The following is a 50,687-nucleotide window of genomic DNA, read 5'->3' as shown; positions in this document are numbered from 1 at the left end:
CTCATTGACAATAGAGCACCGTTTAATTCCAGCAAAACACCCACAAACTAATGGCATGGTGGAACGCTTTAATGGTCGAATATCACAGGTGATTAAGTCCACCTACTTTGCTTCTGCCGAAGAAATGGAAACAACGCTAAAACGTTACTTAATCACGTATAATCACCACGTTATTCAAAGAAACCTTGGACATTTGACCCCTATTCAAAGTATGAAGCAGTGGCAATTAGACAAACCTGATTTATTCAAAAAGAAAGTTTACAACCACGCGGTTCTCGACACGCGGCGAAACTCTTCAGTATAAGCTTGATACTTTTTACGTGCCATTTCAGCACCTCCGTAGTTGTTAAATCTAACTATACAGATTGTCTACAGTTTGTGGGTAACACGGCTTTGGTAAATCTCGCTATCATCACATCAAGCACTTCGTTGAAGAGCTTTTAGATTTAGATGAGACAAGTAGTAGAGAATTGATCAAGCAGCAAATACTTGAGCTATTCTCATCGCGATGCCAACAGCTCTACCTACAAGCAGACATTACACCTAGTTTCCTTGAGTTTATTCAAAATCCTCAAAGAAAGAAATATATAGCTAGCGGCTCAGCACAAGAAGAGTTAAGAGAGGTATTTAAAATCAGAAAACTAGACCAATACTTTGATGGCATTTATGCCTCCCCTTCAACTAAATCAGAGAATATTAAGCATATTTTAAACCTAGAAAACTCAAAAAACGCAATTATGTTTGGCTATGCAATATCAGATTTAGAAGCATCCTTAGACAATCAAATTAACTTTATCGCTTACCGTCCTTACTCTAATGTACCTGACAAGTTAGCAACTGAAAGCCAGATGAAAGGTTTCTCTGTAATAGATCAATGGACTGAACTAGTATGATTACTGTTTTTTTGCCCTATCGAAAAGGCAGTCAACGTATACCCGATAAAAACACTAAGCCTTTCGCTGGTGTTGAAGAAGGCTTATTAAAAATAACGCTAAACCAACTACTTAAATGCGAAAAAACAAACCAAGTAGTTCTTTCATCAAACGATGAGCGTATTTTAGAGTAAACTAAAGACCTTAATGAAACTAGAATTGTCATCGACCAAATCATATTGGCAGTAACTCGACAACAACTGACTCATTAATTAACTATGTACCTAACCTGATTTATGAAGGTCATATTCTTTGGACTCATGTCACCTCTCCATTCATGAATAGCCTAGATTATGATACCTTGATTGATACATACATTAACGGCTTAAATGAAGGCTACGACTATCTTATGACGGCACTGAAACTACAAGGGTTTATTTGGAACAAGCAAGGCCCTCTCAGTTGTAATCGTGATGGACTTAAATGGCCAATGACCCAGAACATTGAGGCTTTGTATGAAGTAGATAGCGGCGCATTCATACCATCTGTGGAAAATTACAAGTTCTTTCGGGATCGCATTGGTATTAACCCAATATTATTTGAACAAGAAAAATTTAAACCTGTTGATATTGATTGGCCTGAAGACTTCACATTTGCGGAAGAGCTTTAGAGGAGTAAATGAAAATACAATTCAGCACTGAAGCAGGAAATTCAAGAAGCACTTTAAGAATTAAAAACAAAATTAACCTTACGTTTTTGGCAAAGTATTACGTTCTAGGGAGTTTTTGTAATATAATACACAAGTTTATTTATGCTGTAATAGAGCCTCTCTTTCTAAATTCAAAGTATCATACTTATGCAATATACCTTCAGCACAATACCAGATGTCAAACTTCTAGAACCAGCTGTATTCGGTGACCACCGCGGCTTCTTCATGGAAACATGGCAACAACGCGACTTCAATGAGCAAGTTGGTAAGTACAGTTTTGTCCAAGATAACCACAGCAAATCTGCTCACGGTATTCTACGTGGTCTTCACTACCAAATTAAACAACCTCAAGGAAAGCTTGTCCGTGTTGTACAAGGCTCCGTCTTTGACGTTGCAGTAGATATGCGAAAAAGCTCACCCACTTTCGGCAAATGGGTAGGATATGAGTTATCTGAAGAAAACAAACATATGCTTTGGGTTCCACCTGGTTTTGCACACGGTTTTTACGTAATGAGTGAAACAGCCGAGTTCGTCTACAAATGCACCGACTATTACGCGCCAGAATACGAACGCAGCTTATTATGGAACGACCCTAGTATCGGTATAGAGTGGCCTTTGATTAACAGGGAGCAACCTACCCTGTCTGATAAAGACGCAAAGGGTGACTCCTTTGATCTAGCTGACAAATTTGACTAGCCGATGACAATCCATTTTGTTTCTTGCAAACCTAGTCCAGAGCGATATGTGGAAGATGCCTCTTTCCGCTATCGTTGCGAGAACCTTAGTGCAGGCCTAAATCAACTCAACATTGACACCAAACTTCAACATATCAGCGAGTTCAAACTGGAGGCGTCTACAACACATGTTGTGTTTCAACGCCCCAGAAATACTCCTCGGCTAAAGCGCTTAATACGCCAATTAAAGCTCGCCAAAGTTCGCACCATCGCTGACTTTGACGACCTAGTATTTGACCCTGAATACGCAACCGTCAGCCCAGCCATATTAAACAACAGACGCCCACTAAGACAAGTCACCAAAGACTATAAAAGTCATTACGATGCCCTAGTTCAATTTAAGCGTATTATCGTCTCTACCAACACCCTTAAGCGCCACGTACAGCGCCTTATAAAAGGTAGTCTGACGCATATTATTCATAACTATGCCCACTACAAGTGGCCTTATAAACAACCTCAGCATCCTGAACAACGAAAGAAAGTACTCACCTACTTCCCTGGTACACGAAGCCATGACCGTGATTTCTGGCAAATTGAAGACGTTCTTTCAACCTTTATCAAGCAACACGCTGATGTTTCACTGCTTATTATCGGGCCGTTAGAAACTAAACTACTCAATACACCTCACCCACAAATCAAACACATCGCCAAACTACCATTTGAGCAGTTCGCACAGGCTGCAGCAAAAAGCTGGGTTAACCTACTACCTCTAGAGCCCACACCGTTTAATCAAAACAAATCTGCACTTAAAGTGATTGAGGCTGCAACAAACCTTGCCCCTACTATTTGCTCCCCCTTGCCCGATGCACAACGCTTTGTAGGTCATGGAGTACTCATTGCTCATGATGATACAGAGTGGCTAAAACATTTAACACACTGCTTAGACCCCGAAAACTATTTAAAACTTGTGCATGACATACATCACTCGGCCAAGGGATTACAGCATGCCCAGATGGCTCGAGCTTTTTGCCTAGCTTTCAACATCTCACTCGATCATTGAATTACCTTCAATGCAAGTTTCGCAAAAACCTACCTACTACCATTTTCAAAATTTAAACCTCTGGATTGATACACTTTTAATGATCGACTATGCTGGACCGCTATGTCACGCATATGAACCATTACCAACACTGAGCCTTACTTATGTTTCCTTTAACCTATGCTTACTATTGGCTTGCCCTGCAGCGTCGTAAAAAAGGCATTTATGATGAAAAAACACTGTCGCTGCTCGCCAAAGCATGCTCAATATCAGACAACTCACGCATTCATTTCGCTTATGCAAAATTGCAACGAGATATCCATGGAGCAGTAAGTACTAAAATGGTTAGTCGCTTAGAAGGTGCGCTTAAAAAACACTCGGCAGAAAAAAACCAAAATCAGCGTATAAGGCGCCTACTACTAGGTGAGATAGATAACACTGAAAGTATAAACCAACAGGTAAAATCGGATGATTTCGATAAAGTGCTTTATCAACAAGACGCCTGGCGACAGGAGTTACTTGAACTATTAGAAGACAAATCTCTCGCCGTTATTGGTAATGGCACTTCTTTAATTAATTCTGGGTTAGGACCAGAGATTGATGGGCACGATATCATTTGCCGGTTTAATCGATTCCCAGCCAATAGCTATGATCTACAACGAGATGTTGGAACTAAGACTAATATTTGGATAACCTCACCTGAAGTATTTACTGAGAATTACCCAATTCCTGACAGTGTGGAATGGGTGGTCCTCTCTGGAGGAGATGTACGCTACACCTTGCAGGACTGGAGTTGTGCTAGTCAGCACTTAGAACAAAACCGTAAAATTATTACACTCCCAATCACCTCGTGGTCGGACTTAGTAAAAATATTACGAGCACCACCGAGCGCTGGCTTGCTTTGGTTATACTACCTATGCCAGCACAAGCATTTGAGTACTACCCTACATACTTATGGTTTTGACCGCACAATCACTAAAGGTAGCCGATACCATATAACTTCCCACACCTTCAAACCTTCACGAAGACACTCATGGTCTAAAGAGAAGGAGCTATTCCGTTTGCTCGTGTCAAGTAATGAGATCCAGGAGCACCCAGAAAAGACTCTTGGCGCTTTCAGCAAAGGTCTTGCAAAGAACTCACGCCTATTGCGCCATCTAGGTAGCCATACGCTTCTCTTTAAACCTTCTGACAAACACTCTAAATCAGTTGATCAAATCATCGCATGGGGCAAAAAACCAAACACAAAAGTTGCTCGCGCCTACTCCCTAAAGCACGGTTTACCTTATCTATCATTAGAGGATGGTTTCATTCACTCAATGAGTCAAGGGAGACTAGGCGCAGCGTCATGGTCATTAGTCATCGACCAAAGCGGTATATTTTATGATGCTAATACCACATCAGACTTAGAACAACTAATTAACACAGCTACACTAAACACTGAGCAATCGAACAGAGCAATGTCTTGCATTGCAAAAATCACTACTCACCATATTACGAAGTATAACAATGCGTCTTTAGTGCTACCTAAGAAAGTAAAAACTTATAAGACTCCTGTATTAGTCCTAGACCAAGTAGATGGAGACATGTCAATTCCCTATGCAATGGCTACGAAGGAAACTTTTCAGGTCATGCTAGATGCAGCAATCAGTGAGAATCCAGAGTCTGATGTTTTAATCAAAGTTCACCCAGATGTAATTAACGGTAAACGTAGTGGTTGTATTTCTATACCTAATCCACTCCCCAACAACTTACATTTATTAACAGACAATACAAACCCATTAGTATTGATGAAAGAAGTAAACAAAGTATATGTTGTTTCTTCACAAGCAGGTTTCGAGGCTTTGATGCTAAATAAATTGGTAATTTGTTTTGGCGCACCGTTTTATGCTGGCTGGGGGCTTACCTCAGACCGCTTTGATCCTTCACTTTCCATCGTTAACAGACGGAGCAGCAGACCATCTTTGGACGCTATTTTCCATGCAGCTTATATACGATACTCTCGCTATTTAGACCCAGTTAATAAACAGCCTTGTGAGATAGAAGTGGTTTTGAAGCATATAGTAATACAATATAAATATGCGATAAAAAATACAGGCCTTTTTCTTTGCATTGGTTTTACCCCATGGAAAAAAAGATTCATTAAAACTTTGCTTCACAACCCTGATAACACACTTCACTTTATAAAAAGCGAAACGGACGCCAGAAAATACCCATGCGATAACAAAACAAAACTCTTTATATGGTCTAATACTCACCTCAATATTGCGAAAAGCTTGGCAAAAAAACATCAAGCAAGCATTGTGAAGCTTGAAGATGGGTTTCTTCGTTCGGTTAATTTAGGTTCCAATTATTCGTTGCCATCGTCATTGGTATTCGATGATCAAGGGATCTATTTTGACCCTGGACAGCCGTCTACATTAGAGTCAATTTTGAGTAGTCATGTGTTTGATGCGGTGCTTATGAAGCGAGCACGTACGCTGAAAACACAAATCGTATCGTTAGGTGTCAGTAAATATAACCTCGGCTTACAGCATAGCATCGTCATTTCAAAGCATAGTGCAGAGCAAGTTGTTATTTTAGTACCAGGCCAGGTAGCTGATGATGTATCCATCGAATTAGGGTGTATTGATATCACAACGAATCTGGAACTCTTAACTTCGGTTAGAAAGGCAAACCCAGCAGCATATATTATTTACAAACCGCACCCTGATGTTGTCAGTGGTAACCGTGCGGGTTCAATGCCATCGGAAATCGCCTTGCAACACTGTGATCAAATAATTGAAAACTTAAGTCTTCCTATATGCTTGAATATGGCTGACGAAGTACATACCTTAACGTCACTAGTCGGCTTTGAAGCACTTCTTAGGGGGATAGATGTTCACTGTTATGGCCTTCCTTTTTATTCTAATTGGGGATTGACCCATGATCGTCATATTCTAGATCGGAGACAGAGGCAGCTAAATATTGATGAACTAGTAGCAGGCACGTTGCTCTTATACCCTCGCTATTACGATTGGTCAACACAGAGTTATATCAACGCTGAAACAGTAGTAAGTCAACTCCACAAACAATCAAAATCCCTTGCTGATAAAAAACAACAAAGCATCTACTCGCAAAAACTCTCAGGATATCTGAACCTATTTCGTGCTTTGTTTACCACATATACAAAGTAGTCTGAAATTCTATGTACCAAAATAGCAAAACTGAGCGTCTTTTTTGAGTTATATTGTCCAGCCGTCATTTAACCTATAAAATAAACAATCAATAAAAGAGTCATTAAGGCAAAATTATATAAACATGTATCAATAAGATATAATAGCTCAGGCAAGATACATCCCCCTCTTTAAGCCCCAAAGCAACATGAATACGTAGAGAAGGTAAAACCTTGATTAAAAACGATAAGCAGATCGCTATCATTGGTATGGCGTGCCGTCTACCAGGTAGCATAAAAACACCAGAGAACTACTGGTCAGTACTAAGTCAAGGACAGGACGTTGTTACCGAAATAAGTGATGATCGTTGGGGAACAGAGTTTTATTCTCACGGTAACAAAAAAGAACCCGGGAAAAGTTATACGTTTGCAGCGGGTGTATTGGATGCCGTTGACCAATTTGATGCTGCTTTCTTTGGTATATCTCCAAGAGAAGCTGAACAAATGGATCCTCAGCAGCGGCTACTACTCGAACTAGCATGGGAAGCAATTGAAGAGTCACGTATTAGTATTGATACTCTAAAAGGTACTGATTGCGCGGTTTATATGGGAATTGCAAGTAACGATTACGCTCACCGACGCACTGATGACTTAGCATCTCTAGATGCATATACCATGACGGGTAATACCGCTAGCGTTGCATCTAACCGAATCTCCTATAACTTTAACCTTCAGGGTCCTTCTGTATCAGTTGACACTGCTTGCTCATCTTCATTAGTTGCAGTTCATCAAGCCTGTCAGTCCATTTGGACAGGTGAAGCATCTACCGCACTTTGTGGCGGTATCAACATGCTGTTGCATCCATTTCCTTTTATTGGGTTCTCAAAAGCGTCAATGCTCTCTCCGGACGGACGTTGCAAAGCCTTTGATAATGATGGTAATGGCTATGTTCGTGCTGAAGGTGCAGGTATATTCTTACTAAAACCACTAGCGCAAGCTGAAGCTGATGGTGATCACATTCACGCGGTAATTATTAACTCAGGCGTGAACTGTGACGGTAGTACGTCAGGTATTACTGTACCTAGCATGGAAACCCAAAGCGCGCTACTAGATAAAATTTATTCTGATGCTGGCGTTGCTGCATCTGATTTAAGCTACCTTGAAGCGCATGGCACGGGAACTGCGGTAGGTGACCCATTAGAAGCGAATTCTCTAGGCCAAAGTATTGGCGTACATAGAAAGCCAGAAAACCCATTATTAATTGGTTCGGCTAAAACTAACTTAGGCCACCTTGAAACAGCATCGGGCATGGCTGGCTTATTGAAAGCTGTTTTAACACTTAAGAACCGTGCTATTCCAGCATCACTTCATTTTAACAAGCCAAACGAAAACATCGACTTTACAGCGCTAAACTTACGAGTAGTAACTGAGCTGACCCCACTCCCAGAACAGGAAAAACCTCATCTTGTTGGCATCAACTCGTTCGGGTTTGGTGGTGCGAATGCTCACGTACTCATAGAAGAGTACAAACCTCAAACTATCGACCAGGCGAGTCCTGACACTATCAGTAACTTAACGCCACCACTCATACTTTCAGCGCGCGCCCCTGAAGCACTAAGCAACGTAGCAGAGCAATACTTAGCACACCTAAAACTCAACACAAACAACTACTACGCTACTGCCTACTCTGCGTTTAAATACCGAAGCATGCATACTCATACTATGGCAGTGTATGGTGAAAACCCTGATCAGCTTATTGAGCAGTTAGAGCAATACACCACGAATGGAACTGCAAAAAAAGTCATTACAAACAACTACAGTAGTGACACAAAGCTAGCTTTTGTATTCACCGGTAACGGCTGCCAATGGCAAGGGATGGGACAAGCACTTTACCAATCAAACACAAGTTTTAAAGCTATATTTGATAAGGTATCCGTGCTTCTGAACGAACTTTCAGCGGACTACTCTTTAGAAGAAGAACTGCTTCGAGCAAAAGATACTAGTCAACTAGACCTGACTGAAATTGCACAACCGCTACTTTTCGCCATACAAGTCGGCATCGTTGAGTTCTTTAGCGATAACGGAATTTCAGCAGATGCTGTGATTGGTCACAGTGTGGGTGAGGTTGCGGCTGCGTGGACAGCAGGAGCTTTGAGCCTTGAACAAGCGGTACGTGTCATCCACTTCCGAAGCCAAGCACAAGGATTAACCAAAGGCACGGGCAGAATGGCTGCAGTTGGCTTAGGTAATATTGCGCTCGCTGGGTTGCTACAAACACTTGATCTAAATGAGTCGATTGAAATTGCAGGTGATAACAGCCCGAATAACTCAACGATTTCTGGAAAGCTAGAAGACTTGCTGACGCTTCAAACTGCTGTTGAAGCTCAAGGTAGCTTTTACCGAGTATTAGATCTAGATTATGCTTTCCATAGCACCGCGATGGATGAAATTGAAAGTAATATTCTGACATCACTTTCAGAGCTAACGCCTGAACCAACTAAGCTTCCATACATATCTACTGTCACTGGTAAGGAGTTGTCCGGCGAAAAACTTACTGCAAACTACTGGTGGGATAACATCAGACAGCCCGTGCAGTTTAATCAAGGTATTACACAGCTAGCAGAACAAGGTTTTGATACGTTCATTGAAATAGGTGCGCACCCAATTTTGCGGGCTTATGTTAGTGACTGCCTCACAAATGCTGGTAAAAAAGGCACTGTGATAGGCAGCTTGAAACGTAAACATGATAGTGAAGAGCACCTGTATCAAAATACGCTTAAATTGATATTATCGGGTGTCACTCTTGATAGTACGAAGCTATTTCCCGTTACTGTTCCATCAGTTGCATTACCCCCCTACCCTTGGCAGCGTCAACGGTATTGGTACCCACTGACTTCAGAAGGGTACGACTTGGTAAATCGAAAACGGGAACACCCTCTGCTAGGTTACCGTCTAAAAGATAGCGATATTATTTGGGAAAATAACCTAGACACTACTGAGCTTCCTTACTTGGCAGATCATGTAGTTGATGATGCTATCGTTTTACCAGCAGCTGCTTTTATTGAAATGGCAATTGCCGCTTCTGCGCTCTGGTGCAAATCAGAAACACATCACATCGAAATGGTTGAAATACCTGTGCCTATTCTTCTTGAAGAAGGTACAGCTAAGAAAGTACGCTTCCACCTTGACCCAAGCGATGGAAGCTTCAGAGTCACTAGCCGAGATCGACTAAGTAAAGATGAGTGGACTCAAAATGCGACTGGTCGCCTACTAAAGCACTCTTTTAAGAAACCAAAAGTGGTATCTCTTAACAATGATCTTCTCAGCGACAGCAATCGAATACTCGGTGAAGAACATTACACGCTAGCAGAAACAGTAGGGCTAAAATACGGTCCAAACTTTCAGGCAGTGACATCGGTTAACGCTAATACGCTATCGGCACTTGCAGAACTAACGCTTCCAGAAGCATTAGAAAGTGACCTTGAGTCATACCATCTTCATCCATCGCTATTGGACTCTGGGTTCCAGGTTTTAGTCGACATCTGCCGCTCCGCTATCTTATCCGGCATCAATGAAGCATTGATTCCTATTCAAGTTGGCAGTCTGCATTTACTAAAGTCTCATGCTGGCAGTATTAAGCAGGTACTTATCGAGGTGGTCCGCAGAAGCCCGCGCTCATTGGTTGCAAACTTTTATCTACTAGACGGTAATAGCGAAACTGTTGTTATATTAGAAAAGTGCCGATTTAGGCAAATCCAGTTCAAATCTGCACTACCGAAGAAGATCAATCAGTATCAATACAAAACAAAGCTACTACCTCACCAAAAGCACCCGGTAGCAACACCTTCAGTTGATGTTGACTCACTCGTAAAATCAACACAGCTAGCGTTAGATAAAAGCGATCTAGCAACACTAAGAAACAAGCACTTTAATGAGTATTCGCTACTTATCGACATGATGGCTTCGTCTTATGCCTTCGATGCAATTAACAATGTAACAAACAAAGGTTCCATCAGCCTGTCTGAGGCCAAAGAAACCTTAGATGATGCACTACACCCTTTATTTAATCGTCTTCTCGCTATTTTGGAAGAAAATGACCTTGTTGCGATTAATGGTGACTATGCGAACCTGCAAGCTGAAGAGTTAGCAGAAGCTAATGATATCTGGCAATACATCTACCAGGCAGCACCGACCTACCTGCCTGAGTTACTTGTACTTTCACAGTGCGGTGAGCAGCTGACTGAAGTTCTAACTGGCGAATTGACTGGCCAAGCAGTATTGTCCCCTGAAAAAAGCAGTTTATTAGAGCAGTTGTTTGAAGGCGCTCCAAGTTATGCACCATTCAATCAAGCACTACTAACATCTGTTGAATCATTGCTAGAGCAGTTCGACTCACAGCAACTCTGTCGTGTGCTTGTTATCTCAGATTATCCTGACCAACTCACTCACAACCTGCTTTCATTATTAAACAATCAAGCATTTGAACTAACGGTTGCCTATGCAGATGAGTCAAAGCTGGGGAGCCTCACGCGCCTATTTGAAACAAGTGACTCAGCACAAACGATGGTATTAAATATCAACGACATTGATATTGAAACAGCTCCACAAGATATTGATTTGATCATTAGCTCACACGTGCTACATAAGTTGGATAATCGTAGTGCTGGTTTAAAGAAAGTTAGCACGCTACTCAATACCAATGGACAATTGTTTGCTCTTGAACGAGCACCTGATCGTTTTACTGACTTAACCTTTGGTACCTCTCCGGAATGGTGGGGAACGGACCACTCGCGACTGATGACAGCTTCTGACTGGTCACAACAATTAAGTGATAGCAACTTCATTGAAGCAACAAGCCTTGAAGATAGCTTTAGTGACAACCAACAAGGTGTTTTCTTATTATTCGCAACTAAAGGCGAGCAACAAGAACCTGAGTTTGTCGAAGAGGTCAGTGCTACTCAAGAGCACTGGCTAGTCATCAATCCTGTTGAGATGTTTGACGCTAAAAATTCTATAGCACTACCATCATCAGTAAATATTAAAGCAAGCCATGCAAAACATGGTTCTGGATTTGAGGAGATTTCAAGTACTGACTTCATATGCAATATGGAGTCAGTAGCAGATTACTCACAGCTTTTGTCTTGTAATAACTATGATCGAGTCATTTATCTGGCGACTGCGTGTAAGGATGACTTGTTAACACCGATGCACCGTATCCACCCGCTACTTGGTGTATTAGAAAGTTTAGAGGATATCCCTCAACTTGTTATTGTCACTAGCGGCGCAGCAACGGCCATTAGTGTAAAAGCTGAACCAATGTTTGAACCGAAATCATCAACGATGTGGGGCTTCGGACGCGTTATTATGAATGAGTACCCAGATTTACGTTGTCGACTCATTGATACTGGCCGTCATGTCTTAAGCGAGCCTGAGCTTAACTTTGCTCAGGAAGTATTAAATGATGATGGTAATGATGAGGTCATGCTATCCGCTAAAGGCCGTCATGTTCTTCGTATGCAGCAAACTGACTTCAGCGAAGCACATACCAAAGAAAGCACTCTGCCCGCATCACTTGATTTTAAAGTACCTGGTTCCTTCAAAAACCTATACTGGCGAGCACAAAGCGAGTCTCGATTAGGTGAAGATCAAATCGAAATACGTCCAATTGCCTCTGGCCTAAACTTCAGAGATATTATGTATGCAATGGGGCTACTATCAGATGAAGCAGTAGAGAACGGTTTTGCTGGTCCAACACTTGGTATGGAAACAGCGGGGATTGTTACCAAAATTGGTGCTTCTGTTACTGAGTTTGCTATTGGCGATGAAGTACTAGGCTTTGCACCTGCTTGCTTCTCGAACAGAGTCATCACAGGAACAACAGCAACGGCCCATAAACCAAAAGACTGGAGTTTTGAGGAAGCCGCTACCGTTCCAACAACATTCTTCACCGTTTATTATGCGTTTGTTCATCTAGCTCAACTGCAGGAAGGTGAAAAAGTCTTGATTCATGGTGCTAGCGGCGGTGTTGGTATTGCAGCAGTACAACTTGCGCTACACCTTGGCGCTGAAGTTTTTGCGGCAGCAGGAACACCAGAAAAGCGTGCATTTGTTAAGAATATTGGCGCTCATCATGTACTGGACTCTAGAAGCCTATCGTTCGAAAATGATATTTTCGAAATCACCGAAGGCGAAGGCATCGATGTTGTCTTGAACTCGGTTTATGGTGAAGCGGTTAATCGTAACCTTTCTATACTAAAGCCCTTCGGACGTTTCTTAGAGCTTGGTAAGCGAGACTTTTATGAAAACTCTCGTATCGGCCTACGACCGTTCCGTAACAATATCACCTACTTTGGTATTGATGCTGACCAACTACTAACTGAAAAAGCTAGCCTAGCTAAGCGACTGTTCAAAGACCTGATGGTGTTGTTTGAAGAAAAAGAGATCCATCCACTGCCGCACCGTGTCTTTGATGCTAACCGCATACAAGATGCCTTTAGCTATATGCAACAGTCTAGACAGATCGGTAAAGTTATTTTACGACTGCCGGAGTCATTACCTGTTGAAACGCGGCTTACAACACAAACATTGGCGCTTGATGAATCTGCCACTTATATCGTTACTGGTGGGTTGAGCGGATTTGGTCTTACAACCGCACAATGGCTAGCCAGCAAAGGTGCTAAGCACTTAACACTACTGGGTAGAAAAGGCCCCGTAACAGAAGAGTCTTTGGAAGCTATCACTAAATTTGAAGCTGCAGGTATTACTGTTTACTCGCCTGCTTGCGATGTAACCAACGAATCACAGCTCAAGGCTGTATTTACCAACCTCACTACTAATGAAATAAGAGTCGGTGGCGTGGTTCATGCAGCAACTGTGTTTGATGATGCGCTGATTAGAAACATGACGACTGAGCAACTAGATAATGTGATCGGTGCAAAAGCAGCTGGCGCATGGAACTTACACGAACAGACAAAAGATCTTCAACTAGACTTTTTCGTGCTTTATTCCTCAGCAACAACGCTGTTTGGTAATCCTGGACAAGCTAACTATGTAGCTGCTAACTACATGTTAGAAAACCTTGCCTTGTATCGACGTCAACTCGGCCTTACTGCATGCTACGCTGCTTGGGGTGCAATCTCTGACGTTGGCTTCCTTGCCCGTAATAAGGACACACAAGACTCATTGGTGTCACGGTTTGGGGGTGAAGCACTAATATCTAAAGAAGCGTTAGCTGAACTTGAAAAGTTAATCCTTGACCCAGAACAGCCGGGCAATGCTTATATCAATTTCGACTGGAAAGCTATAAAACGCACTATGCCAAGTGCCAAGTCACCAAAGTTCACTCAACAAAACAATTGGCTAGATCGTCATACTAGTAACGATGATGGCGATGACTTTTTCACCCACATTGAAGGCATGAGCGAAGAAGAGGTGCAAGCATTGATAGCAACAATGCTGACTCGTGAGATTTCACAAATTCTACGTCTACCAATGGATAAAATAAATCCCGCTAGCCCAATCTATGACTTAGGTATGGATTCGTTGATGGGTATGGAGTTATTGCTGGCTATTGAAGAACGCTTTAAAACCAAGTTACCATTAATGAGCTTGACGGAAGGTGGTAGCATCAACAAAATTTCGGAGAAAATTTACTCTAAGATCAATGATGCTGCTAAACCAGAAGTAGATGAAACAATGGTAAATCTAGCATCGAAACATGGAACAGCTATTTCACAAGATGATCTAGCCAATATAACTCGGACACCGGACTCTGATGAGTAAATTCAAAAAAAATGGCCTCAGCGATGCGACGAAGGAATTACTCTTAAATAAAGCGCTCAATGCGAAACAAAAAAAGCAAAAGCAGCAACAAGAGAAACCTGCAGATCCAACGAAAGGGATTTTTAGCAAATCGATTAATAAAAAGTGGACTAGCTTTGAACAATTCGATGGCTATAAAGAAATTGAGTTTATGGAGAAAGGAGGGAAAACACTCGGCATCAATAGCCCCTTCTTTAAAACTCATGATGGAATCGCATCCGCAACGTCGCGTATTAATGGCAAAGATTATATTAACTTCTCTAGCTATAACTACCTTGGCTTTGGTGGGCACCCTGAGGTTATCAAGGCCTCACAAGATGCACTTGAGAGATATGGTACAACCGTCTCTGCTAGCAGAATGGTATCTGGTGAGCGCACAGTACAACAGTCACTTGAGAAAGAGATAGCCAACCTTTACCAAGTCGACGATGCATTAACATTTGTCAGTGGCCATGCAACTAACGTCTCCGTTATTGGTTATCTATTTGGCCCTAAAGATCTAATACTGCATGACTCTCTCGCCCATAACAGTATTCTACAAGGCGCACAGCTTTCTGGGGCAAAGCGTATCCCGTTTCGTCACAATGACTGGCAGCACCTTGAGGATTTGTTAAGTGGTAATCGTTCTAATTTTGAGCGTGTATTGGTTGTTATCGAAGGTCTATACAGCATGGATGGCGATATTCCTGATCTCGAAAAGTTCGTAGAAATCAAAAAACGTCACCACGCTTTTCTAATGGTTGATGAAGCACACTCAATGGGCGTTCTTGGCAATACAGGACGCGGAATTGCAGAACATCTCGACATAGACTTTAAAAGCATCGACATCTGGATGGGAACTCTCAGTAAAAGCTTTGCTAGCTGTGGTGGTTACATCGCTGGTGAACACGCATTGATTAAACACTTACGACACTACGCACCTGGTTTTTTATACAGTGTAGGTATCGCTCCACCTCTTGCAGCAGCATCACTCAAGTCTATCAAGTTGATGAATAATCAGCCTGAACGAGTGAAACGCTTACAATCACGCGGTGAGCTTTTTCTTAGATTAGCGAAAGAGGCAGGTATCGATACAGGGAAAAGTGAAGGTTACTCTGTTATTCCAGCAATGGCTGGTAGCTCTAAAAAGGCGGTGGAGTTGTCAAATATCATGTTTGATGCTGGTATTAACGTTCAACCAATACTGCGTCCTGCAGTAGAAGACAAGGCTGCACGATTACGTTTTTTCATCAGTTCAGAACATACCGATGTGCAAATTACTACGACGATTCAAACCTTAAGCACAGCACTTAACGATCTAAAGTGAATAAACAAAAGCGCGTTGTATTTTGTACCTACCCTTCTCTGTATTCGAGCATCGTACTAACAGAAATACTCAGCGCGCCAAATATTGAAGTAGCTGCAATTATCGTATCAACACGAAATCTTAAAGCAAAAGAAAACAAACTGATATCCGATATAAAGCGTATTAGTATCAGTGGTGTTCAATATGCTTTATATCTCCTAATGGTTACTCAAGGCTATCGACTTTTCCCGGCGTTATCCAAACATGGCAGCATCTCTTCAATCAGCAAAAAAAATCATATACCTCTAATTTTAACCGCCGATATTAATTCCAAAACCGTACAGGATAAAATCAAAAAAATTGATCCTGACATCATTTTTTGTGCACACTTTAATCAGTTAGTGCACCCAAGTACTTATACTTTAGCGCAAGAGGCTGCAATTAACTTACACCCATCACTCCTTCCAGACTTAAAAGGGGTCGACCCTGCATTCTATGCTTTAACAGAGAGTTATAATGAAACAGGCGTGACGCTTCACCACCTAGCAGAAGGCTTTGATACAGGCGCGGTCATTACTCAAAAATATCAAGAAATAACATTAACAGACACATTGCTATCACTGAATACCAAGCTTTTTAGTGTTGGTGCTAAGCTATTTGTTAGCGTGTTATCTAATAGAGTAGAGCACCCTAGCACCACGGTTAAAAAAGAATTAAGTCGATACGATTCTTGGCCATCAAGAGCACAGGTAAAGCAATTTAAACAGTATAGAAAGTTTGGCTTTTTGCGATTCCTATTTCGCTAGTACATTAGCTAGACTCAAAACTTTTTTTCCAAGCGATTCAACACTTACCTCTGAAGACTTCTTGCCACCAGTATGAGTATTTGACCAAATGAAATAGTTCGACCTCGGGTCGTCGTAATCGAAAGCTTCAAAAACAGGCGAAATCGCCGGCACATGATCGCCATAAAAACCAAATACGGTATCCCGCTCCCGCTCCTTATGAAATGCGAGTTGGTGCTTAATCATTGCATCCGCATTTTTCAGGTGGCGCAAATAAACCGTCAAATCAGTTAAACCAGACTTAGGTTCTTGCCTAAAATAAGTTTTCCACTCGTCATATGCCACACTTTCTAGATGTAGCGGCCCATGATTTTCCATGGTAATTGCAAAAACGAAACATGGTTGAGCGGTTTCATTTAACAGAAGTTTGATTTTTTCAGACACTTCCAAGTCAGACACATACGGCCCCTCACGCTTAGCATCAACAAATTCATCGGCATCAACAAACTCATCAAATCCCAACTGCTTAAAGAACTCATCACGCATAAAGAAACTGGCAGCATTTGGATGAATACAGACACACCAATACCCTTTTGCCTTCAACTCACTGACCACAGAAGGGATCATCATATTAAGAAGTTGTTGATAAGGATAAAACTGAGCTAATCCCAAAGTCTGAGGTTCAAGTCCGGTTAAAAAAGCGAATTCGGTTCTCATAGTATTCGCTCCCCATGCCGGAACCTTTAAACGCCCGTGGCAGACACTTTCAAGTAAACATTTATCATATTCAGTTAGGACATCAGTCTTGATTGTATCCGTTAGTATCCGCGCATCAAAAAATGACTCACTTTGTACTATTACTATATCGGACAAACCTAATGGACTTATCAGCGCAGTCGACTTTGATGTTATCGAATAAGGAGACTTGGCTTTTATCGTACTTTCTAATTTTGACCGTTGTTCAGCAGCTTGGGCACCATAGCTACATAATGCTGCCAAGATACCTAAACAGCGGCTATCCTCTATCACATCATTGGTGATCACAACTTTCTCAGAAAGCCTCTTCAAACTTATAACACTAGTAATAAAGGCCAGTAGCACACCTACAGTTATCCCAGAAAATACTGAGTAGTCCGCGGCTTCAAAGTAAAAACCCGCACTTGCGATGAGCCCTACCAAGAGAATCAATATTATTAGTGGTATAACACCTAGAAATGGGAGGTATAACCGTGGGTGCTTAATTGCTTGCTGGTATAAGAAAAAATCTGAGAAAACAAGAGGCTCACGCAACGTTTTGAACTTCGCATTATTCACCATTAATACGACAAAAAAACCTAAAACAGCCAGACTAGCTGAGAAGTAGGGCCGCTGAGTTAACACTAGAGCAAAAGAAAATAGGCAGGTAACCAATAACAGCAATATTAATAGCGGTTGTTTTCTACGTTTAAAAAATAGGAAAGGACGAGGCTTGAAGAAGCACTCCAAAACCAACGTAAGAAATAAGCAAGAGCCAAAAGCAAACAAGTAAGCCATGAGAGTTTTACTGCTTAATAGCGAAGAAGTACCATAATTCTATCAGCTATTGAGGCTGGCAAGCAGGATAATACTCGTATTCCTAGTGACAAAACCCACGGGAATGAAATTACTTTGGCATGCCGATCTAAACCTTTCTTAATTTTTATCGCAGCTTGCTCAGGCGAGATCATAAATGGTTTACTGCCGGTAAACTGATCGCTCATTTTTGTCTCTACAAAACCGGGAGTCACGAGTGTTACAGAAACCAAACTAGGCTTTAACAAAACTCGCATGGCTTCAGCATAAGCCTTAAGCCCTGCTTTACTGGCAGAATACGCCGGGGTCAAAGACATACCATAATAAGCTGCAAGAGAGCTCACATAAGCCACCTGCCCGCTTTTTCTAGCTTGCATATCTAAGACTATGGGGTGAACAACTGCCAAAGCTGCGGTTAAATTAATATCGATTAACTGCTCGATATTCCCCCAAGGCTCAACTACATTATCAACAGTACTGCTCGTTAAACCTGCATTCGAAATACACAGATCTATTTCAAACTGCTCAACTATGGAAGTTGACAGCATCAAAACATCATTGGTGTTTTTAAAGTCTAGACTAAAGAAAACAACGTCTGCCCCCTTTGTCCTACAAGCTTCACTTAACTGATGAAGTTGCTGTTCTTGACGAGCTAACAGAATTAAACGAACACCTGCATTGGCATACACTAGGGATAGTGCTTGACCGATACCACCAGTCGCCCCTGTTATCAAAATGGTTTTCATTACTACTAGAGCCTAAGTCGCCTCAATAGGTTGCTCACTAAAGCTGGGAGGCTCTTGCTCAGTTTCAGGCTCAGGCGGAATACCAAATCGCTTCAAACTACCAGCAATCGCCATTTCAATCCCACGTTTAGAATAAAAACTTCCATTGATCTGAGTATGATCAATAACAACATCTCTGAAGTCTTTGAAAAGCTTTTTGTTCGGTATTTTATTACTACGCCAGAAACAGTCTAAACGCCCTTGAAATGTTAGACCTGGGATATCGTAAATTGCTGTACCGAGGGCAATGGTTGGGCTTTTATGAAACAGCGACGACATACCAACAGTACTGTTAATTAAAACTGTACCTGCCGTATTGTGCAGCATAGTTGGTAAATGGCCACCGTCAAAAAACAAGACCCTATTGCTAACGTCGTAATCTTTACTCACTTTTTTCACGTATTGCTTATGTTTATTGATCCCAGTATCTAAAGGGTGGTTTTTAATTATCAACACTGACTTTTTCGGCGCATGATTAGCAAAAGACTTAATAATATCGTCAGTCGCTTTACTTAAACCTTTAGAGTACGGCGAATGCACCCTGATTTGAGAATCACTATCAAGTTGTAACGGATACACATAGAAAGGAATATTTCGTTTCAATAGTCGCTTCGTCACAAACTTTGCATACTGAGATAACAAAGGCTTTATGGGTGCTCGCCTTACCCACCCAAGATACTCCTGAATTGGACTATGAAGCCTATGTCTAGAATAATGAGGATAATTTCGTTCATCAAAAACACGCCCACTATTGTAATAAACGTCTTGTAGTAAACGTACAGACTGACTGTAACCGGTCTTTTTGCTCTGGACTCCTCTTGGAACTTCCTGAGCGGAATTTCTATAATAGATAGGCGATGTTGGAAGAAGCGCAGAGTTTGCATTAGCGCCACCAGAATCTAACGTGATCCAGTCTGGTCTTAGGTAACCTTCTTCATAGACATGCGTTTCTACATTTTCTAAATTAGCTGCCAACTCAATCGCAGGAATATGGACAGGTCGAGTATCTCCAAACAACACCAAATCTGTCACACCAAGACGCTTGAATAAGTCCTCATAAAAGCTTGGTAAGTCTTCAATAGAACCACGGTAACAAATACTTTCGCCACTACTATGATATTGAGCATCACCACCACAAAACACCACACGACAAGTATCTAGACCAGAAGCTCGGATAGATGAAGCTAAGCGATCAAAAAACGGTGTGGCTACACCTTGAAGAAAGAGAAAGCAGCGTTTATTCACTTAATATACCTTGGGCAATGAAGAGACTAATAACTATATCTTTAAGTAGCATATAAGTAATAAGTTACATAAGTGCGACAAATAGTTCATATAATAAGAAACAGACTGAGACACCCTATTAATATAGCTTATAAAAAGAAATCTGCATGGATAACTTCGCAAATGGACCGGAGGTAACGAAATTAAGACCAATTTAGTGATTTTTTTTTTGTCCTCGTATATCATACCAATCCTGAATCAATTTTGCACGATTCAAATACCCCCTAAGGAGTGTTGCGACCGACTTTCAATGTCGGCTAGGCTTAGGTAGGTATCAAAAATACAACGGCACTCAGTCATATACTTTTAGGAGATTTTTTATGGCTGGGAACCACTTGTTCACATCCGAGTCCGTGTCTGCAGGACATCCAGATAAAATGGCAGATCAGATTTCTGATGCCATCCTTGATGCTATTCTTGCACAAGACAAAACAGCACGTGTTGCATGTGAAACACTTGTTAAAACAGGAATGGTTGTTCTAGCAGGTGAAGTAACAACCTCTGCTGTTATCGACTACGAAGGAATCGTTCGTGAAGTCGTTAATGATATCGGCTACACAAGCTCTGAGATCGGTTTTGATGGCGACACTTGTGCTGTTATTAATGCACTAGGTCAACAGTCTCCAGATATCGCAATGGGCGTAGACCGTGGTGATTTAGAGTCACAGGGCGCTGGTGATCAAGGTCTTATGTTCGGTTACGCAAGTAACGAAACTGACGTATTGATGCCTGCTCCACTGACTTATGCTCACCGTTTAGTTAAACGTCAAGCTGACCTAATGAAATCTGGTGCGCTGCCTTGGCTTCGTCCAGATGCTAAAAGTCAGGTTACATTCCGCTACGAAGGCGACAAGCCTGTTGCAATTGATGCAGTCGTACTCTCTACACAGCACAACCCTGAAATCAGCCAAGCTGATCTTAAAGAAGCTGTGATGGAAATGATTGTTAAGGAAGTTCTTCCTGCTGAATGGCTTACCGCTGACACTCAATACCACATCAACCCTACTGGCCAGTTCATTATTGGTGGACCTGTTGGTGACTGTGGATTGACTGGTCGTAAGATCATCGTTGACACATACGGTGGTATGGCACGTCACGGTGGTGGAGCATTCTCTGGAAAAGACCCATCAAAGGTTGACCGTTCAGCTGCTTATGCTGGTCGTTATGTTGCTAAGAATATCGTTGCAGCAGGTCTTGCAGACCGTTGTGAGATTCAAGTTTCTTATGCAATCGGTGTTGCAGAGCCAACATCTATCTCTGTTGAAACATTCGGCACAGGTAAACTATCTGACGAGAAAATCGAAGCATTAGTACGTTCTAACTTCGACCTACGCCCGTTCGGTATCGTAACAATGATGGACTTGATCCAACCTATCTATCGCCAGACAGCGAGCTATGGCCACTTTGGTCGTGCGGATATCGATCTGCCTTGGGAAAAGACTGATAGAGTAGATGTGCTAAAAGCGGCACTTTAATTTTTTACAACCTTGGCTGAGTAGCGTTGCACCCCTCTTGATTAGGGCTAGGCTCAGCTGAAGTTGACTATGAATCCAACCACGCTACTACAATTTGATTGGAAAATATTATGAACGCACAAGTAGATTCAACATTTACTGATTACCAAGTTGCAGACATGTCTCAAGCAGCATTTGGCCGTAAAGAGCTAAACATTGCCGAAACAGAAATGCCGGGGCTTGTTTCTCTACGTACTAAGTACGCAGACCAGCCACTTAAAGGCGCTCGCATCGCGGGTTCTTTGCACATGACTATCCAGACAGCTGTGTTGATTGAGACACTAGCAGCTCTAGGTGCAGAAGTTCGTTGGGCATCTTGCAACATTTACTCTACACAGGATCACGCAGCAGCAGCTATCGCAGCAGCAGGTATCCCTGTTTTCGCTCATAAAGGCGAAACTCTAGAAGAGTACTGGGAATTCTGTCACAAGATCTTCGATTGGCATGACGGTGGCACACCAAACATGATCCTTGATGATGGTGGTGATGCGACAGGTTTGATCGAGCTAGGTACTAAAGCAGAAAGTGATCTTTCTGTACTAGATAACCCTGGTTCTGAAGAAGAAATCGTTATGTTTGCTTCTATCAAGAAGAAGCTAGCTGAAGATTCAACTTGGTACTCACGTATTCGTGTAGAGATCAAAGGTGTTACTGAAGAGACAACTACGGGTGTTCACCGTCTTTACAAGATGGCTGAAGCAGGCGAACTAACGTTCCCAGCAATCAACGTAAATGACTCTGTTACTAAGTCTAAGTTTGATAATCTATACGGTTGCCGTGAGTCACTAGTTGATTCTATCAAGCGTGCTACAGACGTAATGATCGCTGGTAAGATTGCAGTTGTTGCAGGTTACGGTGATGTTGGTAAAGGTTCTGCACAATCTCTACGTGGTCTTGGTGCTACTGTATGGGTTACTGAAATTGATCCTATCAATGCACTTCAAGCGGCAATGGAAGGCTACCGTGTTGTAACGTTGGATGAAGCTGCTTCTCAAGCTGATATCTTCGTTTCTGCAACAGGTAACTATCACGTTATCACTCATGAGCACATGGCTCAGATGAAGAATCAGGCAATCGTTTGTAACATCGGTCACTTCGATAACGAAATCGACGTTGCTAGCCTAGAGCAGTATGAGTGGGAAGAAATCAAGCCACAGGTAGATCACATCATCTTCCCTGACGGTAAGCGTATCATCCTACTAGCTCAAGGCCGTTTGGTTAACTTGGGTTGTGGTACTGGTCACCCTAGCTTCGTTATGTCTAACTCTTTCACTAACCAAACATTGGCTCAGATCGAGTTGTTTGCGCACCCTGAAAGATATGAGAACGCAGTTTACATGCTTCCAAAGCACCTAGACGAAGAAGTTGCTCGTTTGCACCTTGAGCGTGTTGGTGTAAAACTAACGACGCTAACTCAAGAGCAAGCTGACTACATTAGTGTGCCTGTTGCAGGTCCATACAAAGTAGATCACTACCGCTACTAAGAACGAAAAGCATTTGATGCTTTAATGTTCTAAGCCCCTGAACCTTGGTGATTACTCACCTCGGTTCAGGGGCTTTTTTGTGCCTATGATTTTCACCTAAAAGACTACTACTACGCTTGAGTGATGGGCTTCTTACCAAAAGAGCTCTGAATACGCTCCCACAAAGCTTTAAGCACATTATTCATCCATCGCCCAAGCGGTTGTTCAATTAGCTTATGAATTAGCCATGCTGCTAACATCATCACTAACACCAAAGCTACCAGTAATACATAACGGTTAACTTGCTCGCCAAGCTCATGGTAAATCATGAAACCAATATTCTGATGAATCAGGTAAAGCGGATAAGTTAATACACCCAACTTAACTAACTTTTCAGAATTAAAAAACTGTGTTTTACCCAAAGAAATAAGTAGAAACATAACAAAAAAAGCAGTAATTAATGCACTCGCGATATACGATGAAAAGTCACTACTATAAAGCTGTTCAGCATGCTGCAACTGAGGAATATCCTTAATCAAAGCGACACCTAGACTCACACCGAGCATGACACTTCTATAAACATTCAAGCCATTCTGTTTGATCAAATAGAACAACGCACCGGCAATAAAATAAGATGACCACTCAGTTAAGAATAAAAAGGTTACTATTTTAGGTAATGGCAAAACGACTGTCGCAACAGTTAGCGCTAACCAGCCCGCTAAATACCACTCAATACGGTGAATTTGACCTAACACCAGTAATACGAAAATTAACGCATAAAACTTCAATTCAACCAATAGCGTCCAGTACACACCATCAATCATTTCCACACCAACAAAACCGCTCAACATTGTTAAGTTAAGCAGGTATTGTAGCCATCCGACTTGAAACAGCTCACCGCCCTTCCAGACAATGAACAACGCACTTATCGTTACACAGACCCAAAAGGCGGGGTACAGCCGGGTAATTCGGGAAATAACGAAATGCGCTGCCCCACGCTTAGTGGCCGTCATCAAAATGACAAAACCACTAATAATGAAAAACAACTGCACTCCATACAAGCCATATTTAAAAAAGTCACCAATCACTGGGTACTCAACTGGGCTGTAGCCACCCTCAGCAAACCCGCGAAAGGTATAGTGGTATAGCACCACAGCAAGAGCTGCCAAAAATCGCAGCAAGTCTATTTCATAAAAACGGTCTTTAAGAGCCATCGGAACACCATCTGATATCGTTATTTTGATTATTAAAATCGTTAGTTGGCAATTATCACATTTCGCAACTTATCATGCTCAAGCAACCGCTTCTCGGTACTAGCAAGCTGATTAGCTGACCTAAAATAGTGACAATGATGGTTTAAGCTATGTAGTAGAAGTGACTGAACTTGAAGTTATTGCAGTTGCTTTGGTTAAGTCTGCTGATAAAATTAGCTCAGCAGATTCTGGTGCCGTATTACGGATGTGAATATCTCTCTGGGGAAAGGGAACATCAAAATTGTGCTCACGCAGCACATCATCAATCACCCAATTATAGGCACCCTTTACCCGACCTGGTCGTTTTGACCAACCAGGCTTGACCCAAACGACTAAATCAAACTCTAAAGCGTTATCGCCAAAACCAGACAACCGGACTTGAGGATAATGCCTATCTATCAGATTTAGTGTTGATGGCTGCTTTAAAACAGCCTCTAAAATCACCTCTCGAAGGTGTTCTTTGTTGGATCCGTAGGCAACCGTAAAAGGTAATTTAATACGCAGGTTACCATCCGTCATCGTCCAGTTAGTCACACTACTATTCACGAACTCTGAGTTTGGAACGATGATGTCGATATTGTTGTTAGTTGTGATAACGGTACTACGGATATTGATCTCCCTAACCTCACCCACAACACCGTCAGCTAACTCAATATAATCGCCAACTTTCATACTTCGTTCAAACAACAAAATAATACCTGAGACAAAGTTATTGATAATGTTTTGTAGGCCAAAACCGATACCAATACTCAGCGCACTAGCAACTAAGGCAAGCTTCGTTACATCAATACCTAAACTCGAAAACCCAAATAGCAGCGCAATCCCCATAAAGAACAAACTGAATATACGACTCAAGGTAATGACAGAAGAGTCTTTCACCCCTTTATTGGAACGCTCCGATGCTCGCTTAACCGCATGTCGGAACAATCGAGTTAATACCCAACCGGCTAATAAAATCAGGGAAAAACGGAGTAAACCAAACGAACTGACTGAAGAGTTATTAATGGTGAATAATGGCACCGCCATCCAATCTTGAAACTTCTGCCAACTTTGTCGAATAGTGTCATCAGCCTTCTCGACAAGTACTTCTGCCCCTCGTGCGCTCATCGATAACTTTGTATCAATGACCTCAACAAGCAACGACAAGTCATAACCAAAGTGAGATAACTCGTTAAGAGAATCATCTACCTGATCAACCAATACAGCGCGCTGCCCTGCACTTTGTGCCGCTTGAGCATCATCCGACTTTTCGACGACATCCTTTATGGACTCAACCAAGTCTGATTCCTGCTTAATTCTCTTATAAGCGGACTCTAACCATTCTGTATTTTCATCTAAACGTGCCTCAGCTTGTTTTTGTCGCGCTCTAACTTCATCACGATCAGCATCAGCAATTGCACCGTCAAAAGATGCTATATCCACCGTCAATAGCTGGGCAAGCTGTTGAGTCTCAGTAAGCCGTAACTGAGCCTCACGCAATAAAATCTTCTGGCTTAGTATGACTTTCTGCTGTTGTGACACAACAGTATCCGAACTCAGCGCAAGCTCTTTACTTCGAATACCCTCTAGCTCAACACGGTGCGTCTCGGCAACTTGCTGCAACCTCTTGAACTCACGCTTCGCCTCCTCAAGCGACTCAGGCAACACTACCAACCGCTCTATTTGCTCTTGCTCTAATTTGACAAGACGAGACAAATAACTCTGCTGGTTTTTCAATCGCTGACTTAGCACACTACTATTTAAACTGACTAAAGCCTGATTAGACTGCTGCTGAATCCAACTCAGCCCTTCCATTAAGTTACTTTCCGAGGCTTGCTGACGTGCTTTATAAACCGTAACGGCTTCAGCAACTGCTTTCTTTTTATCCTTCAACAGCGTTTCGAACTGCTCTTGATCTGACTTTAGAAGCTCTAACTCAGATTCACCTTTACGTCGCTCGCTAACAAAACGCTGTACCTCAGCCAAACTGTATTGGGCTTTATATTCTTCAGAGGGGAGTGGCTTTACCGGAAGTGGCGTCGTTCGCTTTTTATAATATTGATCGAGTGAATCAATAATTTGCTCCGAAATAAGGAGTGCTTCGGGCGGCTCTTGAACAAAGGCAAGGTCACTTTTTGCCTCTTCAATGCGTTTTTCTAAGACTTTAGTGTCGACTTTACTGAAAGAGTCCCACCAATTTATGTCGAGACGCATTGGCCAAGGGAGCAATGGCGATTCTTCTGCGTCATCAGCAGCAAAGGCTGAAAAACTAAATAATAGACTAACTAAGCATAGGAGAATTAGATGACGGCTACCCGTTGTAACTTTCTTCAAAAATCCCCCTATGCTTAACGTTTATTTTTTCAAAATGCGATTAATAACCAAGGTAACCTCATCACCATGAGAGACCTGCTCAACTTCCACAATTAAGTCACCATTTTGACTAATCGCATCACCACTTTTAGAGACTCTCGCTCCCACAATCAATGTTGAAAAAGATGACAACTTAAATTGTGGCATCATCGCCATCGTATCATCCAGTATCATCGTTATCGGAAGATTCTTCACCTGCAGTCGCTTAGCGGCTAACGGCAATGGAGGTCCTGTCTGAGCTTTTGCATATAAAAATACGCTATCCTCAGGAGAGACTCGCTCTAAAAATTCGTCACTCAAACTGACTTTCAGCGTAATCTGAACAACCTTATCACTGTCAGCCTTTGATACTTCAGTAGCCTGATCTGTTGATACAAGCTCCTTTGCGGCCGAAGGCTCTGCACTTTCAGTAGTAGACGGCTTAACTTCAGAAGCAACTGCACCTGAAGATGCTGCGTTGGCTTGTTGAGTCACTAGCGCCGCTTTAGCACGAGTAATCAACACATCTAATTGCACCTGTTCTTGAGGGTTATCATTTAGCAGTGGGCGTAAGACTGCCCAACGCTCTAAAGCCTTCTGATGATTACCTTCCTGCTCAAAACCCATACCAGACAACCATAAGCCCGTCGTGTGGTTAGGCACTTTGAGTAACGCTTTCTCAATTAATTCTTTTGGCTCACCAGCCATAGTACCCTGCTGTTTCATTGACATAGCATCTGCTAACATCAACATAACTTCCGGCTCATCGGGCTGAAGCTTATAAAGATTTCCGTAAGCCTCTATTGCACCATCAAAACGCTGCATCATCATGTAAGAGCGACCCAACATGTACCAACCTTCGGCATTAGCAGGGTTTTTACGTAACTTGTCGTGCAGGCTAGATACCAATTTCTCAATATCAGGCTTACCGTCTGCCGTCAAAGGTACCTCTTGAGGTTTTGACTGTTCTGCTAATACTTGGGCATTAGGCGTACCCAACTCCAAATATAGTGCGATGGCCGCCATCGGTATGAATAACACCAAAAACGCAGCGCTCATCCATGATGAGGTACTCGTTTTATTCGCAACCGCAGAGTCAGATTGACCACTAACATCTTGCAATAACGACTGCTCTAACTCATCACGTCGCTCACGATATTGGTCGCTATCCACTTCGCCTCGCTCAAAGCTCGACTCCAACTCAGCAACTTGCTCACGTACAATTAATATATTTTGCTGTTTACGGTCATCAACCACTTCATCCGTTGTACGAAACAAAGGAAGTAACACATACGCAACCGCTATGATCAGCAGCCCTGCAATAAAAAACCAAAGCATGATTTATCCTTTATTCTGATCTAACATTTCACGCACTTGCTGTCGCTGCGCATCACTTAACGAAGGCTCTGCTTTCTTGGTTATTGCTTGTGAGCGAACCCAACGAACAACTAACCAAAGCGCGAGAAATAAAAATATGATTGGCCCTAGCCATAACAATATTGTCTTAAGTTGAAAACTCGGTCGATACAAAACAAAGTCACCATAACGAGCGACCATATAGTCGACGACATCATCTCGACTCTTACCTGACTCTACCATTTCGTACACTTTTGCCCGCAGGTCTTTAGCTAGGCCAGCATCTGACCCCCCAATTGTCTGGTTTTGGCACACTAAGCACCGCAATTCATTAACCAAGGTATTGTAGTTTTCTTCACTCTCAACCGATGAGAAAGTCAGCCTTTCAGCACCATCTTCAGCGAAGACTGTCGCCGTACCAGCAAACGCGATACAGCAGAGTAAACTCAACATAAAACGACGCATTAGATCTTCTCCTCACGCAGTTTTAATACCAACGGGAGTAGTGTATCAACGACCGTCTCATCAAAAACAGGACCAATTTGCTTATGCCTAATGATGCCTTTTTTATCAATAACAAATGTCTCTGGTACACCATAAACACCGTAATCGATACCGACATCACCCTTATAATCGAAAGCAATATGTTGGTAAGGATTTCCTAAAGCGGCCAGCCAATTCTTAGCATCTTCCGCCTCATCTTTATAATTCAAACCAACCACAGGAATTTTCTCAGCGTTAATAAAAGCACTAAGTACTTCATGCTCAGCACGACAAGCAAAACACCAAGATGCAAATACATTTAGCATCCAAACCTGTCCTTTAAGGTCAGCGGGCGAAATCGTTTTACCGTCCTTCATAAGCTCAGGTAACACAAACTGAGGGACAGGCTTACCAATAAACGGTGATGGAACTTCGCGTGGTTTTAAACCCAAACCGACCCCTAGAAACACTACCAACACTGCAAAAACAGCTAAAGGAATTAGTGCGCTCTTTTTCATGCCACTGCCTCTTTTACATCTGATTTAGTAGGCTGCTGAACGACTGGCTTTTCTTCCCGTCGTCTTACGCGTCTATAGCGCTTATCAAAGGCAGCAAATAGACCACCCAAGGACATCAACGCTGCACCCAACCAAACCCAGTTAACGACAGGTTTATGATAAATACGTACGCTCCATGCATCATTACCCAGAGGCTCACCCAATGCGACGAATAAATCGCGGAAGAAACCACCGTCAATCCCCGCTTCTGTCATAGGCATAGTGTCTTGGCCATAGTTACGCTTTTCAGGGTGCAATGTCACAATCGACTCACTCCCACGCGTTACCACAATCTCACCACGCTGTGCGATATAGTTAGGCCCTTGAATTTCTTTCACACCATTAAACAAGAAACTATAGCCGCTCATTTCATAGTTTTGACCTTGAACTAATCGAACATCTTTTTCAGTACTGTAAACCGAGGTCAACGTAATACCTGCGACCATCACCGCAAAACCAATGTGTGCGATTGATGCGCCCCATACTGCCAACGGTAGTTTAAATGGTGAACGCCCCTGCTCTTGAACCCAAAGCAATGCAGTCAAGCTCACCCATGACGCAAGGAACACGCCCAACACCGCTTTAATATCAAAGAAATCCATCAGCAAAATTGGCACTAAAAATGCTGTCACTAGCGCGACTAATAACACCCAACGAACCTTACTAAATACTCGCTCTGGTTTATCTTTTTTCCAGCGCAAAAACAGTCCAAACCCCATTGCTGACGCTAGCACTGCGCCTAATGGAATGGATAAAGTATTAAAGTATGGAGGCCCTACTGAAATCTTACCGCCACCCAGTGAATCAACAAACAACGGATATAAAGTACCTAGCAACACGGTTACTGTCATCGCAATCAGTGCGATATTATTAACTAAAAGGCCCATTTCACGTGAAACCAGATCAAACGTACCTGTTGATTTTAGTTTCGGCGCTCTAAAGGCATAAAGTAGTAGTGAAGAACCAACCACTAATATTAAGAATATAAGGATAAACAAACCACGCTCAGGGTCACTTGCAAAGGCATGAACCGATGTCAGCACGCCTGAACGAACTAGGAATGTACCCAACAAACTTAACGAGAATGCAAAGATCGCAAGCAACACAGTCCACGACTTAAATGCCGCACGTTTTTCTGTTACTGCTAAAGAATGAATAAGTGCTGTTCCCACCAACCAAGGCATCAAAGAAGCATTTTCCACAGGGTCCCAGAACCACCAACCGCCCCAACCCAATTCGTAATATGCCCACCAACTACCAAGAGCAATACCAATCGTTAGGAATACCCAAGCGATATTCGTCCAAGGTCTTGCCCAGCGCGCCCAAGCTGCATCTAACTTGCCGCCCAACATTGCTGCAATAGCAAAAGCAAAGGCTACAGAGAAACCTACATATCCCATGTACAACATCGGCGGGTGAATCGCTAAGCCCGGATCTTGTAGCAAAGGATTCAGTGTTTTACCTTCAAGCGGTATTGGAAATAACCGTTCAAATGGGTTTGATGTCATCAAGGTGAATAGTAAAAAGCCCACACCAATCATACCCATGACACTAAGAACACGTGCCAGCATGACTGCCGAGATACCTTTACTAAAGACAGATACCAAGTATGCCCATACTGCGAGAATCAACACCCACAACAACAACGACCCTTCGTGTGCGCCCCATACTGCTGAGACCTTATAAATAGTCGGCATCAACGTGTTGGAGTTGCTAGCCACATACAATACAGAGAAGTCGCTAATTAGAAATGAAGCCGTTAAACACGCAAACGATACGATCAGACACAATAACTGTGCACGTGCCGTTGGCTTTGCTAGCGCAATCCATTGTGCGTTATTTGTCGCAGCGCCTAGTATAGGAAAGACCGACTGAACGATGGCAACCACCAACGCGAGTACTAAGGCGAAATGCCCAATCTCAGGTAGCATTAATAGGTAACCTCTGTCGTTTTATCAGGTGCTGGAGCATGTTCTTTTTTCAAAACATCCTTCAGCTCTTCTGGCATGTATTCAGCATCATGTTTTGCTAGTACTTCTTCAGCAATCATGACTTTGTCCGAGTTTAACTTCCCTCGTACAACGGCGCTCTGCTCTTCTTTAAATAAGTCAGGCAAGATTCGGTCATACGTCACCGTCACTTCATTCCCTCGATTATCTGTTAAGACAAAACTCAAATCCAAACTCGTATCACTACGCTTTAGACTGCCCTTCTTAACCAAACCACCTACTCGAATGAGTTTATTTTCTGGCACTTCACCAGCCAATACCGTTTCAGGGGCATATAAATACGCTAAGTTACTTTGCATCGCCTTAGTAATCATGACGGAGGAACCTGCCACCGCGCACAAGCCTAAGATAATAAATACGATTCGTTTCTGTCTGGCAGTCATTAGCTTTTCTCAGTTTGGCTTGCCGTATTTTCTCGGCTCGCTTGGCGTCGATTTTGACGTTTAATATTTTTAATCAGTTGGCGATGCTTGATCGATAACAGTACCGGCTCAAGTATCATTAATACTGCGACTGCTCCCATTGAGCACCACACGTAGAAGCCATAGCCTCCCATCGCAAAAAACTCACTCATTTCAACGCCTCCAATCGTGCAACCCAACTCGACTTACGTTCACGCTGCAAAATAATGTTTCGGGTACGCATCAAAATCACCGCAAAACAATACATCCAAAAACCAGCAACCGTCGTCATAATGGCAATGAATATATTAGTTTCTATACGTTCCATCGATGATTCCTGATGCAACGAAGCACACGCATTTGGGTCAGGGCAATTAATCGAATAATAGATCACAGGCACAATCGCTAAACCTACCATCGCTAATACCGCAGAGGCTCTATCGGCACGTCGGTTGTCGTCAATCGCTGAGTGTAGTGCTATGTAGCCCATATACAAAAATAACAGAATCAACTGTGTGGTCATTCGCGGGTCCCAGTCCCACCATGTGCCCCAGCTAGTTTGCCCCCAAAATGCTCCCGTCCATAACGACAATGCAGTCATAATTGCGCCGGTCACGGCAGTTGCACAGGCAAACATATATGACAGTCTGGTATTGAATATAAGTCCTAATACGGCCCAAAACACCATAACCACGTATAACCACATCGCCATCCAAGCGCTTGCGATATGGACAAAAATAATGCGGTAATATTGTTTTTGATCAGACAGCACATCTGGTGTTTGAAAAAAGCCCCAGTACAAACCACCCAATGTCAGCACGATAGCCAATACCATAAACACCGGAATTAGCTTCCCAGCGAGAGGATAAAAGCTTGCCGGTGATGAATACTTAAACCAATTAATAGTCATTGCGTTAGGTCCTTATTCAACCGAAATACGTAGTGATGCTGCCGTGGCCCACGGTGCAAACACTAATGCCAACAGTAAAAACGCTGACAATAATAAATAATAAGGCTGCAAGGAAATACCACCCTGCATACTTGCTGCTACTGCGCCTGCCCCATACACCAACACGGGTATATATAAAGGCAACACCAGTAACGAAATCAAAACACCACCACCGCGTAAGCCAAGGGTCAATGCTGCACCAATCGCACCTACCATGCTTAACACGGGAGTCCCAATCAGTAACACCGACATCATCGTCAGCGTCGTGGAAAAATCTAAATGGTATTGTAAGGCTGCCAGTGGCGCAATTAACACCAACGGTAATCCTGTCAATAACCAGTGTGCCAATATTTTGGCAAACACTAATACCCCTAATGGCTGCGGTGTCAGTAACATTTGCTCTAATGTTCCGTCCGCAAAGTCATTGGCAAAGATACGCTCTAACGCCAATGTAGATGCAAGTAAAGCAGCAACCCAAATAATGCCAGGCGCAATTTGCTGGAGCATCGCCTTTTCAAAACCAACACCTAACGGGAAAATACTCACGACGATAATAAAGAAAAACAAGACGGTGAATATGTCACTGCGACGACGCATCGCCAACAGTAAGTCACGCTTGAGTACCGCTAAAAACGACTTAAGCATATTGATCCAAGGAAATGCGCTGCATTTTTTCAGCAGGTAATGGAACCGCCTGATGCGTGGTTAACATCACCATGCCCTCGTTTTCAACATGTGTGACTAAGATTGACTGCAATAATTCAACGGCTGCAACATCTAATGCTACAAAAGGCTCATCTAATACCCAGAGTGCAGCATCCGTCAACAACAAACGACTTAAAGCAACTCGACGTTGTTGGCCTTGAGACATTTGTCGCACAGGCACGTCTTCATAACCTGCTAATCCCATTTTTAACAAAGCATCTTCTATCTGCACTTCTGTCAAAGGTTGCCCAGCAAGGCGACATAACAACTGTAAATTTTCCAACGGTGTTAGGTCTAGTTTCAACGCATTTTGATGACCTATATAGAGTAGTTGACGATAATACTCATCGGGGGTTCGCTTTGTAAGCTCACCCTTCCATTCTATATTCCCTTCATCTGCTAAAAACAGACCGCAAACAGTCCGTAGTAACGTCGTTTTACCACTGCCGTTTCTGCCTTCTACCCACAATAATTGCCCAGCATTTAGCGTGAAGCTAAGCCCCTGAAAAACCGTCAGATCACCTCGGCTACATTGCAGTTTTTGAACAGATAATGTCACGATAGATACTTTGCGCTTAATAAAATGGTGCAGTATATAAGATGCACACGGTGAATGAAATGAAAGCGGTACCCTAGTATATGACCGCTTAGTAACCCGATTATACTCTCAGTACTTGAACTGGATAGGGGTACAGCCATATAGTACGGACAAATTTACTATTATCATGGGACACGACAATGAAACATATTAAAAAAGCAGCGTCTTATTCAATGGTTGGCGGCCTAGGCTTAGTTGTTCTAGCTAATTTGCAGGGTTGTGGTTCAGAAGAAGCGCAACAACCGCCTATCGCACCGGCTGAACAAAAAGAAAATATTGGCCAGCTTGAAAGCGATCTTAAGCAGCAAAACTACTTCCTAGTTATTCAGCAGATCTCTACTAACCCAGATAAATATGAGCTAGCAGAACGTTACCCTACAGAAGGTGATACTCGTGCTGTACTTAAGACTTTAGACGGTAAGGAAAAAGTACTTAGCAATGCTGAGCTAAAGACACTTGCTCAAGCAGAAGCTGACAAGGTTGAAGCAGGCACATCTGAACTTACAAAGCCTGCTAGTGAAGCACAAGCGAGTGGCGGTGGTGGACTTGGTTTGGGTGAAATGATCCTTGCAAGTGCGGCAGGTGCGCTAATCGGTGGAATGCTTGCAAACAGACTATCAAACAATGCCAATGCTCGTGCACGTACCAATGCAAGCACGCGTCCTGGCGCAACTGTTTCAAGTGCTAACAACAGAGCACGTACTGCACCTAAAGCATCTGCTAAGCCAAAAAGTGGTTTTGGTGGAAGCAAAGGCGCTGCCTCTTCTTCACGCGCTAGCTCTTTTGGAGGCTAACCCTTGATTCATACTTTATCGGTAGAACCTGTTAGTCAGGATTTAATGGAAGAAATCGGCTTCACTTGGCATACCGACCCAGATGGATCTTCCTACGTTGCTCCAGAGTTAGTTAAAGTCACTGAAGCAGAAGCTGAAGGTTATTACGAAGCAGCCAACGCGCTTTACGATATGTTTGCCGAAGCAGGTCAGCATGTTATTGATAATGACCTTTTCGCAGAGCTAGGCATCCCAGAAAACCTTATCCAACTTGTTAAATTAAGTTGGGATGATGATGACTGGCACTTGTATGGTCGCTTTGATTTTGCTGGTGGTTTAAATGGTGAGCCGATTAAACTACTTGAGTTTAACGCGGATACACCAACAAGCTTATTTGAAACTTGCATCATCCAGTGGGCACTACTGAAAAGTAATGGCATGGATGAAGAAGCACAGTTCAATAACGCTTATGAAATGATTGCTGATAACTTTAAGCGCCTAATTACGAACGATGATGGCCTTGAAAAGTTTGACGAGTACTACAACGGCGAGCGTATTTTGTTCTCGAGCGCACGTGATCTACCGGAAGATGAGCAAACAACACGTTTGTTACAACGTATTGCGGTAGATGCTGGCTTTAGTACTGACTTCTGCTACATCGATGAAGCGGGTTTCTTGCCAGATGAAGGTGTATTCAACAAGGACCAAGACCTGACTAACTTCTGGTTTAAGTTGTGGCCTTGGGAAGATATGGCGGCAGATGAGCCAGAGCTAATTGAACTACTAACAGAAACTGCGCGTAAGCGTAAAGCAGTATTCATCAACCCTGCTTATACCATTCTGTTCCAGAGCAAGGGTATCTTGAAGGTTCTACATGACTTATTCCCTGATTCACCTTACTTGCTTGCCGCTGGTTACGAGCCACTAGAAGGCGTTAAGCATGTGTCTAAGCCATTATTTGGTCGTGAAGGTGCCAATGTCTCTATCGTTACTGAAAGTGGTGATGTAGAAAGTTCTACGGACGGGCCATATGGCATTCATCCGATGCTTTATCAAGAGTATGTTGAACTAGAGCAGGATGCGAAAGGTCTGACCTATCAAGCCGGTGTTTTCTTCGCTTATGAAGCGTGTGGTTTGGGCTTCCGACGCGGACCAAAGATTTTAAACGATACTGCTACATTCGTACCGCATATCATCAGCGAGTAAACTCGCGACACCTAAGAGTTAGTTGTCACACAACTAAAATCAAAATATCCCCAACAGGTGATAGGGCCTGTTAGGGATAACTCCCTTGCAACTTATTATTTTGGTTTATGGTGGCTAATCAACTGCCGTATCGTTAATGTAATACCGTAAAGGCGTTTAGGTATTACTAACACGCCAACTGCCAAGCCCTATCAGGATTGCAACTCCCAAACTTACAGGGGTATAGCTACTTCATCTACATTGTTAGTGTAACATCTAGCCACAAACCAAAAATAACAGTTCAGGACAATAAAGCAAACAATAAAATATAAAAAGAACATTAAATAATCATTATTACTTCGTTTTATAGTAATAACGATACGCTGATCTATCATGTAACATCGCAAAGCTATTACGCTTACTTGTATTAGGCATCCCAGTCACTTTTAGTAGAGGGATTGACTTGTATCCATGCTTATAACCGCTTCCATCGAAAGCAAACTGATAGAACTGATTAGCATGACCTTTACGACCGATATAAAGTCGGTAGTCCTTTCCATCATGCAACATCGCCCAACGGCCATTGTTAGTAATCGTGGCTGGAGCACCTGTGATATTCATCACCTTAATTGAGTTATACCCATAAACGTAACTATTGCTTCCTGCTTTATAAGCAGCTTGGTATAACTTCTTTCCATCTTTACTGCGCTGGTATAAACGGTAATCTTTCCCATCATGTAGCATTGCAAAGCCTTTATTACTCGCATCAGCCGGCATACCCACAATCTTCAAAACCTTTATGGAGTTATAGCCATATTCATAGCGATTCGTTGAGCGATTAAAGCCAAACTGATAAATCGTGTCACGACTCCCTCTCTTAAAAAGGTATAGTCGATACATTGAGCCATCATGAAGCATTGCAACACGGCCATAACCTGTATCCGCAGGTGCACCGTATACTTTCATATTTAAGATAGAGTTGTGACCATATCTATACTCTGTTGAACCAGTAACATAAGCTGCTTGGTTTAAACTGCTCTGCTTACTAACTGCTGCAGTTACACATAATGAGTGCCCCAACTGTCTCGTGTCTTTTTGGCGAATTTTACACTGGTAACCCGGGCCATCAGCACTACCGCCACCCTCTATTCGTGCGATATCCCATTGCTGTAGCTTGCCGCAATAAGATTGACGATTACCGGCCACTTCTTGATAAGTAGCATGACGATAACCAGAAGGGCATTGCTCACCGGCGACGCGTTTAACATCCGCATAAGCAGATGTGGCCAACAGCAATGTGAGTGCTGGTACCAAAAATCCGAGCCTCGGTATTTTAAATTTCATATCCATGAATAAATTCCTCTCGCAACTGTGTTTATAAATATTTAAGGCCTGTCACATAACTTTTTGTTATTTCCGTGAATAGGCATTTTTTTGTTCGTACAACTAAAGTCTAGCGCAGCACTTCTAATGTCACCGTACCTAACCTTAGGTATAAAGAAGCGTTAGCGTTGGTAAAGCGAAAATAACTGGACTAGGATTGATCATACGACAGGTGAACTTCACCCTATTGCGGAGAGCCAAAATATATGAGTGCTAAGGCAGCTAAGACTATTTCAGTTATGGTGGTGGAGGATGACCCGACCATCCTAAACAGATTAATGACTATTATTGAAAACACCGCAGACTTTCAGCTTATTAATGGCTGCTCTACCGTTGCGGATGCAAAATCAGTCTTAGTAAAAAAAACACCTGATGTACTTTTGGTAGACTTAGACTTACCGGATGGTAACGGCATTGAATTAATCGAACTGGTACAGCATGAAGGCTTTGATACTGCCACCATGGTGATCAGTGTCTTTGGCGATGAAGGGCACATTCTGAATGCAATAGCAGCGGGTGCCAGCGGTTACTTACTCAAAGATGATCAATCTATACAAATTGAGACGGCTATTTCTGACTTAGCGCAAGGCGGTGCACCGATAAGCCCTAGCATCGCTCGACACCTTATGAAGCACTTCAGACCTGAAGAACAGCTGCTTGAAAAACTGACCAAACGCGAACAACAAGTATTACAAAAAGTAGCTAAAGGTTACACCTCCCAAGAAATAGCAGAGATGGAAGGACTGTCTTATCACACGGTCGCCACGCATGTTAAAAACATCTACCGCAAACTATCTGTTAACTCACGTGCAGAAGCCGTATTTGAAGCACTTAAAATGAATCTAATTTAAATGGCAGAAGCACCTAAAGACCGACCAATAATTAACAAAAAGGGCATGATATCGTTTGGCCTATTTGCCCTGTACGTTATTCTCGCTTTTTACGTAAGTTACTTAATGCAGCCCTCCCCACCTTCCCAGTACAAACTGGAAAGTGGTCAACTCATTTCTTCGCAAGTAAGTAACCCTGATGCACTATCAAGCGCTAAAAGAATCAATATCAGCTTACCCGGCTGGGTCTCTGCCCAGGACACTAGTAGTACCAGCCTTTGGTATATTTTACCTCTTAATCTAGATAACAAAACCCAACGAAAACTAGCTGTTTACTTAGAAAATGTGTCCCAAAATGCGGAAGTTTTTTTGAATAAAAAATGGCTTGGTAATGGTGGTTCAATGAGCGGTAACCTGACCAGAAACCGCAACCACACGCTGTTATTCGACTTTGATAAGACCTCACATCAAGGCAAACAAAATATACTATCAATCCATGTTGTAGGTGATCTAAGTAAAAATACTTACCTAGGCAATGTATATGTAGGGCCAAGCCAAATAATCAAACAATATGCCAGCATGCAAGACCATCTTCGAGTAGATTTGGTAACGGCAGTAACTTTTGCCATGTTACTAACCAGTATTTTCTTTAGTATTCTGTGGTTATTTAGACAAAACGACTCTCATTATTTATTTTACGCCATCTTCACTATTCTCTGGACTTACCACGACAGCAACCACTTTTTACGGGATATTCCAATAAACGTAATAACTTGGGAAATATTAGCCCCCTTAAGTTTTGGCTATACAATGCTCTGTGTGGTGTATTTTGTTCATCGCTATACTGGTGTTGTTGCTCGAAAAATTGAAAAGCTGGCTCTACTCTATGTTTTGATTTTATCGCTTCCGTTTCTCTATCATGACCTTGAATGGGTGATTTTTTACGCTTATTCGATTTGGAGTCCCGCAATAGCTTTCTTAGGCATATATACAATACATTTTATCTTCAAACAGTTTTTGAAAACCAAGGATGAGCAGTTAGTCACATTATTCATCGGTGGTATTTCTATCATGATCTTTGGTATGCATGATCTATTTTTAGCGACTCACGTTATCCCAAAACACTCTCCCTACATGATCCACTTCGCTGTCCTTTTGGTCATTATTGTTATCTCTATCAACCTTATCAACCGCTTTGTACGAAGCATGAACGTGGTTGAGCACTACAACCAAGAACTGCAACTAGAGATAAAACAAAAAACTGAAGAAATGGAATATAGCTATGGCATGCTGCAACAACTTACCAAAAAGTACAGTGTTGCAGAAGAAAGACAGCGTATTATGCGGGACATACACGACGGTATTGGCGGCCAACTAGTTGCTACTCTTGCAAGTATTGAAGCAGGCCAAGTAAACCCTAAGTTATTAAGCACAAGCCTCAAGGCTGCCTTACAAGACCTACGCCTTGTTATTGACTCCTTAGACTATGAAGCGGAAGACCTGCCAACATTGCTGGGTATGTTGCGCATGCGATTATCTGAGCAACTGTCTAATGCCTCTCTCAAGCTGCATTGGAAAGTTGAAAATCTGCCTCGCATTGATCACTTTGGTCCAACCAATGTGTTACATACAATGCGGATTGTGCAAGAAGCAATTACTAACGCCATTAAACATAGTAACGCTAAGAATTTAACGGTGAATACGGATGAATTCGTTCAAGATAATTTGCAATATGCATGCATTACAATAATAGATGATGGTATCGGTGCAGACTTAAACTCTTCATCAGGTCGAGGCTTATTAAACATGAAGAAACGGTCCGATTTAATCGGCGCTAATATTAGCTTTGATACACACTTGGGAAAAGGCATGTCTATTCGCTTAGAAATACCTGTTATACAAAAGCTAGGTCATCACTAAGATAAGCCTAGCTTTATATAGTCTTACTTTATTTAGGCTTATACCCTTTCTGGAATTCAGTCACAAACGTTGTCAACGCAGCTAACTCTTTTGAGTCCCAAGCAAGTGCTTTAGCCTGCATTGGAGACATCATGCAGAACTGGACAATTTGTTCAGCGTCTACTGCTAAATCAACACCTACCTGTGCTTTCACCATTGAGATAGAGTGAGGATAAGGCAGTGCAAAACTATTACTAAGCGTGTTGTAACCTGCATGACAAGTTGCACAAGATAAACCACCACTTGAACTTAGTGACGTGTCCTGCCAAAGCTTAGCGCCATAAGCTAATAATTCGTTTTTTTCACCTTGATAAGCCTTCACACCTTCTGGACGAGTAAGATCTTTCACTGTGATTCCAGCTGCAACACATGGGTTAGCTGCACATGGATTCTTAGCAGCGCATGGATTCTTAGCAGCGCATGGATTCCTAGCAGCGCATGGATTCTTAGCAGCGCATGGATTCTTAGCAGCGCATGGATTCTTAGCAGCGCATGGATTCTTAGCAGCGCATGGATTCTTAGCAGCGCATGGATTCTTAGCAGCGCATGGATTCTTAGCAGCGCATGGATTCTTAGCAGCGCATGGATTCTTAGCAGCGCATGGATTCTTAGCAGCGCATGGATTCTTAGCAGCGCATGGATTCTTAGCAGCGCATGGATTCTTAGCAGCGCATGGATTCTTAGCAGCGCATGGATTTGCTGCCTCTATTGATGTTTGACCAGATAATTTTTCAGAAATCGTAGGTGCTGCAATCACCGCTACACCAACGATCGCGGCAGCAACCGCCATTGACACTGGCGTCATTTTAAATTTTTTCATATTCTCTCTCCTGATTCATGCATCTAAAGCACGTTGAATGGCTATTATTTTTTGATCTACATCGATCGTTTTAAAACTGGCTATCTCAAGGTCTCTATCTTCAAATACATCTCTTTCAAGATATTTGGACTGCCACTCCCCAATCACCTCATCTCGACTCACAATCAGCTCCGCAATTTCTGACTTATAAAACCTAAACATTGCAGAGATCCAAAGATTAACAGCAAGATTAGGAAACGCATGGTCAACCTCAAACTGATCAATCATCGGCACAACGTCTTCAGCTCGATACCAAGCCTCACCCGTTACCCAACGATTAGTTGTAAACAAACCAATAGGCACACCCTCTTGATTCATCGAAATACAAACCAAATGCGACAGCGCATCATTACCTGAAGGCCATGGCTCTGTACTGGTATTTTTAATTGGCTTAGCAGAAGCGTGCATACCAGGCGCTCGCATGAAGGTATGAAAATGGCCATATTCGCCATTGATACCTCGGTGCGCGTGGAAATAGTATTGTGATTTTGACTCAGCATCGTAAACATCATCTTGCGGATAGTGAGAGAGCTCATAAAAGTCCCCTTGCCCTTTAAGGCACTCTCCAACAATGTTTAGACCACCTTTTTTTAGTGACAAGGCAGCAATTTTAAGTTGTTGCCCGATAACGAGCAACTCACTAAGTGACTCTTTTGAAAGGTGTTTTAAATCATCCATCTGAATACCGTATTTGAAAATATCTTCATATGAATACGATACGTCACTCAAAGTAGATGCATTATGAATATGTCTGGTTTTTATTCATTTATTTCAGGTGAAAAACGACAGTGGGTTGTTATCGTTTCGCCCTCTCGTAATAACGTTAAACCCTTGAGTGATTGATCAGGCCAGTTATGAGCGTTAACAGGATGTGTCACCGGCTCAAAACAGAAAAAGCTCCCCTGCCTATTTTTTGAGTAAATATGACATTCTGTGAAGTTTTTGCCCGCGTCTACAACAACACTCATATTACGTGACGGCCAAGTCAAAACCGCACGTTGATCCCAGCCAGTAAAACAGTTATCAAGCCCTGTTACAGGTAACTTATTAGATGTTCGAAAGTCCAGTTCTGGCTTATCAGAAACAACCACTTTAGATTCAGGTAAGTTATGCTCGTTACTGGTTATTACATGCTGTATAGACGCCTGAATTTCAGTATCTTCATCCTGCTTAAACCAAGGGTGTAAGCCCAGACCGTAAGGTAACTCGAGAGTGCTCAAGTTTGTTACTGACAAATCAATAGTCAAATCTTTACCCTGCAAGGTGTAAATCACCTCCGCTCGATACTCAAAAGGTCCAAGATTCTTAGATACCAATTCAAGTGTTAAAGATGTGTCTGAGGTCGCAATGCAAGTCCATGCTTTTAGAAAAGCATCACCATGTAACGGACTCTCATCACCTTCAATATTTGGCGCTAAAGGGTAAAATGTATCATTACAAAAAAAGCCGCCATCAGAGATACGATTACACCAAGGAACCAATAAATTACAAGCCATTTCAAAAGGCAGCTTAGAGTCGCCAGGCGCTGGACGAAAGATTGCATGACCATCAACAAAGTCATAACGTGAAATGGCAGCCCCCAAGTCATCTCTTATCTGTAAAACAACATCCTTATTGCTAATCTCAAGCATTTTGACTCTGTCCTCCTAGTAAACACATCCATTAAATAGCCCCGCTCGCAAGTTTCTGAGCGTTGTTATATTCATCCAATCAATAAACTGTAGCGTACAACCATTAAGTGCAGGCAAATACTCCTGAAATTATTAATTTTGCCTCGACTTTTTTCAACCTTTAAACGAGCTATTAATCATGCCTTCAATCAAACAACTTCTTCACTGGCCACTTGCCCTACTTCTTAGTCTCTTCGTTGCAGGAAATGCATTCGCTGTAGAACCGATTCATACCAATCTGTTTGGTAGTGCTATTGACGGGTATGACCCTGTTGCCTACTTTAAAGACAGCAAGCCAGTAAAAGGTGAGAATAAGTATTCCTACGAATGGAATGGCGCTAAGTGGTACTTCAAAAATGAAGCTAACAAAACAGACTTCGTTGCTGCACCAGAAAAGTATGCACCTCAGTACGGTGGATATTGCGCTTGGGCTGTCATTCAAGGCGCAGCCGTTAAAACAGATCCTAATGCGTGGCATATAGAAGATGGAAAACTGTACCTAAACTATAGCCAAGATGTTCAAACTCAGTGGAGTGCGGACATTCCAGGTAACATCAAAAAAGCAGATGTGCAGTGGCCTTCAGTATTAGCAAAATAAGGGAAGCCACTCGCTATAATCTTATTTAGGAAAGAGAACCAACATGTAAAAGGCTGCCACAGTGGGCAGCCTTTTACTCACTGAAATTAGTGAAGCTTAACTCATCAACTCAGCTGGAATATCGCAAACAGGGATAGAATTCATTTTATGCTGGTTAGCACGATTTAAGCGTGTGTAAATTGCTAAGACTTCTTTCTCGCGCTCAGTCAACGTTGTTTCTGGCTGACTGCTTTCGTCATACTTCATAGCCCATTCTAACTCAGGGTAACTTGCACCGATTTGATCTTCATCGGAACGGTCATCACCCCACAAACCATCTGTTGGTTTAGCGACTTGAATAGCATCAATGACACCTAACGTTTTGGCTAAACTAAACACTTCAGTTTTCATAAGGTCTGCAATCGGGCTTATATCAACGCCACCATCACCGTACTTTGTGTAAAAGCCAACACCAAAATCTTCAACCTTATTTCCCGTGCCCGCAACAATATAGTTATGCAAGCCAGCAAAGTAATACAAAGTAGTCATGCGTAAACGTGCACGTGCATTAGCGAGTGATAAGAAGCGCAAGTCTTCACTTTCAACGGCAGGTAAGCCGTCAACAAACTGATCAAAAACAGGCGTTAAGTCTGTCTCAATAGAGCTGACGTTAGGATACTTAGCTTCAAGCTGCTGAATATGTTCACGTGCGCGGGTCACTTGAGAGTCAGCTTGGTGAATTGGCATTTCAAGGCAAAGCACAGGAAGACCAGTTTTAGCGGCCAACGTTGAAGTTAGTGCGGAATCAATCCCACCCGAAACGCCAACAACAAATCCTTTAGTCGATGATTTAATGACGTAGCCCTTCATCCAGTCAACAATATAATCAATAACTGCTGTGTTGTTCATATTTGCATCCACTATTAATGAGTCTAAAGACTTAATGGTATGCAAAAAAACGTCAGAAAGCACTGTTACTGATCAAAGTAGTACAAACAAGATAAAACACTACATTTCACACCTAAAACATATTACTTGACCTAATAAGACCGTTAAAAGGTAGACAATTATTCAACTGAGAATATCAAAATAGTTATTTACGTAGAAAATTAAAGGCGTAGGATATCCATAAGGTCATTATTGAAAAATCTTAAGAGTAGTATCATGAATTACAATAGTACAGATAGTGTTGCTGAGGTACTAGCTGAAAAAGCTAACTCTGCACACCTTAAGTTAGATGAGAACATTGAGTGGCTTAAACAACAAATGAGCCCTTACTTCCTTAGACTTAATCAAGATGAGAGCGATGCGCTGTCATTACTAGCAACTAGTTTGCATAGACTAGAGAACTATAAGCGCTTAACACTTGTTGATCGCCCCGAGTGCTTGATGCTTGCTCAGATTGATGAGAAAGGTTCGCTGTATCGAACACTGCATAATATACCGCTGCAGAAAATTACTTACTTAGAAATAACGACATCATTTGGTCAGCTGCCAAACAGTGAAATGAATCTAGAGGTAGTTCGCTGTAACTTCAACTCCACTGGCCATCGTTCAGATGATGACCAACAGCAAACAGAAGTCCCTGCAGAAACAATAGCTAACACGACTGAAGCGATGAAAGTGTTAGACGATGGTTTTGACGTCAGCACTATTCCAGATTTACTAGGGACAATTTGGAATACAGATAGAGAGTATGTGCGTCTATCACCCGTTAAGCGTATTGCTAGGTTATTACGCCTTTACAGTGATACCGAAAATAATGGTGGTATTTATCTTCGCCGTGAAACAACAAGCCATGGTGAATATCGTATCTCCTTTGGTGTGACCAACCCGCCTCATGCTGGTTTTGTAGTGCAGCTACTGGAAGTATTCCAACGATTAAATATCAGTGTAAAGCGCTCATATGCCCAGACGATTGATCATGATTTATCACCTTGTTTCCTTGCAACGTTCTATGTAAAACCTCGCGATGAGCAGCCTCTTAATGCAGGTAGTCCACTCTACGCAACGCTAAAACGTGAGCTATACAACACTCAAATTTTGTCTACAGGTGCAAGCAGTTATAGAGCACTCGTTGAAACCGGTTTGATGACGGGTAACGATGCAACATTAATTACTGCAATGATTGGTTTCTGTCACACTAACTTAGCGCACAGCGATCCGGATCTTTTCGATCTAGAAAACATCATGCCTGCGTTCCACAATAATCCAAGTATCAGTGGTCAATTATTAAATCTATTTTACACTCGCTTCAACCCTGAGATTGATACAAAAGACCGTAAATCTGATTACGAAGCGGAACTAACAAAGACGCTTGAAATGGTTGAATCATTCAACTCTGGGCGTCGTAAGTTAGATAGTTTCCGTCGCACAATCTTTAGCTGTGCAACATCATTCATTCGGTTCTGTCTTAAGACAAACTTCTTTGTTCCAGAGAAGCATGCACTAGCCTTCCGTTTAGACCCTAAGTACTTAGAAACTCTGGATGCATCGTTTACTAATGACCTTCCGACTGATCGCCCATTCCGTATTACCTACTTCTCAGGTCGTCGAGGCTCGGGTTATCACATTGGTTTCTCTGATATTGCACGTGGTGGCTGGAGAACCTTGATCACTCAGAGTCGTGACGATTATATTACGAGCGCAAGTACGATCTTTAAAGAGAACTATGTACTGGCACACACACAACACCTTAAGAACAAGGATATTTATGAAGGTGGCTCTAAGATGGTTGCCATCCTTAATATTGACCCTCGTTCGACCGCTGAGCAGCGTCAACAGTACCTGTATAAGCTTCAATTCGGCTTTATTAATGCCTTCTTGGATTTGTATATTACTGAAAATGGCTTAGCTAAAGACTTACGTGTTGTCGATTATTATGGTCAAGATGAGCCTATCGAACTTGGCCCAGATGAAAACATGCACAACGTCATGATCGAGCTAATTGCAAAGACCGCAAAAGAGCGTGGCTATGTACTTGGTACCGGCATCATGTCGAGTAAGCAGGTTGGTATTAACCATAAAGACTACGGTGTAACGTCAATCGGTGTAATTCGTTTTGCAGAAGTAACCATGAAGTCTTTGGGTATAGATATGCACCAAGATCGCTTCAGTGTGAAGTTTACTGGTGGCCCGAATGGTGATGTTGCCGGTAATGGTATGCGCCTGCTTTATGAGCGCTGCCCTAATGTTGCGATCAAACTCATTATCGATGGAACGGGCGCACTCTTTGACCCAGAAGGTCTCGATAAAGAAGCAATGAGCAAGGTCATTTTAAAAACTGATCTTGATGGTTTTGATACCTCTGCTTTGCATGTTGGTGGCTTCATGATTTATCGCATGCAGACACGTAAAGAAGACATGAGTGTGATGTATCGTAAGTTGATCATGACAGAATCTGGAATTGAAGAAGAATGGATTTCAACAGATGCGTTCTATAAGCTGTTTAACAACTTAGTTTTCACTGTCGAAACCGACTTATTCATCCCTGCAGGCGGGCGTCCTGAAACGATTGACGCTAGTAATGCTGAGCGATTTTTCCTTAAAGATGGCACGCCAAGCTCTTCGGTTATCGTAGAGGGTGCAAACTCGTTCATCACACCAAAAGCACGTACGATGCTGCAACAAAATGGTGTTGTGATCATGCGTGATGCGTCTGCCAATAAGTGTGGTGTTATCTCTTCTTCTTACGAAATCATTGCTAACTTAATGCTTAGTGAAGAAGAGTTTTTGGCTAACAAAGATGAGTATGTAGATGATGTCATCGTAATACTTAACCGTATGGCAGAGCAGGAAGCTGAAGCAATCTTATTACGCTACAAGCAACAAGAAGGTGCGATTACGTATACTGACCTTTCTAATAAGATCAGTCGTGAGATTAATTCACATTACGCACGCATGTTCGAGTTCTTCCAAGCGAACCCTGAACGCTGTAACCAGCCTAATCATATCTCCGCTATCCTCAATCACATGCCTTCTATCATCCGTGATAACAAGAAATGGCATGAGCGTATTGATCGCTTACCGAAGAAAGTTACCTACGCTATTTTAGCGAGTAAGCTAGCCTCAGCGATGGTGTATGCAGGAAATGATAATAGTTTGTACGAAGACTTAATTGATGCACAGCTAAAACGTATCAAATAAGATAAGAAACAACTATTGTTGATATAGGGGAAGCCTGCCAAGGCTTTCCCTATTATCGGATAACGAAGAAGCATGGCATAAGTAACTGATAGACTAAAAATCATCACTAACAAAAATAATATTGCTGCCATGAATATTGGACTAATCATTTTCACTTCACTTATTGTTGCCCCCTTTGCTTGGGGTATCGCAATCTATAACCAACTCGTCACGTTAAAAAATAACGCCAAGAAGTCATGGAGTAATATAGATATTCTCCTAAAACAGCGTAACAGTGAGCTGCCAAAACTTATTGATACTTGCAAACAACACATGGACTACGAACAAGAAACACTTGTTCGCGTCATTGCTGCAAGAAAAAATGCTGAAGCAGCGCTTCAATCTGGTGATATCCAACAACTAAGTAGTGCCGAGCACTCTCTAGAAAATAGCTTAATTAACTTATTTTCAGTGGTAGAGGACTACCCAGAACTTAAAGCAAGTGATGCTTTCCTGCGCTTACAGACCCGTATTACCTCGCTTGAAGATAGTATTTCTGACCGTCGTGAGTTTTATAATGAATCTGCAGCGACCATGAATACTCGTCGAGAACAATTCCCAGACAATATCGTTGCTAACATCTTTAACTTTGAAGCTTTCCAGTTAATGGAGTTTCAGTTGAGCGAGCTAAATGATGTATCCGTTGCCGATGCTTTCAAAAGCTAATTTTCAATAAGTAGGGATACCCGATGTATCTATTTTCCTTAAGAGGCTTATTGGTCGCTATTTTCAGCAACTGGTTGTATCCCTGCTTTTTAGCGTTGATTGTATTTATTATTCCATCTAGTGAAAGGCCTGTTTATTTAGCCATTTTTGCTGTCAGTAGTTTAATTGCATCACTAATTCTTTTTAAAAGGTTTAGAACTCTAAGTGACACTTGCAGGACATCATTGCGAACAGTTGCGCAAGGGTATGTGGAGCTAGAAGGGACGGCAATGACTTTCCTTGGCGAAACAGGGCCAGGACCTTTTTATCTTCCACCTACGGTTTGGTTTTGCACACCTAAACAACGCAGTGTTGATGGATTTCTTGTGACAGATGAGTATGGTAGTTGTACTGTCGACCCACAAAAGGCCGAAATCATTGCCCCACTATTCAACCGACAACAACACTGGTACAGAGCCATACACCCCGGCGAAACAGTTTATATTTTAGGACAGCTAACAACACTTAGTCGCCATTACACGGATACGGACAAACGTCAGGCAACACTACACCTCTTAGCAGATTGGAAAAAAGATCATGTTGAAATGCTTCATCGCTTTGACAAAAATGGTAATGGAAAAATAGATCAGCATGAACTAATGGTTGCACGACAGGCAGCAGAAGTAGTCGTAGACAATAACCATGATCACGAATACAGACAGTCTGCTTCACACATAGTAGAACAGACTACAGATGGTAGACCCTTTATTATTTCTAGTATCCCTCCAGATAAATTACTGAAACGTTATTCATTCTGGATGGTCGCGCACATAGTTACATGGCTGGCACTGTCAGTACTTGCATTGTTACTTGGCTAATAGAAAACGTAGTATCAATTCACGACGAGCATTATTACTCCCTAGATCTTTTAAAGGAGCTATCTTTCCATGTTTGATTGCTATGCGCTTCATGATGAAACTACGTATTGCTGTCTGTCTAATTTCACTAATATAGATATCACCCAGCCCACCGCTACGTAAGATTTCAAGCGCAGGAGCTAAATCATTTCGGCCAATATGCTGTTGTTCACTACTAGGCTGCCCCAACTGATGACCTTCTGGACGCCCCTTAGAATACTCTTCAGACCTTAGTCTCAACCAAGCTTGTAACTGATTAGCACCAACTGGATCACTTTCAACATACTCCGAATACTGAGTCATACTAAATTCTTCAAGGTAGGCATTGTAATTAAAATCAGTTAATCCTAAAGACATATGCTCGATATTTGTTGGAATTTCATGCCTTAAATCAGTAATCTCTAATGGGCTGGAACTACCATCCTCAAGAGTTAATACATTACCTTCAGAGCCAGTATCTACTTCAGCATATTCAACTAAATCACAGCCCTTTTCTTTTGCAAAGGACAGTATTGTTACGACACCATCTTCAGCCATATTGCCACCGATTCTAGCTGGATATAGCCTTATTTGAGGCGTTTCACCACCCTCGACTTTATGTAACTTGTTCCCTGAAATAACACCTCCAGTTAAAAGTCCTGCTATAGAAATCGTATGAGAGCCGAGCGTTTTAATGTCATTATTTATAATTCGAAGATTACGGTGCATCCCATCACTAGCAAAAACACCCTGAAGTGGACCATTAGGTGCTTCAATTTTGCAATCTCGAATACATACATCATTCAATATAGTCCCTGCTAACTGATCACCTAAACGACGCGAAACACCATTAATTTCTTTATGTAATACGGGGGGAATTAGCTGTATTGCGTCACGATGTGAATCGTTGTAATGGCGTAGATCAGTTATACACAAGTTACTAACTTGAACATTGTGGTGCCACACTCTTACAGCATCGGTTTGTTCTTCATGAAGTAGCTGTATATTACTTTTACCCGAGAACTTTACTGTTGTTCTTGGAGAAGCTTCCTCACTTACACAGCTTGCATGACAGGTTTCTTGATCTAAAATATATAAGCATTCATGTTGTCGCTCGGGTGGAGCTAAAAAAACATCATTACTTCCCGTGAGTTCGGCTAATTTTTTAGGATGATTATCTAAAATATTTTGGGCCTGAGACGCCCTTAATTTGTATGCGCCTAAATTAGCTTTGGCTCTCGTTATTTTTTCTAACTGATCTTGTCCTAATAGCTGGAGACTTTCTAATTTCTCTATATAACTTACTAAATAGTTAGGGCTATCTGGCTTCAAATACTTATCAGTCTGAGCAATAGCTTCTTTTGCATTCTCTAGCTCTCTAATATAGTGATGAAAAAGTGTATGAGTTGTTATTACTTCACTTTTCATATGACTCTCCAGTCTTTCTTTTCAGTAAGCGTATATTAACGCTATTTTGATTATCTAGATGTACAACTACTCACCTTATTTCAGGCATAAAAAAAGCCCTGTCACAGTATTATCTGTAAACAGGGCTTCCTATTAAATCTTGGCAATGACCTACTTTCACATGGGGAAACCCCACACTATCATCGGCGATGACACTTTTCACTGCTGAGTTCGAGATGGGATCAGGTGGTTCAATGTCTCTATGGTTACCAAGAAAACCGGTGTGTGATACCTGTTGTCAATACGTTAACCTCAGTCAACGGCCCACAACAGGCTCACGAATAAGTAATAATCTAGTAGCGGTTACCCGCTATTGTCTGTTTGTCACACTTTCTCTCAACAAACCATTCAAGGTTATAGAATCAAGCCTCACGGGCAATTAGTACACCTTAGCTACATCCATTACTGGACTTCCACATGGTGCCTATCAACGTCGTAGTCTTCAACGGCCCTTTAGGGGAATCTAGTTCCCAGAGAATACTCATCTTGGATGAGGCTTCCCGCTTAGATGCTTTCAGCGGTTATCCTTTCCGAACTTAGCTACCCGGCTATGCCACTGGCGTGACAACCGGTACACCAGAGGTTCGTCCACTCCGGTCCTCTCGTACTAGGAGCAGCTTTCCTCAATATTCTAACGCCCACACCAGATAGGGACCGAACTGTCTCACGACGTTCTGAAC

Annotated in this window: 41 protein-coding genes, 2 rRNA genes and 1 riboswitch; of the genes, 21 read left to right on the top strand and 22 right to left on the bottom strand. The window is 42.2% G+C overall.

The annotated features are described in order from the left end of the window. From DKT75_RS13860 to DKT75_RS13820, 10 genes are all read left to right on the top strand, one after another. On the top strand, positions 1–304 hold a 304-nt coding region (locus tag DKT75_RS13860), incomplete at its 5' end, for an integrase core domain-containing protein (RefSeq protein WP_146201387.1). 166 nt (positions 305–470) lie between these two features. Beyond that, positions 471–893, top strand: a complete 423-nt coding sequence (locus DKT75_RS13855) for an HAD family hydrolase (protein WP_109824036.1) — start codon at positions 471–473, stop codon at positions 891–893. Continuing rightward, entirely contained in the window at positions 890–1,066 is a 177-nt protein-coding gene (locus tag DKT75_RS22050) for a cytidylyltransferase domain-containing protein (RefSeq protein ID WP_211665435.1), read from the top strand. Before DKT75_RS13855 ends, DKT75_RS22050 begins: the two co-directional genes overlap by 4 nt. Positions 1,067–1,209: 143 nt before the next feature. Beyond that, on the top strand, positions 1,210–1,542 hold the full coding sequence (locus tag DKT75_RS22045; protein WP_211665433.1) for a glycosyltransferase family protein: 333 nt from the start codon (positions 1,210–1,212) through the stop codon (positions 1,540–1,542). 186 nt (positions 1,543–1,728) lie between these two features. Continuing rightward, positions 1,729–2,277 carry a dTDP-4-dehydrorhamnose 3,5-epimerase gene (rfbC, locus tag DKT75_RS13845; RefSeq protein WP_109824035.1) on the top strand — a complete coding sequence of 183 codons (549 nt, stop codon included), beginning with the start codon at positions 1,729–1,731 and terminating at the stop codon, positions 2,275–2,277. A 3-nt stretch (positions 2,278–2,280) separates the two neighbouring features. Next, positions 2,281–3,315 (top strand): glycosyltransferase family protein, encoded by a 1,035-nt coding sequence (locus DKT75_RS13840; protein ID WP_146201386.1) that lies wholly within the window; start codon positions 2,281–2,283, stop codon positions 3,313–3,315. 143 nt (positions 3,316–3,458) lie between these two features. Next, positions 3,459–6,470: a glycosyltransferase family 29 protein gene (locus tag DKT75_RS13835; RefSeq protein ID WP_109824033.1), complete on the top strand. Its 3,012-nt coding sequence runs from the start codon at positions 3,459–3,461 to the stop codon at positions 6,468–6,470. Between the two features lie 212 nt (positions 6,471–6,682). Then, positions 6,683–14,230, top strand: a complete 7,548-nt coding sequence (locus tag DKT75_RS13830) for a type I polyketide synthase (protein WP_109824032.1) — start codon at positions 6,683–6,685, stop codon at positions 14,228–14,230. After that, on the top strand, positions 14,223–15,575 hold the full coding sequence (locus DKT75_RS13825) for an aminotransferase class I/II-fold pyridoxal phosphate-dependent enzyme (protein ID WP_109824031.1): 1,353 nt from the start codon (positions 14,223–14,225) through the stop codon (positions 15,573–15,575). The genes DKT75_RS13830 and DKT75_RS13825 overlap by 8 nt, the downstream gene beginning before the upstream one ends. Then, the gene (locus DKT75_RS13820; protein ID WP_109824030.1) at positions 15,572–16,360 is read left to right on the top strand and encodes a formyltransferase family protein; all 789 of its coding nucleotides are present in this window, start codon (positions 15,572–15,574) and stop codon (positions 16,358–16,360) included. Before DKT75_RS13825 ends, DKT75_RS13820 begins: the two co-directional genes overlap by 4 nt. On the opposite strand, the gene DKT75_RS13815 is transcribed toward DKT75_RS13820, so the two are convergent. The 3 genes from DKT75_RS13815 to DKT75_RS13805 are packed head-to-tail and all read right to left on the bottom strand — an operon-like array spanning position 16,349 to position 19,920. Further along, entirely contained in the window at positions 16,349–17,872 is a 1,524-nt protein-coding gene (locus DKT75_RS13815; protein ID WP_109824029.1) for an LTA synthase family protein, read from the bottom strand. The two genes, DKT75_RS13820 and DKT75_RS13815, sit on opposite strands and share 12 nt — an antisense overlap. Before the next feature lie 14 nt (positions 17,873–17,886). Further along, positions 17,887–18,636: an SDR family NAD(P)-dependent oxidoreductase gene (locus DKT75_RS13810; RefSeq protein WP_109824028.1), complete on the bottom strand. Its 750-nt coding sequence runs from the start codon at positions 18,634–18,636 to the stop codon at positions 17,887–17,889. Positions 18,637–18,648: 12 nt separating this feature from the next. Continuing rightward, positions 18,649–19,920, bottom strand: a complete 1,272-nt coding sequence (locus DKT75_RS13805; protein WP_109824027.1) for a capsule biosynthesis protein — start codon at positions 19,918–19,920, stop codon at positions 18,649–18,651. A 259-nt stretch (positions 19,921–20,179) separates the two neighbouring features. Beyond that, positions 20,180–20,260, top strand: a riboswitch (S-adenosyl-L-homocysteine riboswitch). Positions 20,261–20,279: 19 nt separating this feature from the next. Here DKT75_RS13805 and metK point away from each other — a divergent pair. Then, a complete protein-coding gene (gene metK / locus DKT75_RS13800) occupies positions 20,280–21,434 on the top strand; it encodes a methionine adenosyltransferase (protein ID WP_109824026.1) in 1,155 nt (384 codons plus the stop codon). Between the two features lie 110 nt (positions 21,435–21,544). Continuing rightward, complete coding sequence (ahcY, locus tag DKT75_RS13795; protein WP_109824025.1) at positions 21,545–22,957, top strand: adenosylhomocysteinase; 1,413 nt, start codon at positions 21,545–21,547, stop codon at positions 22,955–22,957. 110 nt (positions 22,958–23,067) lie between these two features. Here ahcY and DKT75_RS13790 read toward each other — a convergent pair whose 3' ends face one another. The 11 genes from DKT75_RS13790 to ccmA form a co-directional block, all read right to left on the bottom strand. Continuing rightward, positions 23,068–24,150 (bottom strand): acyltransferase family protein, encoded by a 1,083-nt coding sequence (locus tag DKT75_RS13790; RefSeq protein WP_109824024.1) that lies wholly within the window; start codon positions 24,148–24,150, stop codon positions 23,068–23,070. A 147-nt stretch (positions 24,151–24,297) separates the two neighbouring features. After that, positions 24,298–26,502 (bottom strand): mechanosensitive ion channel domain-containing protein, encoded by a 2,205-nt coding sequence (locus tag DKT75_RS13785; RefSeq protein WP_109824023.1) that lies wholly within the window; start codon positions 26,500–26,502, stop codon positions 24,298–24,300. 21 nt (positions 26,503–26,523) lie between these two features. Beyond that, positions 26,524–27,858 carry a c-type cytochrome biogenesis protein CcmI gene (gene ccmI, locus DKT75_RS13780; protein WP_109824022.1) on the bottom strand — a complete coding sequence of 445 codons (1,335 nt, stop codon included), beginning with the start codon at positions 27,856–27,858 and terminating at the stop codon, positions 26,524–26,526. 3 nt (positions 27,859–27,861) lie between these two features. Beyond that, a complete protein-coding gene (locus DKT75_RS13775) occupies positions 27,862–28,341 on the bottom strand; it encodes a cytochrome c-type biogenesis protein (protein WP_109824021.1) in 480 nt (159 codons plus the stop codon). Beyond that, complete coding sequence (locus tag DKT75_RS13770; RefSeq protein WP_109824020.1) at positions 28,341–28,877, bottom strand: DsbE family thiol:disulfide interchange protein; 537 nt, start codon at positions 28,875–28,877, stop codon at positions 28,341–28,343. The genes DKT75_RS13775 and DKT75_RS13770 overlap by 1 nt, the downstream gene beginning before the upstream one ends. Continuing rightward, complete coding sequence (locus tag DKT75_RS13765) at positions 28,874–30,847, bottom strand: heme lyase CcmF/NrfE family subunit (RefSeq protein WP_109824019.1); 1,974 nt, start codon at positions 30,845–30,847, stop codon at positions 28,874–28,876. The genes DKT75_RS13770 and DKT75_RS13765 overlap by 4 nt, the downstream gene beginning before the upstream one ends. Next, positions 30,847–31,308 carry a cytochrome c maturation protein CcmE gene (locus DKT75_RS13760; RefSeq protein ID WP_109824018.1) on the bottom strand — a complete coding sequence of 154 codons (462 nt, stop codon included), beginning with the start codon at positions 31,306–31,308 and terminating at the stop codon, positions 30,847–30,849. The genes DKT75_RS13765 and DKT75_RS13760 overlap by 1 nt, the downstream gene beginning before the upstream one ends. Next, positions 31,308–31,499 carry a heme exporter protein CcmD gene (gene ccmD, locus DKT75_RS13755; protein ID WP_109824017.1) on the bottom strand — a complete coding sequence of 64 codons (192 nt, stop codon included), beginning with the start codon at positions 31,497–31,499 and terminating at the stop codon, positions 31,308–31,310. Before ccmD ends, DKT75_RS13760 begins: the two co-directional genes overlap by 1 nt. Next, positions 31,496–32,236 (bottom strand): cytochrome c biogenesis protein CcsA, encoded by a 741-nt coding sequence (gene ccsA, locus DKT75_RS13750; protein WP_109824016.1) that lies wholly within the window; start codon positions 32,234–32,236, stop codon positions 31,496–31,498. The genes ccmD and ccsA overlap by 4 nt, the downstream gene beginning before the upstream one ends. Positions 32,237–32,248: 12 nt before the next feature. Then, complete coding sequence (ccmB, locus tag DKT75_RS13745; protein WP_109824015.1) at positions 32,249–32,920, bottom strand: heme exporter protein CcmB; 672 nt, start codon at positions 32,918–32,920, stop codon at positions 32,249–32,251. Next, complete coding sequence (ccmA, locus tag DKT75_RS13740) at positions 32,913–33,539, bottom strand: cytochrome c biogenesis heme-transporting ATPase CcmA (protein WP_109824014.1); 627 nt, start codon at positions 33,537–33,539, stop codon at positions 32,913–32,915. Before ccmA ends, ccmB begins: the two co-directional genes overlap by 8 nt. A gap of 179 nt (positions 33,540–33,718) precedes the next feature. On the opposite strand from ccmA, the gene DKT75_RS13735 reads away from it, so the two are divergent. Next, positions 33,719–34,372 carry a Cj0371 family chemotaxis-regulating polar lipoprotein gene (locus DKT75_RS13735; RefSeq protein WP_109824013.1) on the top strand — a complete coding sequence of 218 codons (654 nt, stop codon included), beginning with the start codon at positions 33,719–33,721 and terminating at the stop codon, positions 34,370–34,372. Positions 34,373–34,375: 3 nt separating this feature from the next. Beyond that, on the top strand, positions 34,376–35,557 hold the full coding sequence (locus DKT75_RS13730; protein WP_170310675.1) for a glutathionylspermidine synthase family protein: 1,182 nt from the start codon (positions 34,376–34,378) through the stop codon (positions 35,555–35,557). Positions 35,558–35,890: 333 nt separating this feature from the next. Here DKT75_RS13730 and DKT75_RS13725 read toward each other — a convergent pair whose 3' ends face one another. Continuing rightward, a complete protein-coding gene (locus tag DKT75_RS13725; protein WP_211665431.1) occupies positions 35,891–36,886 on the bottom strand; it encodes a hypothetical protein in 996 nt (331 codons plus the stop codon). A 239-nt stretch (positions 36,887–37,125) separates the two neighbouring features. Between DKT75_RS13725 and DKT75_RS13720 the strand changes: the two genes are divergently transcribed. Together DKT75_RS13720 and DKT75_RS13715 are read left to right on the top strand one after the other, a co-directional pair. After that, complete coding sequence (locus tag DKT75_RS13720; protein ID WP_109824011.1) at positions 37,126–37,770, top strand: LuxR C-terminal-related transcriptional regulator; 645 nt, start codon at positions 37,126–37,128, stop codon at positions 37,768–37,770. A gap of 105 nt (positions 37,771–37,875) precedes the next feature. Next, positions 37,876–39,669 (top strand): sensor histidine kinase, encoded by a 1,794-nt coding sequence (locus DKT75_RS13715; protein WP_158278877.1) that lies wholly within the window; start codon positions 37,876–37,878, stop codon positions 39,667–39,669. Positions 39,670–39,697: 28 nt separating this feature from the next. Here DKT75_RS13715 and DKT75_RS21845 read toward each other — a convergent pair whose 3' ends face one another. Next, on the bottom strand, positions 39,698–40,057 hold the full coding sequence (locus DKT75_RS21845) for a cytochrome c peroxidase (protein WP_158278876.1): 360 nt from the start codon (positions 40,055–40,057) through the stop codon (positions 39,698–39,700). A gap of 1 nt (position 40,058) precedes the next feature. Between DKT75_RS21845 and DKT75_RS21840 the strand changes: the two genes are divergently transcribed. After that, positions 40,059–40,427 carry a hypothetical protein gene (locus DKT75_RS21840; RefSeq protein ID WP_158278875.1) on the top strand — a complete coding sequence of 123 codons (369 nt, stop codon included), beginning with the start codon at positions 40,059–40,061 and terminating at the stop codon, positions 40,425–40,427. A 116-nt stretch (positions 40,428–40,543) separates the two neighbouring features. Here the strand turns inward: DKT75_RS21840 and DKT75_RS13705 are convergent, their stop codons facing one another. Next, positions 40,544–41,245 carry a DUF6969 family protein gene (locus DKT75_RS13705; protein WP_109824008.1) on the bottom strand — a complete coding sequence of 234 codons (702 nt, stop codon included), beginning with the start codon at positions 41,243–41,245 and terminating at the stop codon, positions 40,544–40,546. An 80-nt stretch (positions 41,246–41,325) separates the two neighbouring features. Then, positions 41,326–42,198, bottom strand: coding sequence for an aldose 1-epimerase (locus tag DKT75_RS13700; protein WP_109824007.1), 873 nt, complete (start codon positions 42,196–42,198; stop codon positions 41,326–41,328). 178 nt (positions 42,199–42,376) lie between these two features. Here DKT75_RS13700 and DKT75_RS13695 point away from each other — a divergent pair, with 178 nt between their 5' ends. Next, positions 42,377–42,835: a YHS domain-containing (seleno)protein gene (locus DKT75_RS13695; RefSeq protein WP_109824006.1), complete on the top strand. Its 459-nt coding sequence runs from the start codon at positions 42,377–42,379 to the stop codon at positions 42,833–42,835. 96 nt (positions 42,836–42,931) lie between these two features. On the opposite strand, the gene nadE is transcribed toward DKT75_RS13695, so the two are convergent. Further along, complete coding sequence (gene nadE, locus DKT75_RS13690; RefSeq protein ID WP_109824005.1) at positions 42,932–43,723, bottom strand: NAD(+) synthase; 792 nt, start codon at positions 43,721–43,723, stop codon at positions 42,932–42,934. Between the two features lie 255 nt (positions 43,724–43,978). On the opposite strand from nadE, the gene DKT75_RS13685 reads away from it, so the two are divergent. From DKT75_RS13685 to DKT75_RS13675, 3 genes are all read left to right on the top strand, one after another. Further along, positions 43,979–46,960, top strand: a complete 2,982-nt coding sequence (locus tag DKT75_RS13685) for an NAD-glutamate dehydrogenase domain-containing protein (RefSeq protein ID WP_109824004.1) — start codon at positions 43,979–43,981, stop codon at positions 46,958–46,960. Positions 46,961–47,089: 129 nt separating this feature from the next. Continuing rightward, positions 47,090–47,665, top strand: a complete 576-nt coding sequence (locus DKT75_RS13680; RefSeq protein ID WP_109824003.1) for a LemA family protein — start codon at positions 47,090–47,092, stop codon at positions 47,663–47,665. 224 nt (positions 47,666–47,889) lie between these two features. Further along, complete coding sequence (locus tag DKT75_RS13675; RefSeq protein ID WP_146201385.1) at positions 47,890–48,522, top strand: EF-hand domain-containing protein; 633 nt, start codon at positions 47,890–47,892, stop codon at positions 48,520–48,522. Here the strand turns inward: DKT75_RS13675 and DKT75_RS13670 are convergent. From DKT75_RS13670 to DKT75_RS13660, 3 genes are all read right to left on the bottom strand, one after another. Further along, on the bottom strand, positions 48,511–49,968 hold the full coding sequence (locus DKT75_RS13670; protein WP_109824001.1) for a hypothetical protein: 1,458 nt from the start codon (positions 49,966–49,968) through the stop codon (positions 48,511–48,513). The two genes, DKT75_RS13675 and DKT75_RS13670, sit on opposite strands and share 12 nt — an antisense overlap. Positions 49,969–50,105: 137 nt before the next feature. Beyond that, a 5S ribosomal RNA gene (gene rrf / locus DKT75_RS13665) occupies positions 50,106–50,221 on the bottom strand. 144 nt (positions 50,222–50,365) lie between these two features. After that, a 23S ribosomal RNA gene (locus DKT75_RS13660) occupies positions 50,366–50,687 on the bottom strand; the annotation flags it as partial.

Source organism: Leucothrix arctica, from assembly GCF_003172895.1.
Lineage (GTDB): Bacteria > Pseudomonadota > Gammaproteobacteria > Thiotrichales > Thiotrichaceae > Leucothrix > Leucothrix arctica.
Note: the sequence above shows the minus strand (reverse complement) of the source record. Positions and strands in the feature narration are given on the sequence as shown.

Coding starts and splice junctions, on each gene's coding strand:
- DKT75_RS22050 (WP_211665435.1), top strand. CDS start 890: ATGATTACTGTTTTTTTGCCCTATCGAAAAGGCAGTCAACGTATACCC.
- DKT75_RS22045 (WP_211665433.1), top strand. CDS start 1,210: ATGAATAGCCTAGATTATGATACCTTGATTGATACATACATTAACGGC.
- rfbC (WP_109824035.1), top strand. CDS start 1,729: ATGCAATATACCTTCAGCACAATACCAGATGTCAAACTTCTAGAACCA.
- DKT75_RS13840 (WP_146201386.1), top strand. CDS start 2,281: ATGACAATCCATTTTGTTTCTTGCAAACCTAGTCCAGAGCGATATGTG.
- DKT75_RS13835 (WP_109824033.1), top strand. CDS start 3,459: ATGTTTCCTTTAACCTATGCTTACTATTGGCTTGCCCTGCAGCGTCGT.
- DKT75_RS13825 (WP_109824031.1), top strand. CDS start 14,223: ATGAGTAAATTCAAAAAAAATGGCCTCAGCGATGCGACGAAGGAATTA.
- DKT75_RS13815 (WP_109824029.1), bottom strand. CDS start 17,872: ATGGCTTACTTGTTTGCTTTTGGCTCTTGCTTATTTCTTACGTTGGTT.
- DKT75_RS13810 (WP_109824028.1), bottom strand. CDS start 18,636: ATGAAAACCATTTTGATAACAGGGGCGACTGGTGGTATCGGTCAAGCA.
- metK (WP_109824026.1), top strand. CDS start 20,280: ATGGCTGGGAACCACTTGTTCACATCCGAGTCCGTGTCTGCAGGACAT.
- ahcY (WP_109824025.1), top strand. CDS start 21,545: ATGAACGCACAAGTAGATTCAACATTTACTGATTACCAAGTTGCAGAC.
- DKT75_RS13790 (WP_109824024.1), bottom strand. CDS start 24,150: ATGGCTCTTAAAGACCGTTTTTATGAAATAGACTTGCTGCGATTTTTG.
- ccmI (WP_109824022.1), bottom strand. CDS start 27,858: ATGCTTTGGTTTTTTATTGCAGGGCTGCTGATCATAGCGGTTGCGTAT.
- DKT75_RS13775 (WP_109824021.1), bottom strand. CDS start 28,341: ATGCGTCGTTTTATGTTGAGTTTACTCTGCTGTATCGCGTTTGCTGGT.
- DKT75_RS13770 (WP_109824020.1), bottom strand. CDS start 28,877: ATGAAAAAGAGCGCACTAATTCCTTTAGCTGTTTTTGCAGTGTTGGTA.
- DKT75_RS13765 (WP_109824019.1), bottom strand. CDS start 30,847: ATGCTACCTGAGATTGGGCATTTCGCCTTAGTACTCGCGTTGGTGGTT.
- DKT75_RS13760 (WP_109824018.1), bottom strand. CDS start 31,308: ATGACTGCCAGACAGAAACGAATCGTATTTATTATCTTAGGCTTGTGC.
- ccmD (WP_109824017.1), bottom strand. CDS start 31,499: ATGAGTGAGTTTTTTGCGATGGGAGGCTATGGCTTCTACGTGTGGTGC.
- ccsA (WP_109824016.1), bottom strand. CDS start 32,236: ATGACTATTAATTGGTTTAAGTATTCATCACCGGCAAGCTTTTATCCT.
- ccmB (WP_109824015.1), bottom strand. CDS start 32,920: ATGCTTAAGTCGTTTTTAGCGGTACTCAAGCGTGACTTACTGTTGGCG.
- DKT75_RS13735 (WP_109824013.1), top strand. CDS start 33,719: ATGAAACATATTAAAAAAGCAGCGTCTTATTCAATGGTTGGCGGCCTA.
- DKT75_RS13725 (WP_211665431.1), bottom strand. CDS start 36,886: ATGGATATGAAATTTAAAATACCGAGGCTCGGATTTTTGGTACCAGCA.
- DKT75_RS13720 (WP_109824011.1), top strand. CDS start 37,126: ATGAGTGCTAAGGCAGCTAAGACTATTTCAGTTATGGTGGTGGAGGAT.
- DKT75_RS13715 (WP_158278877.1), top strand. CDS start 37,876: ATGCAGCCCTCCCCACCTTCCCAGTACAAACTGGAAAGTGGTCAACTC.
- DKT75_RS13705 (WP_109824008.1), bottom strand. CDS start 41,245: ATGGATGATTTAAAACACCTTTCAAAAGAGTCACTTAGTGAGTTGCTC.
- DKT75_RS13700 (WP_109824007.1), bottom strand. CDS start 42,198: ATGCTTGAGATTAGCAATAAGGATGTTGTTTTACAGATAAGAGATGAC.
- DKT75_RS13695 (WP_109824006.1), top strand. CDS start 42,377: ATGCCTTCAATCAAACAACTTCTTCACTGGCCACTTGCCCTACTTCTT.
- nadE (WP_109824005.1), bottom strand. CDS start 43,723: ATGAACAACACAGCAGTTATTGATTATATTGTTGACTGGATGAAGGGC.
- DKT75_RS13685 (WP_109824004.1), top strand. CDS start 43,979: ATGAATTACAATAGTACAGATAGTGTTGCTGAGGTACTAGCTGAAAAA.
- DKT75_RS13680 (WP_109824003.1), top strand. CDS start 47,090: ATGAATATTGGACTAATCATTTTCACTTCACTTATTGTTGCCCCCTTT.
- DKT75_RS13670 (WP_109824001.1), bottom strand. CDS start 49,968: ATGAAAAGTGAAGTAATAACAACTCATACACTTTTTCATCACTATATT.